52 protein-coding genes and 1 riboswitch (2 of these 53 cut by a window edge) are annotated in these 57,671 nt (G+C 49.5%); of the genes, 49 read left to right on the plus strand and 3 right to left on the minus strand.

The features are described 5' to 3' along the window. Together AC3WT9_RS27105 and AC3WT9_RS27110 are read right to left on the minus strand one after the other, a co-directional pair. Positions 1–456: the beginning of an efflux RND transporter permease subunit gene (locus AC3WT9_RS27105; RefSeq protein ID WP_492408256.1), read on the minus strand. It extends 2,766 nt beyond the left edge of the window; the window shows 456 of its 3,222 coding nt (coding positions 1–456); it begins with the start codon at positions 454–456; its stop codon lies beyond the left edge, outside the window. 113 nt (positions 457–569) lie between these two features. After that, a complete protein-coding gene (locus tag AC3WT9_RS27110) occupies positions 570–1,484 on the minus strand; it encodes a TetR/AcrR family transcriptional regulator (protein WP_341096853.1) in 915 nt (304 codons plus the stop codon). A 227-nt stretch (positions 1,485–1,711) separates the two neighbouring features. Between AC3WT9_RS27110 and cls the strand changes: the two genes are divergently transcribed. Beyond that, positions 1,712–3,220, plus strand: coding sequence for a cardiolipin synthase (gene cls / locus AC3WT9_RS27115; protein ID WP_341380025.1), 1,509 nt, complete (start codon positions 1,712–1,714; stop codon positions 3,218–3,220). A 74-nt stretch (positions 3,221–3,294) separates the two neighbouring features. Here the strand turns inward: cls and AC3WT9_RS27120 are convergent, their stop codons facing one another. Then, on the minus strand, positions 3,295–4,830 hold the full coding sequence (locus tag AC3WT9_RS27120) for a phospholipase D family protein (protein WP_492408259.1): 1,536 nt from the start codon (positions 4,828–4,830) through the stop codon (positions 3,295–3,297). Positions 4,831–5,086: 256 nt separating this feature from the next. On the opposite strand from AC3WT9_RS27120, the gene fni reads away from it, so the two are divergent. The 48 genes from fni to AC3WT9_RS27360 form a co-directional block, all read left to right on the plus strand. Then, positions 5,087–6,217, plus strand: coding sequence for a type 2 isopentenyl-diphosphate Delta-isomerase (fni, locus tag AC3WT9_RS27125; RefSeq protein ID WP_445745054.1), 1,131 nt, complete (start codon positions 5,087–5,089; stop codon positions 6,215–6,217). A 40-nt stretch (positions 6,218–6,257) separates the two neighbouring features. Beyond that, a complete protein-coding gene (locus AC3WT9_RS27130; protein WP_341096845.1) occupies positions 6,258–6,728 on the plus strand; it encodes a GNAT family N-acetyltransferase in 471 nt (156 codons plus the stop codon). 82 nt (positions 6,729–6,810) lie between these two features. Beyond that, positions 6,811–7,101, plus strand: a complete 291-nt coding sequence (locus AC3WT9_RS27135) for a hypothetical protein (protein WP_341096843.1) — start codon at positions 6,811–6,813, stop codon at positions 7,099–7,101. Positions 7,102–7,276: 175 nt separating this feature from the next. After that, complete coding sequence (ychF, locus tag AC3WT9_RS27140; RefSeq protein WP_341096841.1) at positions 7,277–8,377, plus strand: redox-regulated ATPase YchF; 1,101 nt, start codon at positions 7,277–7,279, stop codon at positions 8,375–8,377. A 236-nt stretch (positions 8,378–8,613) separates the two neighbouring features. After that, the gene (prfA, locus tag AC3WT9_RS27145; protein ID WP_076109669.1) at positions 8,614–9,681 is read left to right on the plus strand and encodes a peptide chain release factor 1; all 1,068 of its coding nucleotides are present in this window, start codon (positions 8,614–8,616) and stop codon (positions 9,679–9,681) included. 25 nt (positions 9,682–9,706) lie between these two features. After that, a complete protein-coding gene (locus tag AC3WT9_RS27150; RefSeq protein WP_342481996.1) occupies positions 9,707–10,723 on the plus strand; it encodes a N5-glutamine methyltransferase family protein in 1,017 nt (338 codons plus the stop codon). Positions 10,724–10,852: 129 nt separating this feature from the next. Further along, positions 10,853–12,037, plus strand: coding sequence for an FtsW/RodA/SpoVE family cell cycle protein (locus AC3WT9_RS27155; RefSeq protein WP_342480755.1), 1,185 nt, complete (start codon positions 10,853–10,855; stop codon positions 12,035–12,037). Between the two features lie 234 nt (positions 12,038–12,271). Further along, on the plus strand, positions 12,272–13,483 hold the full coding sequence (locus tag AC3WT9_RS27160) for an FtsW/RodA/SpoVE family cell cycle protein (RefSeq protein ID WP_341380018.1): 1,212 nt from the start codon (positions 12,272–12,274) through the stop codon (positions 13,481–13,483). A gap of 108 nt (positions 13,484–13,591) precedes the next feature. Then, a complete protein-coding gene (gene spoIIR, locus AC3WT9_RS27165) occupies positions 13,592–14,341 on the plus strand; it encodes a stage II sporulation protein R (protein ID WP_231578348.1) in 750 nt (249 codons plus the stop codon). A gap of 130 nt (positions 14,342–14,471) precedes the next feature. Continuing rightward, positions 14,472–15,755, plus strand: a complete 1,284-nt coding sequence (locus AC3WT9_RS27170) for an L-threonylcarbamoyladenylate synthase (protein ID WP_342480754.1) — start codon at positions 14,472–14,474, stop codon at positions 15,753–15,755. A 220-nt stretch (positions 15,756–15,975) separates the two neighbouring features. Then, positions 15,976–16,548 carry a manganese efflux pump MntP gene (locus AC3WT9_RS27175; RefSeq protein ID WP_341097805.1) on the plus strand — a complete coding sequence of 191 codons (573 nt, stop codon included), beginning with the start codon at positions 15,976–15,978 and terminating at the stop codon, positions 16,546–16,548. A gap of 48 nt (positions 16,549–16,596) precedes the next feature. After that, a complete protein-coding gene (locus tag AC3WT9_RS27180) occupies positions 16,597–17,184 on the plus strand; it encodes a low molecular weight protein arginine phosphatase (RefSeq protein WP_341096830.1) in 588 nt (195 codons plus the stop codon). Positions 17,185–17,234: 50 nt separating this feature from the next. Next, positions 17,235–17,317, plus strand: a riboswitch (ZMP/ZTP riboswitch). Positions 17,318–17,488: 171 nt separating this feature from the next. Then, positions 17,489–18,142 carry a TIGR01440 family protein gene (locus AC3WT9_RS27185; protein WP_341096827.1) on the plus strand — a complete coding sequence of 218 codons (654 nt, stop codon included), beginning with the start codon at positions 17,489–17,491 and terminating at the stop codon, positions 18,140–18,142. 86 nt (positions 18,143–18,228) lie between these two features. Beyond that, on the plus strand, positions 18,229–19,479 hold the full coding sequence (gene glyA, locus AC3WT9_RS27190; protein WP_038597437.1) for a serine hydroxymethyltransferase: 1,251 nt from the start codon (positions 18,229–18,231) through the stop codon (positions 19,477–19,479). Positions 19,480–19,936: 457 nt separating this feature from the next. Further along, entirely contained in the window at positions 19,937–20,566 is a 630-nt protein-coding gene (gene upp / locus AC3WT9_RS27195; protein WP_341096825.1) for a uracil phosphoribosyltransferase, read from the plus strand. A 66-nt stretch (positions 20,567–20,632) separates the two neighbouring features. Beyond that, the gene (gene wecB / locus AC3WT9_RS27200) at positions 20,633–21,793 is read left to right on the plus strand and encodes a non-hydrolyzing UDP-N-acetylglucosamine 2-epimerase (RefSeq protein WP_341096822.1); all 1,161 of its coding nucleotides are present in this window, start codon (positions 20,633–20,635) and stop codon (positions 21,791–21,793) included. Between the two features lie 179 nt (positions 21,794–21,972). Further along, a complete protein-coding gene (locus AC3WT9_RS27205) occupies positions 21,973–22,206 on the plus strand; it encodes an AtpZ/AtpI family protein (RefSeq protein WP_052092354.1) in 234 nt (77 codons plus the stop codon). Next, on the plus strand, positions 22,199–22,576 hold the full coding sequence (locus tag AC3WT9_RS27210) for an ATP synthase subunit I (protein ID WP_038597428.1): 378 nt from the start codon (positions 22,199–22,201) through the stop codon (positions 22,574–22,576). The genes AC3WT9_RS27205 and AC3WT9_RS27210 overlap by 8 nt, the downstream gene beginning before the upstream one ends. A 29-nt stretch (positions 22,577–22,605) precedes the next feature. Beyond that, positions 22,606–23,373, plus strand: coding sequence for a F0F1 ATP synthase subunit A (gene atpB, locus AC3WT9_RS27215; RefSeq protein WP_341096819.1), 768 nt, complete (start codon positions 22,606–22,608; stop codon positions 23,371–23,373). 107 nt (positions 23,374–23,480) lie between these two features. Next, complete coding sequence (gene atpE, locus AC3WT9_RS27220) at positions 23,481–23,693, plus strand: F0F1 ATP synthase subunit C (protein WP_036699216.1); 213 nt, start codon at positions 23,481–23,483, stop codon at positions 23,691–23,693. Between the two features lie 97 nt (positions 23,694–23,790). Beyond that, positions 23,791–24,279, plus strand: coding sequence for a F0F1 ATP synthase subunit B (gene atpF, locus AC3WT9_RS27225; RefSeq protein ID WP_038597421.1), 489 nt, complete (start codon positions 23,791–23,793; stop codon positions 24,277–24,279). Next, on the plus strand, positions 24,276–24,827 hold the full coding sequence (locus tag AC3WT9_RS27230) for a F0F1 ATP synthase subunit delta (RefSeq protein ID WP_341380016.1): 552 nt from the start codon (positions 24,276–24,278) through the stop codon (positions 24,825–24,827). The genes atpF and AC3WT9_RS27230 overlap by 4 nt, the downstream gene beginning before the upstream one ends. 11 nt (positions 24,828–24,838) lie before the next feature. Further along, a complete protein-coding gene (gene atpA / locus AC3WT9_RS27235) occupies positions 24,839–26,350 on the plus strand; it encodes a F0F1 ATP synthase subunit alpha (protein WP_341096814.1) in 1,512 nt (503 codons plus the stop codon). 152 nt (positions 26,351–26,502) lie between these two features. Further along, on the plus strand, positions 26,503–27,369 hold the full coding sequence (gene atpG / locus AC3WT9_RS27240) for an ATP synthase F1 subunit gamma (RefSeq protein ID WP_038597413.1): 867 nt from the start codon (positions 26,503–26,505) through the stop codon (positions 27,367–27,369). A gap of 119 nt (positions 27,370–27,488) precedes the next feature. Further along, positions 27,489–28,886 (plus strand): F0F1 ATP synthase subunit beta, encoded by a 1,398-nt coding sequence (gene atpD / locus AC3WT9_RS27245; RefSeq protein ID WP_341096812.1) that lies wholly within the window; start codon positions 27,489–27,491, stop codon positions 28,884–28,886. Between the two features lie 65 nt (positions 28,887–28,951). Then, a complete protein-coding gene (locus AC3WT9_RS27250; protein WP_038597409.1) occupies positions 28,952–29,368 on the plus strand; it encodes a F0F1 ATP synthase subunit epsilon in 417 nt (138 codons plus the stop codon). A 196-nt stretch (positions 29,369–29,564) separates the two neighbouring features. Next, positions 29,565–29,822 (plus strand): DUF1146 family protein, encoded by a 258-nt coding sequence (locus tag AC3WT9_RS27255; protein ID WP_038597407.1) that lies wholly within the window; start codon positions 29,565–29,567, stop codon positions 29,820–29,822. A 196-nt stretch (positions 29,823–30,018) separates the two neighbouring features. Next, complete coding sequence (murA, locus tag AC3WT9_RS27260; RefSeq protein WP_341096809.1) at positions 30,019–31,395, plus strand: UDP-N-acetylglucosamine 1-carboxyvinyltransferase; 1,377 nt, start codon at positions 30,019–30,021, stop codon at positions 31,393–31,395. Between the two features lie 182 nt (positions 31,396–31,577). After that, positions 31,578–32,729: a stage II sporulation protein D gene (gene spoIID, locus AC3WT9_RS27265; RefSeq protein WP_341096807.1), complete on the plus strand. Its 1,152-nt coding sequence runs from the start codon at positions 31,578–31,580 to the stop codon at positions 32,727–32,729. 61 nt (positions 32,730–32,790) lie between these two features. Next, positions 32,791–33,531 (plus strand): stage II sporulation protein SpoIIQ, encoded by a 741-nt coding sequence (gene spoIIQ / locus AC3WT9_RS27270; protein ID WP_038597399.1) that lies wholly within the window; start codon positions 32,791–32,793, stop codon positions 33,529–33,531. A 225-nt stretch (positions 33,532–33,756) separates the two neighbouring features. Further along, positions 33,757–34,044, plus strand: a complete 288-nt coding sequence (gene spoIIID, locus AC3WT9_RS27275; protein WP_038597396.1) for a sporulation transcriptional regulator SpoIIID — start codon at positions 33,757–33,759, stop codon at positions 34,042–34,044. A gap of 128 nt (positions 34,045–34,172) precedes the next feature. After that, on the plus strand, positions 34,173–35,171 hold the full coding sequence (locus AC3WT9_RS27280) for a rod shape-determining protein (RefSeq protein WP_341096806.1): 999 nt from the start codon (positions 34,173–34,175) through the stop codon (positions 35,169–35,171). Between the two features lie 50 nt (positions 35,172–35,221). Continuing rightward, positions 35,222–36,097 carry a flagellar hook-basal body protein gene (locus AC3WT9_RS27285; RefSeq protein ID WP_341096804.1) on the plus strand — a complete coding sequence of 292 codons (876 nt, stop codon included), beginning with the start codon at positions 35,222–35,224 and terminating at the stop codon, positions 36,095–36,097. Between the two features lie 14 nt (positions 36,098–36,111). After that, positions 36,112–36,933, plus strand: a complete 822-nt coding sequence (locus AC3WT9_RS27290; RefSeq protein WP_341096803.1) for a flagellar hook-basal body protein — start codon at positions 36,112–36,114, stop codon at positions 36,931–36,933. A gap of 8 nt (positions 36,934–36,941) precedes the next feature. Further along, positions 36,942–37,172, plus strand: a complete 231-nt coding sequence (locus AC3WT9_RS27295) for a DNA-directed RNA polymerase subunit beta (RefSeq protein WP_341096802.1) — start codon at positions 36,942–36,944, stop codon at positions 37,170–37,172. Between the two features lie 293 nt (positions 37,173–37,465). Next, the gene (gene fabZ / locus AC3WT9_RS27300; RefSeq protein ID WP_341380011.1) at positions 37,466–37,888 is read left to right on the plus strand and encodes a 3-hydroxyacyl-ACP dehydratase FabZ; all 423 of its coding nucleotides are present in this window, start codon (positions 37,466–37,468) and stop codon (positions 37,886–37,888) included. 48 nt (positions 37,889–37,936) lie between these two features. Continuing rightward, entirely contained in the window at positions 37,937–39,655 is a 1,719-nt protein-coding gene (locus AC3WT9_RS27305; RefSeq protein WP_341096800.1) for a phospho-sugar mutase, read from the plus strand. 161 nt (positions 39,656–39,816) lie between these two features. After that, a complete protein-coding gene (locus AC3WT9_RS27310) occupies positions 39,817–41,853 on the plus strand; it encodes a DUF5693 family protein (RefSeq protein WP_341096799.1) in 2,037 nt (678 codons plus the stop codon). Beyond that, positions 41,829–42,962 (plus strand): polysaccharide pyruvyl transferase CsaB, encoded by a 1,134-nt coding sequence (csaB, locus tag AC3WT9_RS27315; RefSeq protein ID WP_492408272.1) that lies wholly within the window; start codon positions 41,829–41,831, stop codon positions 42,960–42,962. The genes AC3WT9_RS27310 and csaB overlap by 25 nt, the downstream gene beginning before the upstream one ends. Continuing rightward, a complete protein-coding gene (locus tag AC3WT9_RS27320) occupies positions 42,963–43,727 on the plus strand; it encodes a WecB/TagA/CpsF family glycosyltransferase (RefSeq protein WP_445935366.1) in 765 nt (254 codons plus the stop codon). A 113-nt stretch (positions 43,728–43,840) separates the two neighbouring features. Beyond that, positions 43,841–44,968 (plus strand): glycosyltransferase family 4 protein, encoded by a 1,128-nt coding sequence (locus AC3WT9_RS27325; protein ID WP_341380008.1) that lies wholly within the window; start codon positions 43,841–43,843, stop codon positions 44,966–44,968. Positions 44,969–45,181: 213 nt separating this feature from the next. Next, the gene (locus tag AC3WT9_RS27330; RefSeq protein WP_341380007.1) at positions 45,182–49,087 is read left to right on the plus strand and encodes an S-layer homology domain-containing protein; all 3,906 of its coding nucleotides are present in this window, start codon (positions 45,182–45,184) and stop codon (positions 49,085–49,087) included. Positions 49,088–49,342: 255 nt separating this feature from the next. Next, entirely contained in the window at positions 49,343–49,684 is a 342-nt protein-coding gene (locus AC3WT9_RS27335) for a hypothetical protein (protein ID WP_038597365.1), read from the plus strand. Positions 49,685–50,186: 502 nt separating this feature from the next. After that, the gene (locus AC3WT9_RS27340) at positions 50,187–52,910 is read left to right on the plus strand and encodes a hypothetical protein (RefSeq protein ID WP_492408273.1); all 2,724 of its coding nucleotides are present in this window, start codon (positions 50,187–50,189) and stop codon (positions 52,908–52,910) included. 102 nt (positions 52,911–53,012) lie between these two features. Continuing rightward, positions 53,013–53,552: a hypothetical protein gene (locus tag AC3WT9_RS27345; RefSeq protein ID WP_341380004.1), complete on the plus strand. Its 540-nt coding sequence runs from the start codon at positions 53,013–53,015 to the stop codon at positions 53,550–53,552. A gap of 149 nt (positions 53,553–53,701) precedes the next feature. Then, positions 53,702–53,974: an alpha/beta-type small acid-soluble spore protein gene (locus AC3WT9_RS27350; protein ID WP_341096786.1), complete on the plus strand. Its 273-nt coding sequence runs from the start codon at positions 53,702–53,704 to the stop codon at positions 53,972–53,974. Between the two features lie 268 nt (positions 53,975–54,242). Next, the gene (gene metK, locus AC3WT9_RS27355; RefSeq protein ID WP_076109642.1) at positions 54,243–55,445 is read left to right on the plus strand and encodes a methionine adenosyltransferase; all 1,203 of its coding nucleotides are present in this window, start codon (positions 54,243–54,245) and stop codon (positions 55,443–55,445) included. A gap of 210 nt (positions 55,446–55,655) precedes the next feature. Then, positions 55,656–57,671 carry the 5' portion of an Ig-like domain-containing protein gene (locus tag AC3WT9_RS27360; protein WP_492408275.1) on the plus strand. The gene runs 2,013 nt beyond the window's last position, so the window shows 2,016 of its 4,029 coding nt (coding positions 1–2,016); the start codon lies at positions 55,656–55,658; its stop codon lies beyond the right edge, outside the window.

Consider the following 57,671-nt stretch of genomic DNA (forward strand, 5'->3'; position numbering starts at 1 on the left):
CTCTTCCAGATCCCCGGATTTGTCATCGGACAGACTCAGCGAGATAACTGGCAGTGAGCTCAGGCTGAAGCGGGAAATGGTCGGCTTCTGGGCATCCTCCGGCAGAGCGACATCGTTCAAGGCTTCACGAACGGCTGCTGTGGCATTATCCAGATTCGCGCCGTAATCAAACTCGATTTGGATGTTGGAAGCATTCTCGAGCGAGGTGGAAGTGATCATCTTGACGCCATCCACATTGCGGAGCTTCTGCTCCAGCGGCTTGCTGACATCATTCACAACACCCTCCGGTGCTGCACCTGGATAAATCGTTGTCACGCTGAGATAAGGAATACTGATATTAGGCAGAGTTTCCTGCTTCATGGTCAGGCCGCTGTACAAACCGGCGAATACAATAATAATGGTTAGCAGCCATATCGCGAATTTATTCTTAAGCGAGAAATTAATTAAGCTTTTCATAAGTAGTGTTTCTGCTCCTCTCGGACTTTCCTGTGGAAAGCCTCTATTTATATTTACTGGCACTGCCTATCCGGACGTCTTCTCTCTGTTTCCACTTCCTTTGGTCTTAAGGGTTAATATAAACCGCATGTGTTCTGCATGTAAGGAGAAATCAGCTTATTCAGATCCTGCAGTTCCTTGTCCAGCGCAGGGTAGCTCTGCAGGTTGGACAGCATTCCCCGGACAATTGCCTTACGTGGATGTGGCATGAGAATCTCACTTTCCAGAATTCCCAGAGATTCAAGCCCTTCTTCCAGACTTTGCGTGTCTACGGCGGAAGTAGCGCTGAGCAATACCTTCATTTCTTTGATCAGCTGCAGCGGACTTTTGCGCGGGTTGTCTCCGTGTTCCTCCAGCCACTGTATGAGGAAAGCGGAGGAAATCAGGGGATCAGGCTTGCCGGCGAGCAGACCCGCGACAACGATGTCCAGCAGATCCATAAGATGGTCGGCCATACGTGCGATAGATACAGGCGATCCTTGATTGAAAATAACCCGGATATAGGAGTGGATCATCCCGCTCCCAAGCAGGCTTAGGTCTCCTGTATAAGCCAGAATATCGGGCCCGTACAGGGTTTCGAGTTTATTCTGGAACCAGGTCAGCAGGGGAGCGTTGCTCTTGCGTAGCCATTCCGGCACTTCCATTACGCCTTTTCCGGCAAATTCCTGAATTTGACGCTGCAAAAACTCGCGAAGCTCGTATACATGATTAAGCAGGATCTCGACCTGGTTGCGCAGCTTCTCCCGCGGGCTTCTCCGGCTCTCCAATTCCTCGCGCTGCAGGGGATCACGAATCATGCGGAAGCAATATATGTAAATGCTGCGTTCCAGCTCTTCCTTGGACTTGAACACCAGGTACAGGCTGCCCTTGGAGATTCCGCATAGCTCAGCAATTTCCTGCATAGAGGTGGAGGATGAGCCTTTTACAGCGAATAGCTGCATGGCTGTTTTGATAATCTGTTCTTTTTTGTTTGCGTTTTTGTCAATCACAAAGAGGTATAACTCCTTTCCTGACTATTGGGTTCTGTAAATGACTCTAAGGTCAAGCTGATTATATTATATAATTTGCGGCAATACAAATTCCTGTATGGAGAGTTTAGCTTATTATTGAAATTTTTGTTTTGCAGACGATTCCAGTAGGAAGAAAGAGATTATTCATGTAATATATAAATGTGTCATTTTAGTGATGTACGGAAGAAAGAGAAGGTAGGTTGCATATGAGAAGAGGATTGCAGGCGATAATCATTATCGGGGCTTTACTGGCATTTTATTATTTTGGTTTTGGTTTACTTGGAAGTACCGCCGGTACAATCATCAGTATTTTCTCCACGTTGACCGTCATTTCGATCGGTCTGGGGATTTTTATGGAGAATCGCAACCCCTCCACAACGATGGCCTGGATTCTGCTGCTTGCCCTGATTCCGGTAGTGGGACTCGTCTTTTATTTCCTGTTCGGACAAAATGTGTTCAAACGGCGTAAATATGATAAGAAGGCCCAGCGGGACCTCATGGCTTATGAACGGATTGAAAATGATGCCCTGCGGATGCACCAGGACTGGTCGGTCTTTGATCCTGCCCGCCAGAAGCTGCTGGGATTATCCCAGAGGCTCGCGCGGACGCCGATTTCTTTTAATTCAGAAACGCGGATTCTTACCAATGGGGAAGAAACCTTCGGCACTCTGCTGCTGGAGCTACGGCAGGCCCAGCATCATATTCATATGGAATATTATATTTTTCGGGCAGATCATATCGGCACCCGCATTCAGCAAATTCTGATCGAGAAGGCCCGTGCGGGTGTTACGGTCAGATTTATGTATGACGCTGTAGGAAGTATTCAGCTTTCCAAAGCGTTTCTTAAGGAATTAAGCGATGCAGGAGTGCAGGTTGCCTCATACGGCAACTCCACCTCTTTTTTCTCCAGCAGGGTTAATTACCGGAATCACCGCAAAATTGTTGTCATAGACGGCGATGTCGGATTTATGGGCGGGCTTAATGTTGGTGATGAATACTTAAGCCGCAGCAAAACGTACGGCTTCTGGCGCGATACCCACATGCTGCTCAGAGGCGAGGCAGTGCGTACGATGCAGATTATCTTTCTGCAGGACTGGATGCATACAACGGGTGAGAAAATACTGGAGCAGGACTACCTCTCGCCACAGCTGCGGTTCACAGCCGGGGATGGAGCTGTGCAGATTATTGCCAGCGGACCGGATAACGAACGGCGTGCGCTGAAGAATATCTTTTTCTCCATGATTACCTCCGCAGAGAAATCGGTCTGGATTGCCAGCCCGTACTTTATTCCGGATGAGGATATCTTGACCGCCCTGCGTGTAGCGGCAATGTCCGGACTTGATGTGCGGCTGCTGTTCCCCGCCAAACCGGATAAATGGCTGCCGTTTCTGGCGTCGCATTCCTACTTCCCGGCCTTGCTGGAATCGGGTGTGAAGATCTACGAATACGAGAAGGGCTTCATTCACTCCAAGCTGCTGATTACCGATGGTGAGATAGCCACAATTGGTACTGCAAACATGGACATGCGCAGCTTTCACTTGAACTTTGAGGTCAATGCGCTGCTGCTGCAGACAGAGAGCGTCTCCCGGATCGTTGCTGATTTTGAACGGGATCTGCTGTCAACCCGCCAGATTGTACATGAGACCTTCATGAATAAACGTCTCCTGGAGCGGATGCTGGAATCTGCAGCCCGGCTGATGTCGCCGCTGCTCTGAGTACGGAAAGATAACGGACAAGTAAAAAACCGCCGGAAGAAGCTGATTGCAGCTTTCCGGCGGTTTTCTGTAGATCAGAATGTTGTCAGACCCAAGCGGGTCTGCATACGGTAAATTATATATTTGAGCCAGGTCACCTCGCTTTGGTAATCCTCCAAGGGCAGGCTGTATTCCGCCCCCTCATTGTTCCAAATTGTGTTGAAGTAGCTCTCCATCTCCGCATAGAGCGGCTGATCCTGCGGCACGGACACCCAGAGATTATTCTCCAGATTATAGTCGTCCAGGTTGCGGGCCGTGAAGTTGGTGGAGCCGCCGAGGACGATTGAGCTGCCGGTCGCTTTGGCAATGAACAAGAGTTTGGTATGATACTGCTCCTTGCCCGTGTTGTACCAGCGGATAGCAATCTTGCCATCCGAACGCCGGTTTAGTTCCCAGGCCACCGGACGGTTCGGGATGCCGATTTTATCACGGCCAAAGGCGTTTTGGTTCGGGTCCAGCAGGAGGCGCACCTCTGCGCCGCGTGCGGATGCTTCCTGCAGTGCATCAATAATGGTGTCGTCGGCAAGATAGAACATGCCCATCCAGAGGATGTCGCCCTTCTGGGCCGCACGGATTCCTTCAAGGGCGTATTTGTTTACCTTGCCCTCGGTTAAATATCGTACCTCCAGCGGACCGCCTGCGGCAGTTTCGCTCCCCGTGAGTACGGGATCTTTGCTAAGCAGCGGACCTGCTCCGGACAGGTCTGCTGCGGCCTGCTCAGTCTTCAGGATATCAGCGATAACGGGACCGCTTACCTCCAGCGCGATATTGGAATGATAAGCACTGGCGTCATGGACATTGCCGGAGGATACCAGAGCTGTATTCTCGCTGACTACAACTTTGCGGTGATTGGCCTTTACATTCAGCAGCTTCATATATGAGCGGGCTGTGATATAAGGCCCTCCGCTGGCCATAAGATTAGGAATCCAGCCTGTACCGGTCTGCCCAAACCACTGGATAAAGGTCCGCCATACGGCTGAGTAGGCAGGAGTAGAGTCGCGCAGCGCGTCTACATCAGTCAGAATGACTTTAATTCCCGCGGCTTTCATCTCTTCCAGCAGAGGATTGGGGGCAGAGCCGTAATTAGTGTTGACCTCATCGGTGATAAAGACAACATCCATAGCGGGGTACGCTATTTTCTGCGCGATAAGCTTATCGGAAAGCTCCCGGCTGACCGCAGGAAACTGCTGATCCTTATGGGTATACCCATTGAACAGAAATAAGTCAACGACCAGAAACTCCCGCGATTCTTCGATAATTTGCAGTATCCTCGGCAGGATCTGCTCTTCCCGGTGCTGCGACCCGTTGTCGCCCTGGTAGGTTAAATCATGCCAAAAGTGCACATTTTGAACCTTGTACACCGGGCTTTCAGAAGAAAGGCCCGGAGGCAGCAGTTTATGGGTCTGGTAAATCATCACACCAGCCAGCCATAATACGAGCACAGCAGCAGCAAGCAGCCATAAGCGGCGGCTTGGGGGGAAGCGTTTTTTTGCAGCAAAGGATAAGTCCAATTCCATATTATAAGTAGATTGAAGGGTTGCGGGCATAATGGGATGTTTGCGTCGATTCATGGGTTAATCCTCCTGAGTATCCGCAGTGTCAAGCCAGTTCTTGTAGCCTGCGTTGGCATTGTAACAACCTATTAACACCCGTGGGGGAGAAGTGAAGCAGCAGCTGCCAAATCGACCAATCTACAGCTTGGCTGAACCTCTGATACCTTATGCCATTGTCCTGACGTGATACAAGGGGGGCCCTTTCTGTAAATTGCTCTGCGGCGATGCTATAATGAAGCATGCTATGGAAATGGAGGGAGTCAGGATGAATCATATGCCGCAGGATGAAGGGCCCCGGCAAGTAAAGGAACGGTTCAGCCCGGAGCCTGGCGGAGATCCGCAGACTGCAGACAGTGCAGGGCATACATCTCTGCTGCCTTCATCCACAACGGGTGAGCGCAAAATTGAGCATGTGCGCCTCTGCCTGAACGAGGAGGTCGGCGGCACCGGGATAACGAGCGGGTTCGAGCATTACCGGTTCCGGCATAATGCGCTTCCGGAGCTGAACTTTGACGATATCGCGCTGCGTACGACCTTCTTGGGGAGGGAGCTGCGCACACCGCTGCTGATCAGCTCCATGACCGGCGGGAGCAAGGCTACCGGGGCAATCAATGCCCGGCTGGCGGAAGCAGCCGAGCGCCGGGGCTGGGCGCTTGGTGTAGGTTCGGTGCGAGCAGCTGTGGAACGCTCCGAGCTGGCCGAGACCTTTCATGTACGCGGCATGGCCCCGGGAATTCCGGTCATTGCCAATATTGGCGCTGTGCAGCTAAGCTATGGATTTGGCGTGGAAGAATGCCGCCGGGCGGTGGAGATTGCCGGCGCCGACTGGCTGGTGCTGCACCTGAACGGGCTGCAGGAGGTGTTTCAGCCGGAAGGCAACACGGGTTTTGCTTCCCTGCTTCAAGAGATCGAGAAGGTATGCCGGACGCTTGAGGTGCCGGTAGGCGTGAAAGAAGTCGGCTGGGGCATCGACGGCGAGACAGCGGTCAGGCTGTACAATGCCGGGGCGGCTTTTATAGATGTGGCCGGTGCAGGCGGCACCTCCTGGAGCCAGGTCGAGAAGTTCCGCAGCAGCGATCCGGTGCGGCGCGCGGCGGCGGAGGCCTTTGCCGACTGGGGAATTCCCACCGCCGAATGCATTGCCGGGGTGCGGGCGGCTTCACCGCAGGGCGCGCTTATCGGCAGCGGCGGGCTGAGGCATGGAGTAGATGCAGCGAAGGCGCTGGCGCTTGGCGCTGATCTGGCCGGCTTCGGCCGGAATCTGCTAGGCCCGGCAGTACAGTCTGAGGAAGCGCTGGACCATGCGCTGGCACAGGTGGAGCTGGAGCTAAGGACGGCGATGTTCGGCATTGGCGCGCCGGATCTTGCAGCTCTGCGCGGCAACCCGCGCCTGATCCGCAAGTAGGGGCGAGCGAAGATTATGGAGTAAGGAAGGATTACAAATCATGATTAAATTAGTCCAAATGGACGAAATTGCTTTTCAATTTTTCTGGAGTCAGTCGACCCGCGATTATGCGGAGGATAAGATCAAAGCGGGGGCATGGGATGCCGAGACTGCGCTTAGGCAGTCTCAGGAAGAGATGGTGCGTTTCCTGCCCAAAGGACTTCACACCGACGGGGCCTACCTGTATTCTGTTATGGAAATAGAAAGCAATACTCAGGCGGGTTATATCTGGTTTAATGTAACGGAAGCACGCACGGGACGGGAAGCTTTCATCTATGATATTTATATTTTTGAGCCGTATCAGGGCAAAGGTTATGGCAAACAGGCCCTGCTTGCGCTTGATGAGTCCGCCCGGGAGATGGGGGTTTCCAAAATCGGCCTGCATGTCTTCGGCCAGAACAACCGCGCTTTCGAGCTGTACAAAAAGATGGGCTACCTCGTTACGGACATCACCATGTCCAAAACGCTTTAAGAAGCCCGGCTCATCGCAGCACACAGAGACCTCGTAAAGGGGTCTTTTTGGCATTCTCCAGAACGTTTTGGATTAGGAAAATGTGACTTATCTGATTAATTCGGATGAAAAGGAAAATATGATTGTCTTTAGAGCATGTCTTCAAAATGAAGTGCTCTGGGGAAGCAGGGAATTAGTATTGAAAGTAGGGTCCCTATTTGTGCTCAACTTTCCGGTGGTGCTTGGTCTGACTGCAGATGGACCGGCAAATGATGAATTCAAGACCTTGCCTGATGCTGTTGTGAATGCCGGAAAAAAACAGAGACTGGCACAAAGACGAAGCGATCCGGAAGGCACTGGTGGCTGCCTCAGGGCAATAAGCGCGGCGATCTAATGCCAGCCGTTTAACCGCCATGCGCAGCGAAAGGCCTGCTGCCACCGCCCTTTATCTGACACATCCCCCGGACATCCGCTGTTGCTGGAGATTTTGTTCTAATATATAATGGTTTAGATCAAGTCAGTAATTATGCGGGCGATCAATACAACCGAAAATAGGAGTTGTCATATAAATGGCTTTGAAAGCTGGAATTGTTGGACTTCCAAATGTTGGTAAATCCACTTTATTTAATGCAATTACGCAAGCGGGAGCAGAATCCGCAAACTATCCTTTCTGTACGATTGACCCTAACGTCGGTGTTGTAGAAGTGCCGGATGAACGTCTGAATAAGCTGACCGAGCTGGTGCAGCCGAACAAGACAGTTCCGACTGCTTTTGAATTTGTGGATATTGCCGGACTTGTGCGCGGCGCGAGTAAAGGCGAAGGTCTGGGCAACAAGTTTCTGGCCCACATCCGTGAAGTGGATGCCATTGTTCATGTCGTACGCTGCTTTGTGGATGAGAATGTAACGCATGTGGACGGTAAAGTGAACCCGATCAGCGATATCCAGACGATTAACCTGGAGCTGATTCTGGCAGATCTGGAAAGCCTTGAGAAACGGATTGAGCGGTCCCGCAAAAATATCAAGGGCGGCGATAAGAAGTATGCCCAGGAAGTTGAACTGCTGGAACGGATCAAGGAAGCCCTGTACGAAGATAAACCGGCACGCAGTGTAGAATTGTCCGATGATGAGCTCCTGATCGTGCGCGATCTGCATCTGTTGACCTTGAAGCCGGTGCTCTACGCGGCGAATGTGGGCGAAGATGAAGTGTCCAGTGCCGACAATAACCCGTATGTCCAACAGGTCCGTGAGTTTGCCGCTGCCGAGAATGCAGAGGTTGTGCCTATCAGCGCCAAAGTGGAAGCGGAAATTGCCGAGCTTGAAGGTGAAGACAAGGCGATGTTTCTTGAAGAGCTGGGCCTGCAGGAATCCGGTCTGAACCGCCTGATCAAAGCAGCCTACAAGCTGCTGGGATTGTATACGTATTTCACAGCCGGCGTGCAAGAGGTTCGTGCCTGGACCATCCGCCGCGGAACTAAAGCGCCTGGCGCAGCCGGTGTCATTCACACCGACTTCGAGCGCGGCTTCATCCGGGCGGAAGTTGTAGCGTACGCTGATTTGGTAGCCGCAGGTTCGATGAACGGTGCCAAGGAACGCGGACAGCTGCGTCTGGAAGGTAAGGAATATCTGGTACAGGACGGCGATGTCATGCATTTCCGTTTCAACGTATAACACGTATAAACAGTCTTGCTTTGCGTTTAAACGACAAGAAGGGGAGCCATTTCGGGGTGAATGTTCACCTCGGGATGGCTCCCTTTTATAAAAATCCCTCGAATCTATACGGGGGCACTGTAGCCAATTGGCATAATCGGTGGTATAATATAAAGTCGTATATCTATTTTTATTGTATCTAATAATGTAAACATTATTTATTGAATATGAAATTGAATCAGGAGAGGTGAATTCCCTTGTTGGACCGATTGCAATCCCTGGCGGACCGCTATGAGAAACTCAGTGAACTGCTTTGTGACCCGGATGTTGCAAACGACAGTAAGAAACTGAGGGACTATTCCAAAGAACAATCTGATTTGCAGCCTGCTTTTGAGGCTTATACCGAATATAAGAATGTAATGGAAGAGCTGGAAGCGGCAAAGATGATGCAGGCTGAGAAGCTCGATGATGAAATGAAGGAAATGGTCAAGATGGAAATCGACGACCTGTCCTCGCGCCAGACCGTGCTGGAGGAGAAGATCCGCCTTCTGCTGCTGCCTAAAGATCCTAATGACGAGAAGAACGTAATTGTGGAAATCCGCGGCGCTGCCGGCGGAGACGAAGCGGCTCTGTTTGCTTCCGATCTCTACCGCATGTATACCCGTTATGCAGACGCACAAGGCTGGCGCGTAGAGCTGATGGATGTGAATACAAATGATCTTGGCGGCTTCAAGGAGGTCATCTTCCTTATTAACGGCCGTGGTGCCTACAGCAAAATGAAATTCGAAAGTGGAGCGCACCGTGTGCAGCGTATTCCTACGACGGAATCAGGGGGACGTATCCATACGTCTACTTCTACCGTTGCAGTTATGCCTGAAGCTGAAGAATTTGAGATTGAGATTCATGATAAAGACATCCGTGTCGACACCTTCTGTTCCAGTGGTGCGGGCGGACAGTCCGTTAATACTACCAAGTCTGCCGTACGCGTAACCCATGTTCCTACAGGCATCGTGGCTACCTGTCAGGATGGTAAATCGCAGAACTCCAATAAGGAAAAAGCGCTGCAAGTGTTGCGTGCCCGGATCTCAGACTTGAAACGCCAGGAAGAGGAAGCTAAATATTCCGGCGAGCGGAAGAGCAAGGTCGGCACAGGTGACCGCAGTGAGCGTATCCGTACGTACAACTTCCCGCAGAGCCGGGTTACCGATCACCGGATCGGACTTACGCTGCACCGTCTGGAACAAGTAATGAACGGAGATATTACTGAGATTATCTCAGCACTGTCTATTGCGGAACAAGCGGAATTGATGGAAAAAGGAGAATAATGCTTTGAAACACGACTCTTATGTCATGCCTTACGTGCAAAGCATCCGGGAAGCCTTTGCGGAGGCTTCTTCTTTTTTGGCCGGACATGGATGTGTTGAGCCGCAGCGCAGTGCGCAGCTTCTGCTGGAGCATGTGCTGGGCCTGAGCGGGGCGGCGTATTATATGGCGCTGGCTGATCCCTTTCCGGCAGCGGTGAAGGATGCCTGGGAAGCCGGAATTACCCGACGTGCGGCTGGGGAACCGGTGCAGTATATTATTGGCGAGCAGGAATTTTACGGACGTGCCTTTGAGGTAACGCCCGATGTGCTGATCCCCCGGCCGGAGACAGAGCTGCTCGTCGAAGCCATCCTGCGCTACGCGGCGGAGCTGTGGCCGGATAGGATGGTGAATGCAGGAGCAGAAACGCGGGTAGCTGCTGACAGCTCCGTGCATGCAGGCGGTGCAGCCGGAGCTGAAGCGGCTGCACCCGGCACAGAGGCAGGCGGCAAAGAAGCCAGCCCCGGCAGCGGCGCAGGGGACGCTCGCGCCGCCCGTCCGCTGACCGCCGTCGATATCGGTGCCGGCAGCGGAGCGATCTCCGTCACGCTGGCGGCGGAAGCGCCGGCGTGGGTGGTCTGCGCCGGCGATATTTCGCCGGGCGCACTGGCGGTGGCCGCGCGCAACGCGTTGCGGCACGGCACGGCAGTGGACCTGCGGCTCGGCGATCTGCTCGAGCCGTTTGCGGGGATGGAGACGGATATTCTCGTCTCCAACCCGCCGTATATTCCCGGCGGCGACATCGCCGGGCTGCAGCGCGAAGTGCGCGAACATGAGCCGCGCACCGCGCTGGATGGCGGCGATGACGGGCTTGACCCATACCGCCGCATGATGGAGCAGCTGCCGCTGCTCCCGGCCCCGCCGCGGCTGGTCGGCTTTGAGCTCGGTCAAGGCCAGGCCGGGCAGGTGGCCGAGCTGCTTAAGGCGGCGGGCCACTGGAACGAGATCGTGACCGTTGACGATCTTGCCGGAATTCCGCGCCATGTGCTGGGCATCGCACGATAGGAAGCAGGAAAGTTAAGTGTTAGAAGATGGGATTTTATTTTTGCTGCCCCTTCCTTTACAATAGATTTTGACGGAACTTCCCTGCAGGCATGAATCTGGAAGAACCAGTACAGAGTAAGGAGACGGAATATGCTTCAGAAGATTAAAAAGATTGACGGCGTCATCGTAATGATTCTAGTGCTGTTGATGGTCGTCAGCATTTTTTCCATATACAGCGTTACGCATGGAAGGGAAAAACTGGACGGGGCACATCTCCGGATGATCAAATTTTATGTGCTCGGCATCATTGCTTTTGTCGGACTGACGTTTGTGGATTACCGGATACTCGTTAAATACGCTTTGTATATCTATATTACAGGGATCGGAATTCTGGTTCTGGTCAGCTTTGTGGGCGCAGAGCAGAATGGTGCCCAGGGCTGGATTAAGTTTGGAGGATTCAGTCTGCAGCCGGCGGAGCTGTTCAAGCTGATCCTGATTCTTTTTCTAGCTGCCGTGCTTGTCCGCAAGAACAGAAACAAACTCCGCTTCTGGAGTGATGTCGTACCATTGGGCCTGCTTACATTACTGCCGTTTATGATCGTCATCAGCCAGAATGACCTGGGTAACGCGCTTTCTTATCTTGTGATTCTGGTGGGGCTGCTATGGATCGGCAACATCAAATTCTCACATGCGCTCATTGGACTGCTCGTAATAGCCAGCGCTGCTACCGCAGGGATTATGAGCTATATTCACTATCACGATGAGATTAAGGGGTTCCTTGACGATATTGGGCGTTCACACTGGATTGAACGGTTTGATCCTTGGCTTGTGCCCGATAAAGCAACGGCCAAAGCGAGTTATCATACCAAAAACGCCAAATTGGCAATTGCCTCGGGCGGTATGAGCGGCGAAGGGTTTATGCAGGGGACTTCCGTACAGACGGACCGTGTGCCGTACACCTATTCCGACTCCATCTTTGTTGCGATTGCCGAGGAATTTGGCTTTGTCGGCTCGGCGCTGCTGCTGCTGCTTTATTTTATTCTGATTCACCGGATGATCCTGATTGCGCTGGAGTGCAAAGACCGGGGCGGGCCTTTCCTGATTGTAGGGATTGTCGCAATGATGCTGTATCAAATCTTCGAGAATATCGGGGCTTTTATCGGTTTAATGCCGCTTACCGGAATCACACTGCCGTTTGTCAGCTACGGGGGAACCTCGCTTATGATTAATATGGCCAGTATTGGCCTAGTCATGAGCGTGCGGCTGCATGGACAGGATGTTGAGGAGGATTTGCCGATATCTACTTTATACCCTTCCCCTGCCAAGCAGGGATAGTTTCGCTGCTAAATAACAAACCGCTGGAGAACATCTGTGCAGATGAACTCCGGCGGTTTTTTTTCTATGATTAGGTTCGAAGTGGGGGTGTAAGTGATCAGGAAGATTATGGGCCTAAACTATAAAATTGTATCCGGGCTGTAAAATGTTTTACAATGGGAATAAGTGGCTGCTATACTGTGTGGTTATGTAATACATAAGTCCAAAATCTGGATAACTTAAGGAGTTCGCCCTATGCTGCAAAGGCTCAAAAAAATTGACGGCGTCATCATTGTTATTCTGCTCTTGCTGATGTGTATCAGTATCTTTTCTATATATAGTGTCACCCAGGGAAGAGAAGGCATGGGCGGAATGCATATTCGAATGATCAAATTTTATGCGCTGGGTTTTGTTTCCTTTGCCGTGCTGATGATATTTGATTACCGCCTGCTCGTTAAATATGCGCTGTTTATTTATATTATAGGCATTGGGATCCTGCTGATGGTCAGCTTCTTTGGAAAGGTGAAGAACGGGGGCCAGGGGTGGATCGGAGTCGGTGAATTAAGCTTTCAGCCGGCTGAGCTGTTCAAGCTGATTCTGATTATTTTTCTGGCTGCCGTGCTGGTACGCAAAAATAAAAATCAGCTGCTGTTCTGGCGGGATGTCGTGCCGCTCAGTCTGATCGCACTGGTGCCCTTTCTTCTCGTCATCAGCCAGAACGACCTTGGCAATGCGCTGAGCTATCTCATAATTCTGTTAGGCGTCCTATGGATTGGCCATATTAAATTTTCACATGCCCTGATTGGGCTGCTTATTATCGGCGGCTCGGCGGCCGGCTTTATTTTGACCTATATTAACTATCATGATCAAGCAGTAGTTTTTATTAAAGAAACCCTCGGGCGCGATCATTTTATCAGACGCTTCGATCCTTGGCTCGTTCCCGATGTGGCGAGCAAGGATGCGAGTTATCAGACCCGGAATGCCAAAATTGCCATTGCCTCTGGAGGGATGAGCGGAGAGGGATACCTGGAGGGAAGCTCCGTGCAGAACAATATGGTGCCTTATTTGTATTCGGAATCGATTTTTGTGCAGATCGCGGAGGAATTTGGATTTGTTGGATCGGCTGTACTGCTGCTGCTCTATTTTATCCTGATTCACCGGTTGATTCTGATAGCCCTTGTCAGCAGGGACCGCGCAGGGCCGTTTCTCATCGTAGGGATTGTAGCCATGCTGCTATATCAGATTCTGGAGAATATCGGGGCGTATATCGGTTTAATGCCGCTGACGGGAATTACCCTGCCCTTCATCAGCTTTGGAGGAACCTCGATTCTGATTAATATGGCCAGCATGGGCATTGCCATGAGTGTGCTTTTATACGGGCAGGATATGGAAGAGGATCTGCCGATGCTTGCCTCTCCCTCAGCCCCTGCCGGCAAATTAAACAGCATGATTCCATTCGTGAAATAGCGCATATCCATCTGCTAATTATAAATTAATAGATTGCTAGGTTTGCAGCCTCTCTTCCCTGGACATACTAGGGACATAAGAGTTTCATAGGGAGAGGGGCTGCGGGAGATGGATGTCAATAAACCGGGAATACAGGATTCCTTGCGCGTAACCGTTAAGTATACTGCCATTTTAGTTTGTTTTTTTATGATCCTGATGATGGCCTGGGAAGGGCAAAAAAGTGATGCGGCGATAGCGGAGGTTACTATTCCTCAGGATTCGATCCGTTTGCGCATTCTGGCGAACTCGGATATGACGGGCGATCAGCTGGTCAAACGCCAGATCCGGGACTCCATTGTTGAACAAATGAACCAGTGGGTAGCGGAACTGGAAGATCCCCAGAGCCTGGAGCAGGCGCGGACATTGATCCGGGGCCATCTGCCGGAACTCAATGCGCTTGTCGCGGACGAACTGGAAAAGCGGGGGATTGAGTACACCTATAAGGTGGAACTGGGTGTGGTTCCTTTCCCGACCAAAATGTACGGTGGTACGGTGTATCCGGCCGGGGAATATGAAGCGGTACGGGTTACGCTCGGTGCAGGCAAAGGGCAGAACTGGTGGTGCGTACTGTTTCCGCCGTTATGCTTCATTGATGCAGGCTCAGGAGATGCGGCTGCCTCCGCCAAAGGAGCAAAGACTGTTTCCGCTGCTGGAGCGGAGGATGGAGCCAAGGTGAAGGCTGCGGAAGCGGGCAAGGTGACAACCGTTTCAGCTGAGAATGGCAATGGAGATGAACAAGCTTCGGCCCCGAAAGTGCGGTTCTTTATCTGGGAGCTGCTGCACAATCTCTGGAGCTGGATCAGCGGATTATGGTCTTGAGCAGATATTAGTCTTTCTGGCTCGCGGTTGCGAGATATGTTACGATATAGGATGAACTTGAGCGGATTTGCTGCGGCCCCACCTGGTGGGGCCGTTTTTGAGATTTAAAGAGATGATAAGGTGATGAGAAATGACAGAGCAGAAAGTTTACCCGTTCGCGGCCCAGCGCCGGAGCGGAAACATAAAGAATACGGTTTACTGGGAACTGGATTCCGTAAAGGAAACTGGGGATCACCCGGCTGCGGCTCCGGTGCTGCGGAGTGAGGCGGATGAGCGGGCGATCACGGCGGCTGCAGACATGCTGCGCGAAGGCGGAACGGTCGCATTTCCGACTGAGACGGTGTACGGGCTTGGCGCGGATGCCCGGAATACCTCTGCAGTAGAGGCGGTTTTTGCGGCCAAGGGCCGCCCTTCCGACAATCCTCTAATCGTGCATATTGCGCAGCGGGCGGATCTGGATGACCTTGTGACGGAAGTGCATCCGGTGGGCGCGGCATTGATCGACGCATTTTGGCCCGGTCCGCTGACGCTCGTACTCCCGGTTCGGCCCGGCGTGTTGTCTCCGCTGGTGACGGCCGGGCTTGATACAGTCGGGGTGCGTATGCCAGACCACCCGCTTGCGCTCGCGCTGCTGAGCGCAGCCGGCTGCCCGGTTGCCGCGCCCAGCGCCAACCGTTCCGGGCGGCCAAGTCCGACACTGGCCGCCCATGTGATGGAAGACCTCGCCGGATACATCGGCGGGGTTCTGGACGGCGGCGCAGCCGGGGTCGGCCTGGAGTCGACCGTCGTGCAGGTGCAGCCGGACGGGACGGTCGCTGTGCTCCGTCCCGGCGGCATCACCGCCGAGCAGCTGGCGGCGGTTGCGGGTGCCGGGGCTGTGGACACCGCCCCGGCTGCTGCCGTGGACTTTGCCGGCGCTGCAGCCGGCCCGTCCGCGGCCCGGGCCGAAGCGGACGCCGGTACCGGCTCCGGCTCCGCCTTCGGCCAGCCTGCCGGCGCGGTGCAGGCCGCCGGTAACGGCAGCCCGGCGCCGCGCGCGCCGGGCATGAAGTACACGCACTACGCCCCGCACGGCTGGCTGGGCGTAGTGCGCGGCGTTTCCCCGCAGCGCGTGGCGGAAACCGCCGCAGATCTGCTGCAGGCGGCGCAGCGGAATGGCGAAGTGACGGGCCTGCTCCTCTTCGAGGAGCACCGGGCCCTGTATCCCGCCGTTCCGGCCGCCTGCGTCGTTTCCCTCGGCTCGCTGGACTCGCCGGAGGAAGGGGCGCGCTCCCTGTATGCCGCGTTGCGGCGCTTCGATGAAGCGGGAGCGACCTACATCCTGGCCGAGGCTTGCCCGGAGGCCGGTCTCGGCGCAGCCATCATGAACCGGCTGATGAAAGCAGCCGGTGGATCCGTGATCGACGCCGGATAAATTCCGGCTCCGCTCACACAGTGCCCTGCGTTGAAGTCCCGCATGGGCACCCCGGCCAGGGCAATGCCGGTCGAGTCCCTCCCGGCCGCCTATTTTTAACCAAAATCCTTTCACCCAGCGGTTTCCCGCCTCCAACCTCTCCTGCTCAGTCATGATTGCCGTCTTGTCCGCATATCGTTGTTGTACAAGACTATCGGACTTTGGGGGTATGGGCATGAGCATGGGCATAGCAGGGGAATATGCTGGCTGGGGCCAGCTTGTAACGATTGCCATAATGGCAATCGCACTCGGGATGGACGCATTTTCGCTCGGTGTAGGTATCGGGATGAAGGGCATCCGTCTTTTGCATGTGCTGCAGCTCAGCCTGCTTATTGCTTTTTTTCATGTGCTGATGCCGCTGCTTGGCTTGTTTACCGGCAGCTATGTGGGACATCTGCTTGGCCAGGTAACCACTTTTGCAGCCGGGGGGCTGTTAATTCTGCTCGGTGGACATATGGTGTTCAACTCTTTCCGGGCCGGTCATGCTGGAACGCGGTCTATGGATCACCAGACCTTCTGGGGCATGCTGCTTATTTCACTGAGTGTAAGCGTTGACTCCTTTTCTGTTGGGGTATCGCTTGGCATGTTTGTGAATAGCATAGTTTTAACTGTTCTTGCTTTTGGCGCCTGCGGGGGGTTCATGGCGATTACCGGTCTGCTGCTGGGCAGGCGGGTCAGCCGTGGACTGGGCGATTACGGGGAGGCGCTGGGAGGAGCGATCCTGCTGGCGTTTGGATTGCTGTTCATCTTCTGATACAATAACGGTAAAAATTAATTTATATTATATTTGGAGGTGGAAAGCATGCTGCATATTTTATTCGTCTGCACCGGGAATACATGCCGCAGTCCTATGGCTGAAGGGCTTCTGCGGAAACTTGCGAAGGAACGCGGAATCGAGCTGGAAGTGCGGTCTGCAGGCGTATCCGCCATTTCCGGCACTTCCATATCCAGGCACGCTGGAGCAATCTTGCGGGAAGAGGGTATTAATGATCAGATGATCTCCTCACAGCTGAACGCAGAGATGGTGTCCTGGGCGGATCTGGTACTGACCCTGACGGGCGGGCATAAACGGCATTTGCTGCAATATTTTCCTAATGCGGTTACGAAGACGTATACCTTGAAAGAATATGTCCATGATGAAGAGGCGGTTAATAGCGATATTCAGGAGCTGGACAGCTTGTATGCAGATGCGGAACTAAGCAAAGCATTGGGCGGAGAGCCGAAGGCGACCGATTTGCAGCGGATAATCGAGATCCGCCAGCGCATTCCAAGCTTTGATATTACCGACCCCTATGGCGGTTCCCGTGAGGATTATGAGCTGGCAGCGGCGGAAATCCGTACCGCTCTTTACAATCTGCTCGATAAATTGGAATCCTTACGCCGTTTGTAAAGAAGGTTGATTTTTCGCAGCCTTTCCTTTAAGATGAAATAAATATTATCCGGTTCCGGTGTAACTGGCGACAAATGTGGATCAAACCACGATGGAGCACTGGAATAAACGGCCGGTCGCCTGGGCAAAAGAGCACATCCGCAGCTTCCTGCGGACTGCTCTTTTTTGTTTAAAATATATGTAAGCTTAAGCTGCGTACTATCCTTCAGCATTCATTCCCTGCTGTGGCGCAGCAGTACCTCTGCAGTAAAAAAACGGTTTTGGCCTGAAATGAGTTGCAGTCAACGTTGAGGAGGCAGAAGTGATGGATGAAGTCATGAAGCAGGACTCTTGGGAAGAACGCGCTCCCGGCAGTCCGGCCGTGGAAGGGGTGGAACCGGCGGGGACTGGGCTTTCCTTGGCTGCTGCCACCGCAGTAGTCGTAGGCGAACTGGCGGAAGCCGGCAAGCTGGGGCCGGGAAAAATCCTGGTCGTCGGAGTCAGTACAAGCGAAGTAGCCGGCGTCCGGATTGGAACCGGCGGGGCGCTTGAAGTGGCAGAGCAACTGCTGCAGGGTGTTCGCCAGGTTGCTGATAAATGGGGGTTTCATCCCGTATACCAATGCTGTGAGCATTTGAACCGTTCGCTTGTCATGGAGCGTTCTTTGCTGGAGTCGCTCGGACTGAGGGAGGTTTCGGCGGTGCCGATACCGGGAGCCGGCGGTTCAATGGCTGCTGCAGCGTACCGCTCGATGTCGGACCCTGTTTTGGCTGAAACGGTGGAAGCCCATGCCGGGATTGACATCGGTGAGACGCTGATCGGCATGCATCTGCGCCGGGTAGCGGTTCCGTTTCGCCCGAGTTTGCGCTATATCGGTTCGGCCAGAGTCAATGCGGCCTGGAGCAGACCGCCTCTTATCGGCGGCGAACGTGCGGTATACCGTACACCGGAAACCAGTGGTGCACAGCTCTGCGATTAAGCAGGGCAGCAGCTTGTAGCAATACATTAACAATCAGGGATTAAATAAGTACAACATAAACTAATGCACTAGGGAGGAAATCAAAAATTATGGAACAATTGCGTAAGAGTGACCCTGCAGTACTGGAAGCCATGGGACTGGAACTAAGCCGTCAGCGTGCCAACATCGAGCTTATCGCTTCGGAAAATATCGTCAGTGAAGCAGTAATGGAAGCCATGGGCTCCGTACTCACGAATAAATACGCCGAAGGTTATCCTGGCAAACGTTACTATGGCGGTTGTGAAGATGTAGATATCGTGGAGAATCTGGCCCGCGACCGTGCCAAACAGCTGTTTGGCGCCGAACATGTCAATGTGCAGCCGCATTCCGGCGCTCAGGCCAATATGGCAGTTTATCTTGCCGCGCTGAATCCTGGCGATACTGTACTGGGGATGAACCTGGCGCATGGCGGCCATTTGACACACGGCAGTCCTGTGAATGCCTCCGGCTTGCTTTATAACTTTGTTGCTTATGGCGTGCAGGAAGACACATTCCTGATCGATTACGATGAAGTGCGCAAAGCCGCCTTCAAACACCGTCCTAAATTGATTGTAGCCGGTGCAAGTGCGTATCCGCGGACGATTGATTTTGCAGCACTCGGTTCCATTGCGAATGACGTAGGTGCATTGTTCATGGTCGATATGGCTCATATCGCCGGGCTGGTTGCTGCGGGTGTTCATCCGAGTCCTGTTCCGCATGCCCACTTCGTCACTACAACAACGCACAAAACCTTGCGTGGTCCGCGCGGAGGCATGATTCTCTGCAGACAGCCATGGGCCGCGGCCATTGATAAAGCTGTATTCCCTGGTTCCCAAGGCGGACCGCTGATGCATGTGATTGCCTCCAAAGCAGTTTCCTTCGGCGAAGCACTGCAGCCATCCTTCAAGACCTATGCCGAGAATGTGGTGAAGAACGCTAAAGTACTTGCGGAGACGCTGATCGGAGAAGGAGTGAACATCGTCTCCGGCGGTACGGACAACCATCTAATGCTGCTGGATACCCGCAATCTGAGCATTACCGGAAAAGATGCGGAGAAAGTACTGGATTCCATCGGTATTACCGTGAACAAAAATGCAATCCCGTTTGATCCTACCAGCCCATTTGTAACCAGCGGCATCCGGATCGGAACACCTGCGGTTACTTCGCGCGGTATGGACGAGCAGGCTATGGTAACAATCGGCCGCATTATCGCAAACGTGCTGAAGAATCCGAAGGATGAAGCTAAATTGACTGAAGCGGCCCGTGAGGTCGCCCAGCTTACAGATCAATACCCGATTTATCCGGGTCTCCAGTACTAAATATCCACTTTGCTATCAGACTAATCTGAGCATAAAGCTTTCGCCTCCGTTGCGCTGGTATCCCGGCTGCTTCGGAGGTTTTTTTGAAAGTTAATAAACAAGCAAAATCCTCATGTGACATAATGTTCACATCTTAGAATTGAAAACAGTCTGATGTTGTCATGAAATATTCATGAAAGTTCATGGAGTTTTCAACAAAATAAGTGAAAAAAATGTGAATAGTATTAAATGCAGCAAATAGAACAAACTAAAGCGCACTCTATTTCCAAAGCACCCCGTATTTTCCTGACTGTACTGGAAAGAATAGCTCGCCTTTGTTTATGCTTCCATGAAAAGGACTCAGTCATCGTAGGTGAAAAGAGCCTCCGGTGATGATATAATAGACAGGATTTAGCCACGGAAGAAGCAAAAGCGCTTTCTATGGCGAACAAGACTCACAATTACCGGAGGGACAGAAATGGGAAAATTGGTGATTTGCGATCATCCTTTGATTCAGCACAAACTAACATTTATTCGCGATGTGCGGACCAACACGAAAGAATTCAGAGAGCATGTCGATGAAGTTGCTACACTGATGGCTTACGAAATCACGCGGGATATTCCGCTGGAGACAATTACTGTGCAGACGCCGGTGGCCGAAACACAGGGCAAGGTTATCTCAGGAAGAATGCTGGGCTTGATACCGATTCTGCGGGCCGGCCTGGGAATGCTTGAGGGCGTTCTGAAGCTGCTTCCGGCAGCTAAAGTAGGACATGTCGGCTTGTTCCGTGATCCGGAAACCCTTCAGCCTGTCGAATATTACATTAAGCTTCCTACGGATGTTCAGGAACGGGAATTAATTGTTATCGACCCGATGCTGGCAACAGGCGGCTCTGCAATTGCAGCAATCACTTCTTTGAAGAACCGCGGCTGTACCCAAATTAAGATGATGAATCTGATTGCCGCCCCTGAAGGTGTCGCCGCTGTACAAGCAGCCCATCCTGATGTGGATATCTATGTGGCAGCACTGGATGACCATCTGAATGAACACGGATATATCATTCCGGGGCTTGGCGATGCCGGAGACCGGTTATATGGAACCAAATAATCTCTAGAGAAGTAATATAGAATAAATGTAAAACAAGCATCTATTTTAGAAGAGAGGGTGGGGGTTATGTCCAAAATTAAAGTAATGACGATTTTCGGAGTGCGCCCCGAGGCGATTAAGATGGCGCCTCTGGTCCTGGAACTGAACAGGCATCCCGAGCACATCGAGTCTGTTGTATGTGTGACCGCGCAGCACCGTGAGCTGCTGGATCAGGTGCTGGAGGTCTTTAAAATCACTCCTGACTACGATCTGGATGTGATGAAGGACCGCCAGACGTTGAATGAAATCACCATTCGGGTGCTGGAAGGGCTTGAACCTGTACTGCGTGAGGCCAAACCTGATCTCGTGCTGGTGCATGGAGATACATTGACGACTTTCCTGGCCAGTTATGCCTCTTTCCTGCAGCAGATTCAAGTAGGACATGTTGAGGCGGGACTTCGGACCTGGAATAAATTGTCCCCGTATCCTGAGGAAATGAACCGCCAGCTCACGGGAGTCCTCGCAGATCTGCACTTTGCTCCGACAGATTTGTCGGCAGGCAATTTGAGACACGAGAACAAAAAAGAGTCAAGCATTTATATCACAGGCAATACAGTAACCGATGTGTTTCAATATACCGTACAGCCGGACTACCGGCATCCTGTACTGGATTTTGCTTCAGGAAAAAGACTAATTTTAATGACGGCGCACCGCAGAGAATCTCAAGGCGAACCGCACCGTCATATTTTCCGTGCTGTCAAAAGAATCGCTGATGAATTTGAAGATGTAGCCATTGTTTATCCCGTGCATCCGAGTCCGGCAGTCAAGGAACCAGCGCATGAGATACTGGGCGGACACCCGAGAATTAAGCTGATTGATCCGCTGGATGTCGTTGATCTGCATAATTTTTATCCGCATACCCACCTGATTTTGACCGACTCCGGCGGCCTGCAGGAGGAAGCTCCCTCCTTTGGAGTTCCTGTGCTTGTGCTGCGTGATACAACCGAGCGCCCGGAAGGGATCGAAGCCGGAACATTGGAGCTTGTGGGAACGGACGAGGAGAAGGTGTATCAACGGACACATGCTCTTTTGACCGATCAGAATCTGTATCAGTCGATGAGCCGGGCCGCCAACCCGTATGGAGACGGCAAAGCCTCCGAGAGAATTGTCAATGCGATTTTGCACCATTTTGGAGCCGTTGAAGAGCGTCCTGAGGAATTTCACAGAATGTTCACAACTAAAAATTAAAGGCACAACGACTAATATACTAAAGTGAATAAAAACAGCATACAGTGAAACTGTACGGTTTATATGGTTTTGGTAGGCTTTGCTGTGATTATTTTCATGTTTTCAAGCACTTTTGAGCAATTTTCAATGAATTGACAAAGAGTCTGGATATTCAGTAAAATTAGTTGGGATTGTAGCCTATGAAGGAACAAAAGGACGAAGCCGGACTGGGACGGACCGCTTTAGTCATCGGAAGTGCAGGCACTTTGCTTGCCGCTTACATTATTATAGGTTTTTTTGCGGCAAGATGGCTGCAGAACCAGATGGACGGCCCCAAATCCTGGCTGGCCATCGGTACAATCACCGGGATGCTTCTCGGGATCGTTAACGTCGTCCTGCTAATCAAAAAATTTCTGGGGGAGCAAAATGGATAATATGACTCCCATGATCAATTCCGTTACCAGGATTACTCTCGTTGTGATGTCCGGATTGTTAATGGGATGGGCACTGCATCATGAGACCCGTACCGTGACACTGGGAATGGCGCTTGGTTTGTTAGCGGGATTGGTCAACTTTCGTTATCTTGCCGCCAAAGTAAGGCGGGTAACAAAGTCGGCTGCAAACCACGAGGGGAAGGCATTCAGCCTTGGTTTTCTTACACGGATCTGTTTTGCGATTCTGGTCACCATGTTCTCGGTCAAGATCGAGCATTTCTCGCTGGAGGCAACCATTGCCGGCCTGTTCATTCCCCAGCTTCTCTCTATTCCTGTGGGGATATATTTAGGTATTAGGAATAAGCTGTAGCCAGATTAAAGAGAAAGGGGGATGATACTATGCATGAAATGCCATTAATCTATTTCGGCGGAATACCGATTGATTTATCCGCTGTTCTGATGCTTTTAATCAGTTCGCTGGTAGTGTTCATATTGGTAATGATGTCTGTCCGCAACCTGTCCGTTGAGAATCCGTCCAAACTTCAGAACTTTATGGAGTGGGTGGTGGAATTTGTACAGGGAGTCATCAGCAGTGCCATGGACCTGAAGAAAGGTAAACCTTACATTTCACTGGGATTGACGCTGATATTGTTTATCTTTGTCTCCAATCTCCTGGGTCTGCCGTTTTCCTTCATCACTGAAGCCCATGAGCCGGTTAAGATTTTCGGACATGTTATCGAAGCGACCAAAAACTTGGCGCATGGCGAGCATGTGGAGATCTTGTGGTATAAATCGCCGACTGCCGATATCAATGTTACCGCAGGGCTGGCGATCATCGTGTTTGTATTGATGAACTACCTGGGCGTTAAGCTGAATGGTAAACATTATTTCAAACACTACATTGAGCCGTTTCCAATTTTCTTGCCGCTGAACATTATTGAGAACCTGGCGAAGCCGGTGGCGCTTGCCATCCGTCTATTTGCCAACATTTTTGCCGGTGAGGTTTTGATTACGGTTATTCTGAAGCTGGGATTCCTCAGTATTCCATTCTTGGCAATCTGGCAAGGCTTCAGTATCTTTGTAGGAGCGCTTCAGGCGTTTATCTTTACGATTCTGACGATGGTGTACATCGCGCAGATGACGATCCACGAGGAAGAAGCACATTAATGAACTGCCGTGAGGAAAGCGGCAGACGCCGGAGTACTCTTCGCGGGAGATTTTTATATCATTAAACAAATACTAAATGATTCAAAATTAAAGGAGGATATTTACAAATGGAATTTTTGGCAGCAGCAATCGCGGTTGGTTTGGGCGCACTCGGTGCAGGTCTTGGTAACGGTATGATCGTCAGCAAAACGGTAGAATCCATCGCTCGTCAACCGGAAGCACGTAACGCACTGCAGACAACAATGTTTATCGGTGTAGGTATCGTCGAAGTAATTCCGCTCGCCGCAACAGTTATTGCATTCCTGATCATGTTTACTTAATAAACCGTTCTTACGGTTTGGCGGGGAGGGCAAGTGCCATCCGCGCCTTACTTTTGTATATGTCCGCACACCGCGGTAACGGAAAGGAGTGACCACAGTGACTATAGTTTGGACGAATATAGTTTTTTCAATTGCCGCATTTGTAATTCTCTACTTCCTGCTCAGTAAATTTGCATTCAGCAAATTATTCGCAGTTATGGAGAAACGCCGTGAACTGGTGATGCAGCAGATGGATGAAGCAGCTAAGACCAGAGAGCAGGCGGTCGCTTATGTAGAAGAACAGAAGCAGGCTCTGCAGCAGGCACGTCAAGAGGCACAACAGATCATTCAACAATCCCAGGCCACAAGCAGCAATCAGGCAGACCGGCTTATGGATCAAGCTAAAGCTGAGGCTGCACGTCTTAAGGACGAGGCTGTCCGCGATATTTCCAACGAAAAGAACAAGGCTGTGGAAGCCCTGCGCAGCGAGCTTGGAACGGCTTCGGTCCGCATTGCTTCCAAGCTGCTTGAAAAAGAAGTCAAGGCTGACGGCGAGCAGGAACAGCTTGTCGATCAATACCTCAAAGAGGTAGGAGGCCGCTCATGAGCCGCGATACGGTAGTTGCTGGGCGCTACGCCAGAGCATTGTACGGTGCAGCGGTGGAGAAAGGCATTACGCTTGAAGTGGAAGAACAGCTGAAGACAGTAGTCGAGGTACTGCATCTCGATCAAGAGGTGAAACGGTTCATTCATGCACCGCGCATCTCAAAGTCCGACAAGCTGAAGGTGCTTCGCACAGCATTTCAGGATAAGCTCTCTCCAACGGTGATGAACATGGTGGAATTGCTGGTTGAGCGGGGCAGAACCGATATTTTTGCTGAGCTGCTGGAAACATACATCAAAATTGAAGGAGACGCCCTCGGTATCGGCGATGCTACTGTGTACTCTGCTTATGCGCTTAATCAAGATGAGCAGGATACTGTGGCCGCAGAATTCAGCGAGCTTACTAAACGCAAGATTCGTGTTACGAATCTCGTGGACAAGAGCCTGCTGGGCGGACTTAAGGTCGTAATCGGCGATACGCTGTATGACGGCAGCTTGTCCGGCAAACTGGAGCGTCTCGAGAAATCTTTTAACGATAAGCATAGAAGATAGGGGTGAGGATATTGGGCATCAGACCTGAAGAGATCAGCACTTTGATCAAAAGTCAAATTGAGCAATATAAAGCCGATATCGAAGTGGCCGAAATTGGCACCGTCATTCAAGTCGGAGACGGTATCGCCCGTGTCTACGGTCTGGAAAACGCAATGGCAGGCGAGTTGCTGGAGTTCTCCAACGGAGTAGTGGGCATGGCGCTCAATCTGGAAGAAAGCAACGTCGGTGTTGTTATTCTGGGTGAGTATACGGAGATTCGTGAAGGCGATCAAGTTAAACGTACGGGACAAATTATGCAGGTACCGGTGGGCGAAGCCCTTCTGGGACGTGTAGTGAATGCCCTCGGCCAGCCGCTGGACGGCAAAGGTCCGATTGATACGACAGAATTCCGTCCGGTAGAGAACAATGCGCCGGGTGTTATCGACCGTAAATCTGTTCATGAACCGATGCAGACCGGTCTTAAAGCGATTGACGCGATGGTGCCGATTGGCCGCGGACAACGCGAGCTCATCATTGGTGACCGTCAAACCGGTAAAACAGCTATCGCAATTGATGCAATCATCAACCAAAAGGGCAACGGTATGAAATGTATCTATGTTGCCATTGGTCAAAAACAATCCACAGTGGCGCAGGTTGTAGAAACACTCCGCCGCCATGGTGCTTTGGAGTATACAATTATTGTAACTGCGTCGGCCTCCGAGCCGTCCCCACTGCTGTATATCGCTCCATACTCAGGTTGTGCAATGGGCGAGTACTTCATGTACAAAGGTGAGCATGTCCTTGTCATTTATGATGACCTTTCGAAGCAAGCCTCCGCTTACCGCGAATTGTCCCTGCTGCTCCGTCGTCCACCAGGCCGCGAAGCATTCCCAGGTGACGTTTTCTATCTGCACTCCCGTCTTTTGGAACGTGCGGCTAAGCTCAGCGATGAGCTGGGTGGTGGTTCATTAACCGCACTGCCTTTCATTGAAACTCAAGCCTCTGACGTTTCGGCCTACATTCCTACGAATGTAATTTCGATTACAGACGGCCAAATCTTCCTTGAATCTGACCTGTTCAACTCCGGTCAGCGTCCGGCGATCAACGTCGGTATCTCTGTATCCCGTGTAGGGGGATCAGCGCAGATCAAAGCTATGAAGAAGGTTGCCGGCTCACTCCGTCTGGATCTGGCCCAATACCGCGAACTTCAGGCATTCTCCCAGTTTGGTTCCGATCTCGATAAGTCTACGCAAGCCCGTCTGAACCGTGGTGCCCGTATGATGGAGATTCTGAAACAGGGCGTAAACCAGCCGTTGTCTGTTGAGCATCAGGTGCTCAGCTTGTATACCGCTGTTAAAGGCCACCTGGATGATATTCCTGTTAAAGACGTAAAACGCTTCGAGAAGGAATTCCTGGCGTTCGTCGAGAGCAGCGCTGCCGGCATTATCAAATCCATCACTGATACGAAGGATTTGACGGCAGACAACGAGACAGCACTGAAAGAAGCGATCGAGAAGTTCAAAAGAGGCTTCGCGACCAGCTAATCGCAAATAACTGTCTACCCATGCTTTGAAACGGGCTTTGGCTCTGCCGAAGCTCTGATATATGCTTACGAAGTTAGCTTTGACTTCTTCAAAGCTCAGTTATGCTTACGAGGTCAGCTTTGACTTCGTCAAAGCTTTAAGGTGGTGAAATCATGGCAAGAAGTATGCGTGATATTAAACGTCAAATCAAGAGCGTTCAAAACACCAGACAGATCACTAAAGCAATGGAGATGGTAGCCGCCTCCAAGCTGCGCAAAGCGCAGGAGAAAGCGGAAGCTGCCCGTCCGTACTCACAGAAGCTGAAAGAGGTCGTATCGAGTATTGCTGCCGGTACACAGGACTTGCAGCATCCGATGCTGGTCAGCCGTCCCGTGAAGAAGACCGCCTATATTATTGTTACTTCCGATAGAGGTCTCGCGGGTGGATACAATGCCAATATCCTGCGTAAAGTGACGATGCTTCTGGCAGAGCGGCATAGTTCCAAGGACGAATATGCGCTTTTCGTCATCGGCCGTAAGGGCCGTGATTTCTTGCGGCGCCGTGAATACCCGATTGTAGAGGAAGTTACCGAGCTGTCCGATACACCGAAATTCTCTGATATTAAGTCGATCGCCTACTCGGCGGTTCAGCAGTTTGAGACAGGTGTATATGATGAGCTTTATATCTGCTATAACCGGTTTGTGAATGCCATCAGCCAAGTGCCAACCGTTGACCGTCTGCTCCCAATGGATGCAGTGGGTGAGGAGCACACAGGCGCAAGTGCAGCCTATGAATACGAACCATCCCCGGAAGGCGTACTGCAAGTGCTGCTTCCGAAATATGCCGAAACTTTGATTTATAGCGCAATTCTGGACGGTAAAGCCAGTGAGCTGGGTGCGAAGATGACAGCGATGGGCAGTGCCACTAAGAACGCGTCGAAAATGATCGGAGACCTTAGACTTACGTACAACCGTGCCCGTCAGGCCGCGATTACGCAGGAAATTACTGAGATCGTTGCCGGAGCAAATGCGCAGTCTTGATCTATAAGAAACGGGTGCCGTAGAGCGATACAACGTACCGCTCGCTTCAGGGGCATAGTCTCCTGAAAACAGCACGCCGTTTCTTCTCAATGTAACAGCTTTCGAGGAGGGAAATGAAGATGAACAAAGGACGCGTTGTAAGCATTATGGGTCCGGTTGTTGATATTGAATTCGAACGCGGCCAGTTGCCCAAGATTTTCAACGCTATCAAGATTGAAACCAGCTTGGAGAACGGCCGCATTATTGATCTGACGCTTGAAGTTTCCAATCACCTGGGTGACAATCTGGTCCGTTGTATCGCCATGTCGTCCACGGACGGTCTGGTTCGCGGATTGGACGCGATTGACCAGGGTGAACCGATTTCGGTTCCCGTTGGCGCAGCTACACTCGGCCGGGTATTTAATGTACTTGGCAACCCTATTGATAACGGTGCTGAGGTTGTCGCAGAGAAGAATCCGATTCACCGTCTTGCCCCGACTTATGATGAACTGTCGACCCAAGCGGAAATTCTGGAAACCGGGATCAAGGTTATCGACCTGCTGGCCCCATACGCCAAAGGCGGTAAAATCGGCCTCTTCGGCGGTGCCGGTGTAGGTAAAACGGTAACTATCCAGGAACTGATCAACAACATCGCTCAAGAGCACGGCGGTATTTCTGTATTTGCCGGTGTTGGTGAACGGACCCGTGAAGGTAATGACCTTTATCATGAAATGACCGACTCTGGCGTTATCAAGAAGACGGCCATGGTGTTTGGACAAATGAATGAGCCGCCGGGCGCACGTCTTCGTGTAGCCTTGACCGGTCTGACCATGGCGGAGTATTTCCGTGATGTGGAAGGCCGCGATACGTTGCTCTTTATCGATAATATATTCCGCTTTACCCAAGCAGGTTCCGAAGTATCGGCACTGCTCGGCCGTATGCCTTCAGCGGTAGGTTACCAGCCAACGCTGGCAACAGAAATGGGCCAATTGCAGGAGCGCATCACTTCCACCAAAAAAGGCTCCGTTACCTCCATTCAAGCGATCTACGTACCGGCGGACGATTACACTGACCCGGCTCCGGCAACGGCATTTGCCCACTTGGATGCAACGACCAACCTGGAGCGTAAAATCTCCGAGAAGGGGATTTTCCCTGCGGTGGATCCACTGGCTTCCAGTTCGCGTATGCTGGCTCCCGAAATTGTCGGCGAAGAGCATTACAACGTCGCACAAGGCGTTAAGCAATTGCTGCAGCGCTACACCGAGCTTCAGGACATCATTGCCATCCTGGGGATGGATGAGCTGAGTGAGGAAGACAAGGTTATTGTAGCCCGTGCCCGTAAAGTTGAACGCTTCCTGTCCCAGCCTTTCCACGTGGCAGAGCAGTTTACCGGCTTTAAAGGCAAATATGTGCCAATCAAAGAAACTGTTCGCAGTTTCAAAGAGATTCTGGAAGGCAAGCACGATGATCTTCCGGAGGCAGCTTTCCTGTTTGTAGGTACGATTGAAGAAGCGGTCGAAAAAGCGAAATCCATGTAATTCTGAGCTTTAGATCATGCTTTCGATGCGAGCTTTACTGGGTAAAGCTTTGAGGAGGAATGGAAGTGAATACCTTTTTGTTGGAAATTGTCACGCCGGAGCGTCTTGTCTACTCCAAACAGGTTAACAGCCTGACAGTACGGGGAGTCAATGGCGAGCTGGGCATTTTGCCGGGACACATTCCGCTTGTGACTCCACTTCAGGTTGCTCCGCTCACTGTAAAATCGGACGGTGTTTCCGTCACTATCGCCGTTCATGGCGGGTTCGTAGAAGTGCATAAAGACAAGGTGACAGTTCTGGCTGAAAGTGCCGAGCTGCCTAAGGATATCGATGTTGAACGCGCCGAAGCGGCTAAAGAACGGGCCCAACGCCGTCTTCAGACCCGCAGCAAACAGGATGAGATTGATCACCGCCGTGCGGAGCTGGCGCTGCAACGCGCCGTTACACGGATTAAAGTGTCCACCGGAAAAGGACAACAGTAGCACCAAATGCAGTCAAGCCTATAGCTTGGCTGCATTTTTTTTGGAATAAAAAACCTGTAAGAAATGAACATATTGTCATGAACCTGGGGCTTAATGGGCGAAATGTTTAAAAATTCGTAAAAGTACTGGATTCTTTTCATCTGCGCAAGTATGATATAAGAGTCGATTTCCAAGTAACATTCACACGGGAGGTAACATGGAACAAATGATCTACGATGATTTATCCAGCGCGATCGGTACCAGCGGTTTGGTTTCAATGATCGTTTCTTTGCTCTGTGTCGTATTATCTTGGTGGGCACTTCAGAACCTTAAGCTCGATTTGGTCATAAGATATCCCAAGAGCCCTCAAGGAAGACTGCTCCATCTGTTGCTGGCTATCGTCCTCGGTCATTTCGTGGCTGGGTTTCTGCTGGATTACCTGGGCTGGAGCGGGCTGCTTCGCAATGTGTTTTAATGCAAGTGGGTTTGGTTATATCTGTATAGGTCTATGGATGCGAAAAAGGTGTCGAATAATAAGGTTTTATTATGTCAACACTGAAGTTTAAGGAACGTGCCCGCACATCGGGCGCACAGACGGAATATCCGGTATTTAACAAATGAATCTTAAATTCAAAATTATTTCAGAAATATGGACGCGGAGGGAAACCGAAATGAGCAAATTTATCGTCCGCGGTGGCAACAGATTGACCGGGAGCGTGAAAGTAAGCGGCGCAAAAAATTCCGTACTACCGATCATAGCCGCCTCTCTATTGGCAGAAGAAGGAGTTAGCGTCATTGTGGACGCACCTCCGCTAGACGATGTAATGACTATCAGCAAAGTGCTGGAATCTCTGGGTGCAGGTGTTACATACCAGAACGATATCATCGAGGTTGATGCTAGAAGCATCACTTCCTGTGAAGCGCCTTATGAATGGGTGCGGAAAATGCGGGCTTCTTTTTTGGTAATGGGCCCTTTATTGTCCCGTATGGGTCATACACGCATTTCTCTGCCCGGCGGCTGTGCCATCGGTACAAGGCCGATTGACCAGCATCTGAAGGGATTTGAAGCGCTTGGTGCCGAGATTAGCTTGGGCCAAGGCTACATTGAAGCGAAATCAAACGGTCGACTGCGTGGAGCCAAGGTGTATCTGGATGTGGCCAGCGTGGGTGCGACTGAAAATATAATGATGGCCGCAGCACTCGCCGAAGGCGTGACTGTGATTGAGAATGCCGCGAAAGAGCCGGAAATTGTTGATTTGGCCAACTACCTGAACGGAATGGGCGGCATTGTACGTGGAGCTGGGACCGGCGTCATTCGTATTGAGGGCGTAGAACGGCTTCACGGCGTAAAACATCATGTGATTCCTGACCGGATTGAAGCAGGTACCTACATGGCAGCTGCAGCGATCACGGGCGGGGATGTATACGTTGAAGGTGCGATTGCCGATCATCTCGGACCTGTTATTGCCAAGATGGAGGAAATGGGCGTTACGATCATTCCTGATGAGAATGGCGTGCGCGTCATCAGCGATAAACCACTGAAGGCTGTTGATCTGAAGACATTGCCGTATCCGGGTTTCCCTACCGATATGCAGTCGCAAATGATGGCGCTGCTGCTTCGCTCCGTAGGTACCAGTGTCGTAACAGAGACTGTTTTCGAGAACCGGTTTATGCATGTAGATGAATTCCACAACATGAACGCCGAGATCAAGATTGAGGGCCGTTCGGCGATTGTGACCGGCAACGCTCAGCTTGTCGGCGCTAAAGTGTGCGCTACGGACCTGCGTGCAGGCGCTGCGCTTATTTTGGCGGGACTTGTTGCCGAAGGGACTACGGAAGTGAGCGGTACGCATCACATTGACCGCGGGTATGTGAATCTGGCTGAGAAGCTGTCGGGACTTGGTGCAGACATTTGGCGGATTTCCATGGAAGAGCCGGCTGTAGCGGCATCCAAAGAAGAAATTGCCAAACCGGAAGCTGCCAAAAGCGAATCGTACAAAAGCGATGAACTGAAGCCGCGCTTTCAGATTCAGCCAACCTGGGTATAATCGTAAATAATATAAATGAAATAGGCTGCTCCGCATTTGCGGTGCGGTCTTTTTTTTGCCGATTGGGAATTTTGCTAACTTCACGGCAATTTGATTCTCTCACTCTCAGAATAGCGTTCTAGCAGTTGTGGAAAACTCATATCTATAAGAATCACCGGTGACTTACGGAAGGAGCCATAGAGATGAAAGATTTCCACTACCTGCGGCGCAAATTCAAACGCCGTTACGCACGCACCCGGCGCGGAGCGCCCCGTATCCGGCGGCTGGCCCCGGCCGCCTGGCTCGCAGCGCCGCTGCTGGCGGCGCTGCTGCTGCCGCTGGCGATTGTCCCGCTGCGCGGAGGCGGGCAGCCAGCGCCTAAGGCCGTGCCACAGGCCACGGAACGGCCTGTGCCGCCTGAGACGGCTGCTAGGGAGGCCCCGCAGCCGGAAGTGCATGTCTATTTGTCGCAGAGCGGACAAATAGAGACCCTGCCGCTGGAGGAGTACGTCAGCGGCGTGCTGGCGGCCGAGATGCCGGCGGACTTTGAGCTCGAAGCGCTCAAAGCACAGGCCGTGGCCGCCCGCACGTTCATTATGCGCCGCCTGGTGGCCGGCGACAGCAGTGGCGTGCCCGTTCCGGGCGCGGATGTGACCGATACAGTAAGCCATCAGGCTTACGTCTCGCAGGCGGCGCTGGAACGGGATTGGGTGCGCGGCGGCAAAAGCGCCGGGCTGGCCAAACTCCGTCGCGCGGTCCGCGAAACGCGCGGCGTCATTATGACCTATAAGGGGCAGCCGATCACCGCCTCCTTTTTCGCCTCCAGCGGAGGCTATACGGAAAATTCGGAAGACTACTGGAATGCCGCCGTGCCTTATTTGCGCAGTGTAGCCAGCCCCTGGGAGCAGGAGATTACACCGAATCTCGCGGTAACCTATACCTTTAGTATTTCAGAGCTGATAGGCAAGCTGGGGTTAAGCGCCAAGGTTTTACCTGCTTCCAAGGATCTTGCAGCTTTCGGAGGGGCGAAGCCGGTCTCCTCTTCCTCTGCACAGATGCCTGTGAAAGTACTGTCTCTGACTGCGGGACACCGGGTCAAGGAAATCTCGATTGGAGGAACCGTATTTACCGGACGGGAGGTGCGCGAGAAGCTGGGGCTGCGCTCCAGCCAGTTTACCTGGAAGCGAAAGGGCAGCGAGATTCTAATCACAACTTACGGGAATGGACACGGAGTCGGCATGAGCCAGTGGGGAGCTAACGGCATGGCCAAGGAAGGCAGCACAGCGACACAAATTCTCAAACACTATTACAGCGGTGTCTCTTTTGTTCAAGTCTCAACTCTTCTGAAAAAATAACTTGAAAGATACGTATAAAAGCGAAGCGCCCGGTAACACTGGTTACTGAGGTGATAAACATATGAATGAACAAGAAAAAAACAAATCAACCCATGATGAATCTCTCAAAAACAAGCAGGGAGATTCAGGCGCTAAGCCTTCTTCATGGAACAGGCTGTTCTCCAAACGGTGGGTATTCCCGGCAGTCTACACGGCGGCAGCGGCTATTATACTAACCTTGGTGTGGGTCTATCAGGATGCCGGCCAGAAGCCGCTGAACTCCGACACCAACGCAGTCGTTTCACAGGATGCCGCTAAACCCAGCAAAGAAGCCGGTGCAGCAAACGACCCTGAGGCTCTGGAAGTTGTCGCTTCGGCAGAAACTCTGACCTGGCCTGTAGCCAGTCCCGGAGAAGTGGAAGTGGTAAAACCGTTCTATGACGAGAATGGGACAGAAGAGAACCATGTAGCGGCTATGGTGCAGTACAATGACACCTTCGTGCCGAATGTCGGAATCGACATCGCACGTGAGGACAACAAGACGTTTGATGTCAAGGCAGCGCTTAGCGGTGAAGTAACACGGGTTGAAGATGTTGCAGTGTTCGGCAAGGTTGTAGAGATTACCCATCCGAACAATCTGAAGACAGTATATCAGAGCCTCGGCGACACCAAAGTGAAGCAAGGCGATGAAGTGAAGCAAGGCGACACGCTGGCAACAGCCGGACGCAGTGAAATTGAGAAAAATCTTGGCAACCATGTGCACTTTGAAGTGTACGAGGATGGCAAGGTAGTCAATCCTTCGGATCTGCTGCCGCAGCGTTAAGCATAACTTTTAGACAGGAGGCGAATGCCTCCTGTTTTTTTGTTGCAACGTCCAGCGAAACTTAGCAGGACAGAAGTAAGCTGTTTTCCGCCGAAATAGGCCCTTCTTACGGTTGTCCAGGAAATAAAATGAGCCTTCCAGGGCTTGTCATCCCCTGAAAGCGCGAATATATAGGCCCGCCCCTCATATAATGTACCAAACTATCCACAGTTGGGAGGCGGGAGCGTGCACGATTACATCAAAGAACGTACGATCAAAATCGGACGCTGCATCGTGGAAACCAGGCATACAGTCCGGACCATTGCCAAGGAATTTGGCGTTTCAAAAAGCACGGTGCATAAAGACTTAACCGAGCGTTTGCCGGAGATCAACCCTGATTTGGCCGATCAGGTGAAGCACATTCTCGAATATCACAAATCAATCCGTCATTTGCGGGGGGGAGAAGCCACAAAAATTAAATATAAGAAAACGACCGGTAAAAAACGTGAGGTTGCCGTAGCCGCAAAGCCATGATATTTTCGGAATTTTAAGCAATAATTCGCTTTTACTACATTGTGTATATCCCCTAAAGTATGGTATTTTTAAATTTGGTACTCACTAATAAATCTCATTTAAAATAACACTTTGGGGGCTCTTTCATTATGCTTAGCAAGGATATCGGAATCGATCTCGGCACGGCCAATGTGCTCATTCATGTTAAAGGGAGGGGAGTCGTTCTAGATGAACCCTCCGTGGTCACACTTGAAAGTGATACGAAGAAAGTCCTTGCGGTAGGTGAACAGGCTCGTCGCATGGTAGGACGGACACCTGGCAACATTACAACCATTCGTCCCCTTAGGGACGGCGTTATTGCTGATTTTGCCGTTACAGAAATGATGTTGAAATATTTCATCGACCGCGTTGGCGGCCGTACTTGGTACGCTAAGCCCCGCATTTTGATCTGTGCCCCCACGAATATTACATCAGTTGAGCAGAAATCGATCCGTGAAGCGGCGGAACGCAGCGGGGCCAAGGATGTATATATGGAAGAAGAACCCAAGGCCGCGGCAATTGGAGCGGGTATGGATATTTATCAACCAAGCGGAAATATGGTCGTCGATATCGGCGGCGGAACGACGGATGTAGCTGTCCTGTCTATGGGCGACGTCGTGACCGCCTCCTCCATCAAAATCGCAGGGGACAAGTTCGACGATGCCATTTTAAAATATATCAAACAGAAATATAAACTGCTCATTGGTGAGCGCACGGCTGAGGATATTAAGGTCACCATCGGAACAGTCCGGCCAGGCGGGATGCAGGCCGAAATGGATATTCGCGGCCGGGATATGGTGAGCGGACTTCCACAAACACTGACCATTAACTCCGGTGAGGTTAAAGAAGCATTATGGGATCCGGTTTCCTCTATTGTCGCTGCGGCAAAATCAGTGCTCGAGCGTACACCGCCGGAGCTGTCGGCCGATATTATTGACCGTGGGGTTGTACTGACCGGCGGCGGCGCACTGCTTAACGGGCTGGACGAGCTGCTCTCGGAGCAGCTGCATGTTCCTGTCTGGATTGCGGAAGATCCGATGCACTGTGTGGTCAAGGGAACGGGGATTATGCTGGATCATTTAGACAAGGTTGTTAAGAAAAAGTTCTAAGCTGCCGATAATAAAGGGTAATAGCAGATTCAGGAAGGGGAATTGCCCTCATGATTAGAGGATTATATACGGCCGCTGCCGGGATGGTCACGCAGCAGCGCAGACATGATACGGCGGTACAAAACATTGCCAATTTGAATACAACGGGGTACAAGCAGGTCGATAGTGTCAGCCATGCCTTTCCTGATGTATTGATTTCAGCCATGAGTGGTGGCACCACGAAGCCGGTAGGCCGCCTCAACACAGGGGTTTTTGCAGAACAATCTGTTTCCCAATATTTGCAGGGCGATCTGATTGAAAGCGGAAAGTCGATTGACTTTGCCTTGTCTACTGACTTACAGGTCACGGACCCTGCTACCGGAGACAACATAGCTTTTGACGGGTCGGGCAAATATGTAACTCCTGAAGGCGAGGTTATCTACCGGCCGCAGGCATTTTTCACTGTTCAAGATAACGAAGGCAATAATTTATATACACGTAACGGAAGCTTCAGCGTTAGCGCGACCGGACAGGTGCTCAGCGCCGGAGGTTTTAATGTTCTAGATGCTAACGGCAACCCGCTGGTCTTGACAGGCCCGCAGGATAATCTTAAAGTGGACGGGCAGGGCAATCTGATCAATACGGCTACAGGGCTTCCTTCCGGAACCAAAATTGGTGTAAGTGTAATCACGAGACCGCAGGAACTAGTGCGCGACGGTAACGGTGTCTTCCATGCGGATGATATTGAGGCTGCGGAAATCCGCTATGCTAACGCAGGAGATAACCTGCAGGTGCGCCAGAGATATTTGGAGAATTCCAATGTGGACCCTACCCAGGTAACGGTTGATATGAATGCTGCATACCGGGCGTATGAGGCGAACCAGAAAGTCATTCAATTCTACGACACCAGTCTGCAGAAGACCGTCAATGAAGTCGGTAGAGTATAGAGGGGGATTAATCCATGAACAATTCGTCAATCAGCGCTTCTGTCTCGATGTCCAGCCTTCAGCAGCGTCTGGATATTATCGCGGATAACTTTGCTAATATGAGTACCAATGGCTATAAGAGCAAAGAAGGTTCGTTTGAGGACGTTCTGACCCGTGTTCAGCAGCAGTCCAAAGACTACGATCAGCCCGGCCGCAGCATGCCGCTTGGCTTCAATATCGGCTTTGGGGTCCGTGTGCCTGAGGTTAAGACCAACTGGGAAGAGGGTCCGCTTCAAGAAACTGGGAATCCGACGGATCTGGCGCTGCAAGGTAACGGGTTATTTGGGGTTCAGGTGAATGGAGCTACCGCTTATACACGTCAAGGGGATTTTCATTTTACACCGGATGCCTCCAACCCTGATAATATGATGTTGGTAGATAATACAGGCAATCCTGTATTGAATACTGATGGCAACCCTTTAACAGTACCTGCGAATGTAAGTGCCGCTATTGATGAGCGCGGCCGGGTGCTCACGAAGACCAGCGAGAATGCGCCGGCCCGGGTAGCGGGTACAATCATGATTGTAGAGCCGCTAAGCAAGAGTGCGATGCAGGCAGTCGACGGAAATTTTTACGTGCTTGCTGACGGAGTCACAGCGCAGCAGGCCTTTCTCCAAAGAGCACCGGGTGAAGCCTCGGCAGTAGGAGTGCGTTCCGGATATCTGGAACAGTCCAACGTTGACCTCAGCAAGGAAATAACGGAAATGATGCAGATTCAGCGCACCTATCAGCTTGTCTCACGGGCACTTTCCTCCAGTGACCAAATGCTTGGCCTGGCTAATTCTATGCGCGGGTAGGTGAAGGAATGAGTCGTCAGGACAATAAGAAACCGGAAGAAGAACAACGGCAGCCGGTGAAGAAGCGGGGAGTATCCACATGGGCCATTATCCAGTGGATTATGATTCCCTTGCTGCTTGTAGCTGCACTTGCGAGTGGTCTTGTGGTCGGTTACGTCGTTCTAGGCAAAAAGGAATTCAGTGATGTGCTTCTGTGGAGTACCTGGAAGCATGTATATGATTTGGTGTTCGCACCTTAAATATGAGGTATTTTAAAGCTCCCTGGTTGTCTAAGGGAGTTTTCTTTTTTATACTGGAAAATGTATAATGATTGGGGACCAAGGAACGCCAAAAAGGGCCCTCTCCGCCATGCTGCCGCGTGCGGTGGAGAAAGCCCCTTATCTTAACCTCCACTGCTGCAGGTGGTGAAGGATAATTATAGTTTTTACCGAAGCCGCCAATATTTATGCAGACTTTGTAAAATAATAAAACCAAAGTACTGTTCAGCGGATGGTTTAAACACGCGGTTACATCCGAAAGGAGCTTTGCGACAATGCTGGATATCAATCAAATTCAAGAAATAATACCCCACCGGCCTCCATTTCTGCTGGTGGACAAAATTACAGAAATAGAAATGGGCAAACGGGCTGTCGGCATCAAAAATGTGACGGTAAATGAACCGTTCTTCACCGGTCACTTTCCGGGTTATCCGGTAATGCCCGGCGTTCTGATTACGGAAGCTCTGGCACAGGTAGGCGCCGTAGCTATTCTGGGACTTGAAACCAACCGGGGCAAGATCGGTTTTCTGGCCGGACTGGACGGTTTCCGTTTCCGTGGCCAGGTAGTACCGGGAGATACGCTAACGCTTGAGGTGGAGATTACCCGGCTTAAAGGCAGCATCGGAAAAGGCCAAGCCACCGCGAAGGTGGAGGGGAAGATTGTCGCCTCTGGCGAAATTATGTTCGCGCTCAGCTAGCACCTGTTATACAATCATATATCATAATATGGATAAGGAGAGATTCATATGACTGAATTAAGCCCGAAAGCGCTAGAAACATTGACACGTTGGCTGCAGGACCCATCTGTGGATGAGAATACGAAGGCAGAACTGAACCTTCTTGCGAATGAAAAACAGGAACTGGAAGAACGCTTTTATAGAGATTTGGAGTTTGGTACAGGCGGATTGCGCGGGGTTATCGGCGCAGGCAGCAACCGGATCAACCGATATACAGTAGGCCGGGCGACTCAAGGGTTCGCTAATTATATATTGGAGCAGCATACTGGAGAAGGCAGACCTTCTGTAGTGATCGCGCATGACTCCCGCCGCTTCTCACCCGAATTTACGCTGGAGGCGGCACTTGTGCTGGCTGGCAACGGTATTGAGGCGCATCTGTTTCCATCCCTGCGTTCGACGCCGCAGCTTTCCTTTACTGTCCGTCATTTGAAGGCGTCAGGTGGCGTTGTTATCACAGCAAGCCATAACCCGCCGGAATACAACGGCTATAAAGTTTATAATGCTGAAGGTGGACAGCTGGTACCGGACGAGGCGGAGAAGGTCATTTCCTACATATTGGAGGTTGATTCCTTCAATGGCGTAAAGCGGATTTCCCGTGAAGATGCAGAAAGTCAAGGCTTGCTGCATTGGCTGGGAGAGAAAGAAGACGAAGCTTTTACAGATACAGTAGCTGCTGTGAGTGTTGCCCGTGAAGAGATCGCTTCTACTCTTGGCAAAGATTTCAAGATTGTGTACACTCCGCTGCATGGAACGGGCAATTTGCCGGTCCGCAGTGTACTGAAGAAGATCGGCTTTACGCAGGTCCATGTGGTGCCGGAGCAGGAGCAGCCGGATTCTGAGTTCTCGACGGTGAAATCACCGAACCCCGAGGAGCGGGAAGCCTTTACCCTGGCTATAAAACTTGGCGAAGAATTAAACGCCGACCTGCTGATCGGTACCGACCCTGATGCAGACCGGATGGGGGCCGTCGTACGGGACAATGAAGGGAACTTCGTTGTTTTATCTGGTAACCAGTCCGGGGCTCTGATGATCCATTACTACCTGAGCCGTTTGCAGGAACAAGGAAAGCTGCCGAAGAACGGTGCTGTTGTCAAGACCATCGTGACGAGTGAAATGGGCGCAGCGGTTGCCGAGCATTATGGTGCTACTGTATTCAATACGCTGACTGGCTTCAAATATATCGGGGAGAAAATGACCCAGTTCGAACAGTCCGGGGAATATACGTACCTCTTCGGTTACGAAGAGAGCTATGGTTACCTTGCCGGCAATTATGCCCGGGACAAGGATGCCGTTCTGGCTTCCATGCTGATTGCAGAAGCTGGGGCGTATTACAAAGCACAAGGCAAGACGCTTTATGATGTGCTTCAGGAGCTGTACAGCAAGTTTGGCTTCTTCCTGGAAAGCCTGGAATCACGCACGCTGAAGGGTAAAGACGGTGTGGCCCAGATTCAGGCAATTATGAATGACTGGCGCAGCAATCCCCCGCAGGAAATCGCAGGTGCTTCTGTAAGCGAGGTTCTGGATTACTCTCTGGGGCTGAATGGCCTGCCTAAGGAAAATGTGCTGAAGTATCTGTTATCCGACGGTTCATGGTTCTGCCTGCGGCCCTCCGGTACAGAGCCGAAGATCAAGGTGTACTTTGCGGTTCGCGGTGAATCGCTCCAGAATGCCAAGGATAAGGTTGCTGCACTTACGCAGCAGGTTATGGCCCGCGTTGACGGGAAATAATACGAGATAGCTAATTTCCCGCAGAAACGGATACTGCTCCTAACCGGATGCACATCCGTTTCTGCTTGAGTTTAGAGCGATTTTAATTAATATGCAGCTTGGCAGTGAAGACTGTTTTATAAACGGTACTAGGCTTCAAAGTGAAAGAGGAGGTACTTTTGGTGCAGCAGAAATGGCAACGATGGAATATAGCTTCGCGAAAGTGGTTGTGGATTATCGTAATAATTGGTGTCTTGGCTGCGCTACCGGTTGTTTATGACCGGCTGCAGACGGAGAAATCATCCAAAACGGTTGAATTTGTATTTGATTACCGCGATCTGGTTGAAGTGGCCAGCTACCGCTCTAATCCAAAGGATTATATTTCCGACCAGCTTGACCGTTTAAAGGATGCCGGCGTTCAGAGCATGGCAATTTATGAAAGCACGCTTGAGGATTACCGTAAGGCCCGCCGTTTGATGTTATGGGGAGCGGCTGATATCGCTAATCTTACCGACACTGTGATTCCGGAGAATGAGAACTATACATATGTCCTCTTTACGAGCGCAGATAATAGTGATGCACTCTCGTCGATGATACGTGAAGCGTTCAGCAGTCTTGACATTGGAACGGAGGACTGGAGTTTCCGCGGACAGCAGGGGCTGATCATCAAGACTCCTATTGAAGATGCTACAATGAAACCTCTACAGCCGGATCCGATGACGCTGGACATGCTGCATGGCAAAGGGTTCAACATTGTCCCCCGTCTAGTGGACTCCTTAAAGTATAACCAGGAGGCAGTACAGAAACTGCTGGACCGCTATGAGGAACTCGGGGTCAAGCGGATTCTTTTCGAAGGCGAGTCGGTCAAGGGATATAATGATGACGCTGACTTAAAGAGTTTAGACGCCTTTGGAAAACTTATGAAGGAACGCGGAATGGGGATTGCTGCAATTGAGAATATTAAGGCCCAGCAAAAAGGTTTTAATAAACTCGCCTATGAGCTCGACTATAACGTCGCACGGTTGTATTCTCTCAGTGAAAGAGATTCCAGCTTGGCACCGGAAGTCATTGCTGACCGTTTCGCGCTTGCAACCAAAGACCGTAATATCCGGATGATCTATCTCAACACGATTCCGTCAAGAAACACTGCTAAAGCTCAGGTGACCGACACGCTCGATAACCTCATAACGAGTCTAAGCGATCCCGGGGGTGCTGTAGATAAAATTGAGGATAACGGTTTTACCCTGGGACAAGCCACGGCGTTTGAAGTCGTTGACTCCTCCTATCAGCGTTATTTCAAGCTTGGGGCTGTGATTGGTGCGGTATCCATGGTAGCTTTGCTTGTCTCATTTTTCATTCCATGGCTCACACTTCCTGCCTGGGTACTGGGATTGCTGGGAAGTGCCGGATTACTTGTAATAAAGCCTCAGCTTTTTGAACAGGCATTGGCACTTGCGGTAGCTATCAGCGCCCCGACTGTGGCGACAGTAATGGCGATCCGCAAGATTAATGAACAGGGTCCGCCGCTTCGAATCAATAAACTAACCTATACGGTCATGAGTCCCAAGCGGCGTTTGGCGCACAGTCTTGTACTTTATGTGAAGACAGCACTGATCTCGCTTAGTGCCGTACCGTTTGTAATTGCACTTCTGAACAACATTACGTACAGCCTTGTGCTCAATCAGTTCCGCGGTGTCAGCCTGCTGCATTTGGCGCCGATTGCCTTGACTGCGCTGTATGTACTTCTATACCGTGGTGAATTCACCTTTAACAAGACAGGCAAGCTGCTGCGTACTCCCATTACACTCATAATGGTTATTGCTGCCGGTGTTCTGTTGATCATTGGCTGGTATTACTTAAAACGGACTGGAAACAGCGGTAGTGTAAGTCCATTGGAGATGACTTTCCGTACCTTCCTGGAGAATACAGTTCAAGTCCGGCCGCGCAATAAAGAATTCCTGCTGGCTCATCCGCTGTTCATTCTGGGTGCTTTCATGGCCTATAAATACCGGAATGCCGCGTTTATTATGATTATTGCGGTCATCGGCCAGCTTTCGATGGTGGATACCTTCGCCCATATCCATTCTCCTATGCTGATTTCACTTGTTCGCGGATTGCTTGGACTGGGGCTTGGTCTGATTATTGGACTCATCGCTGTTGGCGTATGGCAGATTGCAGAAGGGTGTTGGAAACGATGGTCGCCGCTGCTCAAAAAATAATTCTCTCCGGCTATTATGGTTTCCGCAACAGCGGGGATGAGGCAGTGCTGCAGTCCATTCTAGATGCGCTGCAGAAGCATTCACAAGCTGCCGGCATACCGGTTGAACCTGTTGTGTTATCCATTGATCCGGAGTGGACAACGGCTACTTATGGTGTAAAAGCTGTTCACCGGATGAAGCTGGGTGAGGTACGCCAGGCCATTTACGAGAGTGCAGGTCTCATCAGCGGCGGCGGAAGCCTGCTGCAGGACGTGACGGGCAGCAAGAGTATTCCCTACTACCTGGGGATTATAAAGCTGGCTCAATGGATGAGAAAGCCGACATTTATTTATGCCCAGGGCATCGGTCCGGTAAACCGGAAGCTGTTCCATCCGCTGATCAAATCCGTTTTACGCAAATGCAGCTATGTGTCTGTGCGGGATGAGCAATCTCGCCAGCTGCTGCAGACTATGGGGCTTGACCGGGAACTAGTTGTGGTTGTTCCTGATCCTGTGATGGGACTCTCTCTTCCAGAGGCTTCCCAACCCTTTGAGGAGATTACCCGCGACACTGCATTGAAGACCGTCGGGATATCGGTGCGTTACTGGGAGCAGTCCCGTAAGGAATTGGATGCCATTGCGCAAGGCCTGCTAATTGCCTGTGGGCAAGTTCCGCTGCATCTGCGCTTCCTGCCTTTCCATCATTCCTCAGATAATGAGGCTTCGCGTTATGTGATGCAGAAACTGGAGGAGGGTATTGCGCGCCAGGGCGGCAGGATCAGCATTTGTGAAGATGCGCTCCATCCCCGGCAGATGTTGCGCGAGGTAGGAGAATGCGATATGCTGATCGGGATGCGGCTGCACAGTCTCATCTATGCTGCCGGAAGGCGTGTGCCGCTGATGGGGATCTCCTATGATCCTAAGATCGATCACTTTCTTGAGCGGATCGACTGTCGGCCCGTCGGTTCTACGACTTCGCTTGACGGCGGAGAAGTTGCCGCTGAAGTCCTTCATCTTCTGGAAGCAGGAGACGATTGGAAACTTAAGCGTGAGCCGCTAATTGCTGCCTTAGTTGAAGAAGCCGAGGCTCCTGCCCGGCAAATTGTTGAATATTTCCACCGCAAAGGATGATTGATAGTGAAAGCAGAAAGTCCGGTACCTACAGTTCCAATTTTTGGCATCAGGGTATCTAAAATCGATATGAAAGCCACAGTCGCTTATTTGACAGAAGCAGTCCGCAACCGTGAACCGCACCAGGTAATTACTGCTAATCCGATCATGGTTATGACCGCGCTGGAGAATCCAGCATACATGGAAATCATGAAATCGGCGGAGCTGGTGGTGCCTGATGGGACAGGCGTCGTGTGGGCTGCGGAATATTGTCGTGAACCCGTGGCGGAGCGTGTGGCCGGATTTGATCTTTTACATGAATTGCTGCGTCAAGGCGAAAGATATACCTGGAAGGTCTATCTGCTGGGCTCTACCCCGGAAGTGATTCATGAGACGTCCTCCCGGTTACAAACTCAGTATCCCGGGATCGTAATCTCGGGATATCATGATGGTTATTTTGGACCCGACGACGACGAGAAGATTATTTCTGGAATTCTGGAGGCCCAGCCGGATCTGCTCTTTGTTGCCAGAGGCGCTGACAGCCAGGAGCCTTGGATCGCCAAGTACAAATCCAGACTGAATATTCCGGTGATGATGGGGGTCGGAGGGAGTTTTGATGTGATCTCGGGCAAGACCAAACGCGCTCCCATAGCCTTCCAGAAACTTAGAGCGGAATGGTTATATCGTCTTCTTAAAGAACCAACACGCTATAAAAGAATGCTTGCGCTGCCGAAATTCGCAGTAAAAGTGATGCGTGAGAAAGATAAAGTGACAAAAGCTCAGTAAAATGCGGATATTCACCGTGAAAATAAGAATAGCAGCCCAAAAACGGAATTGGAATTTGTATTTAGTTCAGCGTATAATTCAATGCGGTAGAGAAATGGGGGTCGACTGATCAAATGTTAATCATATACATCGCCGGATTTGTTGTGTGCATGGGACTCGCCTTACTCTTGACGCCGCTGGTGAAGAAATTCGCTATTAAGATTGGCGCTACAGATGTGCCGAATGCCCGTAAAGTGCATACGAAGATTATGCCCCGCCTTGGCGGACTTGGTATTTTTCTGGCGTTTGTGTTGGGCCTGCTTGCCGTATTGCCAATTATTCCTTATGACTTCACTCCGCGGGAGGTAAGCTTCATCAAAGCGCTGCTGTGTGGCGGCGGAATGATTGTTCTGATCGGCGGTTTGGATGACCGGTTCGAACTTTCGGCAAAGGTGAAGCTGCTGGGCCAGATTGCGGCTGCCTGCATAGTAGTCTTCGGTTTTGGTATTACTGTTGATTTCGTAAATATTCCTTTTCATAATACGTATTCTTCGCTGGAAAGCTGGATTGCTATTCCACTGACTATTTTCTGGATTGTGGGGGTCACGAATGCCGTTAACTTGATTGACGGGTTGGACGGGCTTGCTGCCGGGGTATCCGGTATAGCTATTGCCACCATTGCAGTGATGGCCTTCTTGATGGGAAATACCATGGTTGCACTTCTGTGCCTGCTGCTGCTGGGCAGCATCATAGGATTTCTGTTCTTTAATTTTCACCCCGCCAAAATTTTTATGGGTGATACAGGTTCACTATTCTTAGGTTTTTGCTTGGCTCTGCTTGCACTTCTTGGGTTTAAGCAAATTGCCGTCGTTTCTTTTATTACACCGCTCCTCATTATCGGGGTGCCTTTGTCTGATACCTTTTTTGCCATCGTACGCCGCAAGCTGCAGAAGAAACCGATATTTGCACCGGATAAAGGCCACCTGCATCATTGCCTGCGCGAACTGGGGTTCAGCCACCGTCAAACGGTACTGATCATTTATGGAATTGCAACATTTTTCGGTGTATTGGCTGTTATCCAGACCTCTGCCTCACTTTACGAAGCAAACTGGGTTACTTTTGTAGTCATTTGTGTAATGCTGTTCTTCCTGCAAATTGGCGCGGAGATTACCGGTGTTATTAGTAAGACTAAACGGCCTGTAATTGACTTCTTCCTGAGAATGCGAATGAAAGTTAGTCAGGAACGAGGCTCGAAGCTGTAGGGTTTGTTTATAGATTTGTATTGCTATTATATATTTTTTTTGAAAAGCTCATCCTGATGAAGGGTGGGCTTTTTGCATTTTAGAGGGTGTTTATTGAAGGAATCTGTTGAAGCACGAATGATAAGTGTATAGAAAATTCAAGGAATTCCTTCAAATTATCTTCTCTAGGACCGATAAAATAATTAATATCATCAAAAGGGAGAGATTAATGACATGCAGCGCATGAGAAAGCCATTTGTATGGACGCTTCTGTTCGCCTTAATTGTATCTTTAATTCCAACTGGACTTATGAATACTGCAGTGGCTGCAGACACGCTTAAGCCTACCAGTTATTTTACGCCAGATAATACGAAATTGAGAAACACTGTTGATCTGACATTACTGCCTCCAGCAACAAATCAAATCTCAAGAACTAATGTATTACAGGTAACGGATGCTAGTTTACCAGTTACAGGAACATTTACAAAAGTTACGAGTTCTACTCTGGGGGCCAATGTACAACGTTTGAACTGGGAAGATGGGAAATGGGTAGAAGATGCTACTCATGTAACGCCAGGTGTTGTGCAGTTGGATATTGACAGTCCTGACAACCGCTTTACCGCAAATCTGACATTGTTTCCAGGCATGAACAAGATTACTCTTACGGGGTCACAGGGAAGCAATGATCGCTCTGAGGCTTTTTATGTCCTATTTGATCAGGTTCCTTATGTCGAGAGGCTTCAAGTTCTGGGTGGCTCAGAGAAGCTTAATTTGAACGAAGGGGCACAATTGGTCGTAGCCAACAAAGAAATTACACTTGAAGGTAAAGCGTTAAATGCAACAAAGGTTACTGCTGCCATTAATAATGAAAGTGCATCAAACACCTCCTTACTGCAGGATGGAACGTTCTTCTCACAGCGTATGGCGCTTAATCCGGGTGTCAATAATCTGAAATTAGTCGTGCAGAATGGCTCAGATACGTTGAGCTTTGAATATACGCTTTTTTATTATGATGAGAAGAATCCTATAGTTAAAATGTATTTGGTTGATTCGCACAGTCAGGGTCAGGACCTGCTGTATAGTGATCAGCCGGTGATGACTGAAGATTCAGATACTGCAAAATTAATGGTTCAAATGATGGTTCAGGATAATGCGGGAGTTCCTTTCGCAGGTTCGGCAGTAGTGAAAATGGATGGAGCAGTGTCAACGCCTACCTACGGGAGCAATATAACATTGGACACTGCTGGTCTTATTGCTTTGAACGCGGGAGATGAGGTTCTGGTACCTTCTCCTATCAAGAATACACCTTCATATCGGCTGGTTTCTTTTGAGATGCCGTTGACCCTTAATAAAGATACGGCAACACCAGCCAATAGATTAGAGACACAAACCCATAATCTTTCAGTAGCTTACGGAACCAAAACCATTAACCGTTCCTTTGATTTTCAGTACATGAAGGATAGAATTGTAATCACGGATATGAAATATCTTCCGGGATATGATGGCACAGGTGATATTCCGCCTGGAGTAGCTTTGAATGGGGCTAAGGTAAACTCCGGTGAATTCTACATCTTAGTTAAAACAAATACTGCAGCGGCAGCTCCTGTGGAACTGCTTGCGAGTTATTTGCCTATTTCCACTAAGGGTTTGACACCAGAGTGGATTAAATCAGTTTCAAGTACGCAATATATCTTTAAAATATCGGATTTCCAAAACGGTAACCAAACCGTTCGATTCAACATTAAGGGATCCACGGCGTATAAAGATGTTAATATTTCCTTTGCCTCAAAAAACTATATTTATGTATCCAACCTCACAGATGGGCAGAGTATTGTTATTGATTCTAAAGCCAGTAAGACCCTTAATATTAAAGGCCAATATATTGATTTCAATTTAAGCAGTCAATACTTCCTGGCTGAGATGTATGTGAATGGAACGAAAATAAGACCAACGGGAGCAACTACTACTTGGCTTAATAGCAACGGTGGATTTGATGTTGATCTACTTATCGATGCCACTATGGGTCCATTAGTGTTTGGAGAGAATAAAATTGTCTTTACAGGCACAGGTACGGATGAAAAGGGGCAAACCCGGGAAGTCCGCAAGGAACTGCGCATTTACATTCTCGATGAGAACGTATCAACCATAAGTAAGTTTCAACCCGCTGTCGGTACTGCAAGAAGTGCGTTCCCTGATCCAACCTATGGACCAACGGATGAATTGCTGACCAAACTATTTAACTTAACTCCTGATTTTATATATAAAGACAATCAGTATACAACCAGCTTGAAAACTTATGATCTGGTTCTTAGAGGTAGCGGAGCGGTAAAACTTAATTTAAATGTAGGAACAAAAAATATCCTGTCACTCGATATTCCTGCTAATGCGAGTACATCGATTACTCCAAGCCCAACTTTTGCAGATAAAACCTACACCACCAGTTTTGCCGGAAGTCAAAAAGACTTTGTAATGCGGATTCAGGATCTTGTGAATGATACGCCAGGAACATATGTTTACACGCTTGAGCTGATAAATAGTACAGGAGCCAAAACCAGTCAGAAGCTGGAGATTGTTAGAGAAGTAAGTGCCTATCGTATTCTCTCTCCTCAGCCTTCTGTAGGTACTCAATATGTTGTTAATAAAAACTTTGTTCATTTTGATATTGAAGCTGAAGGGGCTACAGATGTCATCATAGACAAAGAAAAAGCAGTCAAGCGTACGGATTTGGGGCCAGGGAGATTTGCACTGGACTATGTAGGGTTGAAGGCAGATAAAGCTAACAGCATCAAAATTCAAATTGTTCGCGGTGCTACGACAAGTACAGACACTATTTCAATATTCTATACCGGTACAGTAGCGGTCGATGCACAATACATGTCACCTAAAACAGCAGACAAATACAGTGTGTTTAACAAAGCAGTGGAATTAACCTTCCCAAAAGGAACGGTAATGCAAAGTACGGATACGCGTAATTTGACGAAGTACTATCCTAATAACAAGCTGCGGTTTGGGATTGCAGACCCATCCACAGGTGTTGTAGAACGGCGTAACGATTATGGGAACGTCATCGGCTTCCCTGAAACCTTTAAAGAGAGCGGCATACCAACTTGGACGATTCCAGATGAATTTACGCTCCGGTTCAATTCTCCTTATGAGAGCAGCAATTTTGGACGCATATCGGAAGTGTATTGGATCAGCGGAGGATTGGGTGAGCTTGGAACCACATCAACGCCAGGGCATATTCCAGCTACGAATGGTTTGGCTCCTTATTCTGTAGATGGATTGTTTGGGGATCCACAGACTCCTGCGGAACGTATCATTACACCATCTAAGCGGGGGAAATTGACATTAGCCTTTGACCCGAATGTTGTACAAGACGCGGGAACTATTGTTACGGTCTTCAAATACAACAATAAAAGGGAATGGGAGAATATTGGCGGTACTGTAGATACCAATAAGCACACGATCTCCGTTCCTTTTGATGAATTTGGGTATTATAAGGTAATGAAAATGAGCCGGGGCTATAATGACGTCACGAATCATCAATGGGCCAGAAATATTTTGAACGCTCTTTACTCAAAGGGTATTATGAAAAATCTTCGGTTTGAGCAATTTGGAACAGATGATCAAGCGACACGAGGTGAGTTCGCGACACTTCTGGTTAAAGGTTTGAATCTTCCACTTAACTATGATGACAACAAGACGTATTCCGATCTGGTACCTGGAGCAAGTTCAATCACATGGGACTATGCCCATATTGAAACTGCGTCGAGAGCAGGCATAGTGACTGGACTTACCGATGGAGTATTTGCTCCGGATCAGCCAATTACTCGTGAGCAGGCAGCTGTAATGATTGCCAGAGCCCTGAAATTGAAATTGGCAGCTAACGATCAGAAATTAAAGGATTCAGTCGCCAAATCATTTTTGGATTCCGGTAAAATAGAGTCTTACGCCTTGTCGGCAGTCCAAGCGGTTTCGAAGGCGAAAATTATGAATGGCGCTGAAGTAAGCATAGCTGGTCAAAAGAAGGCGTCTTACAACTTTAATCCTAAGTCTAATATGACCAGAGCTGAGGCAGGAAAGATCGCTGTGGAACTGTTAAAGAAGAGCACCACCATCTTCCCTAAAACCCTGAGCTAGATAGATTTTAATTTATTATGATAGTACGGAGGGCTGGTTACTTGCCCTCCGTTTTGTATGCAAATGGAGTTGTTAAGGGTATGCCTTTATAAATCAATTTTCTTTGGGTATAATAAGAAACGGACTATATATAGTTCTTCGGAGAAGCTGTGACTTCACGCAGGTTGCATTTCCATTTAGATAACTTTGTAATCTGCTCCCATTTACGTTACAATAATATTGTAAATATTATTTTCTGAAAGGTGAAAGCCATCCATGAAACCGATTTTAGCAAAAGCACAATTGGATTATATGAAAGCAAAGAATATGTTTGAGAATAGAGCGAAAATCCTGGAAAAGGAAATTACAGCAAAAAGAGCATTACAGGAAATTTCACAGGATCTAATGGAGGAACTTGTACAAGCTACAGGATTCCATGATGCATATAATGATCTTGTTATTGCAGAGAATGCATTAATTGAGTGGTCTCATACTACAATTAAGCATGAGAAGAGCTATCGGGAGAACCGAGTAGCGATTGATACAATGTACGAGAATGTCAATTCAAGCCCTGAGAAGCGGCAGGAACTGATTCAGCTGTCGATGAAGATCCGTTAGTTATATGCTATAAAGTGAAAGCGCCGGTTACGGCGCTTTTTTGTTTTGGATGATAAAGAAATTTTTGGGTTTGAAAAAAGGTGATTATGTTTATTAACTTAACAAATATTGTTTAATGACGTTTCGAAAGTTCATGTGCTATACTGTTTCCCGTAGTCACCCATGATTAGAAATAGTTAGTAGAACTACATATGCTCTTCTATTGGAGCGGCATCGGGATGCCAAAAAAACTTTTTTTGAGTAATGCGCAACTTTTCCAGAACTTCTGCGTTTAAAGTGTAGAGTCATTTGCACCAGACATTTGGGATGGCCCAAATTAATGAAGGCGCAGTGATTGGAAAAATTAGCTTTACGTGACTTGAGGCACATTGTATAATACTTAGGTAGAATTAGGAATCTAGTATTGTCATGCCTTAAATCGGTTTACAAGTTTCTGTGATACCCGTCACAGACATTATTTATACTTAATATGCTCAACTCGGGAAAGGGGGTGCATCGGCTAATGAGTGACATGAGCTACCCAACTAAAGAAAAATCTCAGTTCATGAACGTCCAAGGAGGAGAAAAAAAGGTTATGAAGAAAATTTTATCCGTAGCATTATCTACAGCAATGGCATTCTCGATGTTTGCCTCTGTAGCATTTGGTGAAACTGCAACAACTCCGCAAGCGAAATTTGATGCTTTGGCAGCGAAAGGTATTCTTGATGGATTCCCAGACGGTCAAGCTCATCTTGAAAAAGATCTGGATCGCGCTCAATTCGCGAAGATCATCACTAAATTGTTTGATCTTCCACAAGTGACTCCTACAACATTGTCTTACAAAGACAAAGGTTACACTAAAACTATGTGGGCAACTCCTTACATTGAAGCTGTAACTGCAGCTGGTTACATGAAAGGAACTGACCCTGTAAAAGGTATCTTTAACTACAGTGGTAAAGTTACAGTTCAAGAAATCGCAGCTGTGCTGCACCGTGCTTTGAAACTTGAAACTCCTACTACAACTGACAACAACGCCGCTGTTTGGGCTAAAGGTTACGCACAAGCAGTTGTTAACGCTGGTCTGGTTGCAAAAGGTATCGATTTCAAATCCAGTGCTACCCGCTCTTTGGTAGTAGAAGCAGCCTATGCTGCTGCTAACTACTCGAAAGCTCCAACAGTAGTTTCGGGTGATGCTTTGAACCCAACTAGCGTATTGGTGACTTTCTCTGATAAATCTACAACAACTGTAACTCTGACTACCGCTTTGGTGGAAGGCGTTGAAACTACAGTTCCTTTCAAACACAACAACGTTGATTACACCGTGAAGGTTACTCTTGCAGCTCCTAAGGTTGTTTCTGTAAATGCTCCAAATGCTAAGCAATTGCAAGTAACATTCAACCGTGCAATTGATACTTCAACTGTAGTTTCTAGCGATAAGCTTAAAACTGGTGTTATCAGAGTAATTCCTTTGAATAACCAACCTGCTATTACAGTAGATGGTTCTGAAGTGAGCGTGAACGCTGCTGGAACTGAAGCGGTTGTTACATTCCCAGGTCTTGAATTCCTTAAAGGCCAATACACTGTTGTTGTAACAGATGCAGTTAAGACAACTGCTGGAACAGCTCTTGCTCAGTACAGCCAGATGTTGACTGTTGCTGATACAGTGGCTCCAACAGTTGCAAGCGTAACTGCTGTAGCTAAGGATACTACTAATAAAGTGCTTGTGAAGTTCAGTGAGCCAGTTAAACCGGCCGGAATCATTGCTAGTGTAAACGGCGTATCCGCTTCTGTAACCCGTGAAACTTACGACACCTTCAGCTTGACTGCAGGTACATTGAAGACTGGTACAACTTATGATGTATCCCTGTTGAATGTTAGTGACTTTGCTGGCAACCTGATAAGTCCTAACCCGATCAAAACAAGCGTAGCTGTAACTTCTGATACTGCTGCTCCTGCAATTACTTCTGTTACTGCGACAGGTGATAGCATTATCACTGTCAAGTTCAACAAGAAAGTTAACTATCAGTCCTTGATTGGTAACGTTAAATTCTTGAATACTTATGGAGAGTCCCAAGGAACACTTAGTGTCGAAGCAACTGCTGACAGCGACACTATTAAGTTTAAAGTTCCTGCTGGATTCAAACTGCCAGATTCTGGTTCTTACACTGGATCACTTGTTTTCGGAGCAACTGTTAAAGACACATTGGGCAACACGCTTGGTACACCAGTGACTCAACCGATCACACTTGTGAAGGATACTACGGCCCCTGTAGCTTCTAATGCAGCATTCAGCACAGATAAAGGTCTGGTTGTACCATTCTCTGAAGATGTTACGCTGGTAGGTGGAACACCAACATTGATTAGCGACTCTACTGGTCTAGTAGTAACTGGTGTTGATTTCAGTGGTGCTAAGATTGTTGACGGTACTAAGCTCACATATCCAAATGTGAAGGGTCTTAGCGGAACTTATACTCTGCGTCTTCCTGCTGGTCTAGTAACAGATTTGGCACTTGCTAAGAACAAATCAGTTGGCACTACTGTTAATGTTAGTGCAGCAGCTGCGACTACAACTGACACTGAAAGACCTGTAGTTACAAGCATCACTTACTCTGAGGGAGCTGATACTGAAGTTGTCTTCACTGTAACAGTTAAAGACAACGTTGGTCTGAATGTGGTATCCCTGCGTGATGTTAACAGTTATACTTTGGGCAGCAAAGCACTTCCTACAAATTCTTACGCTCAGCTATTGAGATCTTCTGGAACTTCAACAGCTCCTACAGAAGCAGTAGTTGAAGTACGTGTTCCTAAATCAGCAATCAGCAAAACTGAAGCAATTGAATTTATTGCATCCGGTATTACTGATACTGCAGGAAATGGTACTTACGGCGCTACCATTAAACCAGAATTGAAAGACGGTGTTAAACCAACTTTGGATTCAGCTGCTGTTTCTACTGGAGATACTTCACTTCTGCAATTGACATTCTCCGAGCCGATCGATCCTGCTACTCTTAAGGCTAGCGACTTCGTAGTTATTGTGAACAACAGCTCGACTGCAACACCAATTACTGGTGGTTTCACTGCCGGTGTTGGTAACGATGCAGGTAAATACTATGTTAGACTTGCAGGATATTCTGACCTCAATGCTAACAACGTAAACAGTATTACTGTTAAAATTATCGATGGTGCAACTGCTAAAGATAAAGCAGGTAACACTATCGTTGGTGATAAGACAGTAACCGCTAAGTAATCTCCGATTACCGAAGCACAGAATAGCCTCTTCGGAGGCTATTCTTTTTTTTTAGATTTTTTATGTTATAGCACTTACAATCCCAGTACATTGGAGGTTAGTATGAAACCAACTTACAAAATAATCACAGCAGCTGTGCTTATTACAGGCAGTCTGTGGGGTGGATCCATCTTTTTTGGTCAAGCTGACGGTGCCAGTGTGGGCAACCAGCCAGGAACGTCGGAAGATCCAGTAGTTACCAAAAGCTATGTGGATCAACAGATCCAAAAAGCGATTCAGGGCGGGACTATCGCTACACAGGCTCCAGCAGCGACACCAACGCCTGCAGCAACCCCTACGCCTACAGCACCACCTAGCCAAAATAAAGGCGAGGAAGTTGAGATTGTTGATGTGAAAGCAGGTCAGACTCTGATTGCCGGAGCGGGTGCCGAGTTTATCGTCCGCGCCGGAAAGGCTGCTATTTATTCTCAGGACAGCAATGGTGTTGCTGATTTAACGGATGGAGCAGATCTGGTTAACGGTACTGCAGTACCATCCAATCATCTGTTATCGTTCCCTCGTGCCGGACGGGGCATAGTGGTGCAAGAGGGTCAGGCCGGTGGTCTGGTTGTCATGGTACGCGGAGCCTACACATTGAAATAGGCTCGAATATAAATATAATGTCCTAATATAGGTTTCATCATACTTCGGCACAGTTTACCACTGTTGACAAACATTGAGGCGATTGAGGCCCTGGTAAAGAGCACACAATACTTCCTGTGATCTTAAAAAAATTCAGGAGGTGCTGTAACATGGCACGTACTAATCGCACAGTTGTACCGGAGAGCCGGGCAATGCTTAAACAGATGCAATACGAGATCGCTGCTGAATTCGGACTATACGGAGCTTCTTACGGTGGCGGGGCTGATACAGAGTTTGCTTCTGAACTGGGGGCTTTGGGTGGAACAGGTGGAATCGGGCGTAGTCAGTACCTCGGACATCTTACATCCAGAGACAACGGATCTGTAGGTGGAGAGATTACAAAGAGACTGGTTAAACAAGCTGAGCAATCTTTGTTTACTTAATACCCGAACCACTCTAGGGTTTGCTTGCGGGGTATAAGCTAGTGCCTTACGCTATGACGGGTAACAATGGCTATAATTGACACCATCCTGCAAATAAGATAATATGACTTTTGAGGAAAGCCATAAACCTTTTCCATGCGGAAAAGGTTCATTTTTTTAAGATATGCGGTATTCCGATATTTATACTATACTTATTTTATGTGGCCTGTTATTTGTTAAGGAGCCCCCTTATACAGTGTCAGACTATCCATATGGGAGGTTATTGTACATGTCGATTAAAGGACGTCATTTATTTACTTCCGAGTCCGTAACGGAGGGACATCCGGACAAGATCTGCGATCAGATCTCTGATGCGGTACTGGATGCTTTTCTGGCTAATGATCCAAATGCACGTGTCGCCTGTGAGGTAGCGGTTGCAACGGGTCTTGTACTTGTCATTGGCGAAATTAGTACAAAGTCGGAGTATGTAGATATACCGGCCATTGTACGTAATACGATTAAGGAAATTGGCTATACACGCGCGAAATATGGCTTTGATTATAATACTTGTGCCGTTCTCAGCTCGCTGAATGAGCAGTCTGCAGATATTGCCCAAGGTGTAAATGCTGCGCTGGAGAACCGCGATCCTGCACAGGTTGCTGAAGAAACCGCCAACATTGGCGCCGGTGATCAGGGGTTGATGTTCGGGTTTGCGACGAATGAAACACCTGAGTTGATGCCACTGCCAATTGCTTTGTCCCACCGTATTGCCCGGCGCCTGTCTGAGGTCCGTAAGAATGGCACTTTGGAATATTTGCGTCCTGATGGTAAGACACAGGTGACCATTGAGTATGATGGCGAAAAACCGGTACGTGTAGATACTGTAGTGGTATCCACACAGCATGCCGAAGAAATTTCGCTTGAGCAAATTCAGGCTGATATTAAGGAGCATGTTATTTTGCCGGTTGTTCCTGCCGAATTGCTTGATGAGAATACTAAATATTTCATTAATCCGACAGGCCGTTTCGTTATTGGCGGTCCGCAAGGTGATGCAGGCTTGACTGGCCGCAAGATTATTGTCGACACTTATGGCGGATATGCCCGTCATGGTGGAGGGGCATTCTCAGGGAAGGATCCGACTAAGGTCGACCGTTCCGCAGCTTACGCCGCCCGTTATGTCGCCAAGAATTTGGTGGCCGCTGGTCTTGCCGACAAATGCGAGATTCAACTGGCCTATGCCATTGGCGTTGCTAATCCTGTCTCGATTAATGTAGATACATACGGAACAGGTAAAATCAGTGAGGAAAAAATGGCTCAGTTAATCAGCAGCAACTTCGATCTGCGACCGGCTGGAATTATTTCCATGCTCGATCTGCGCAAGCCGATTTATAGACAAACTGCAGCTTACGGTCATTTTGGACGTACGGATATTGATCTTCCTTGGGAGCGTGTGGACAAGGCAGAAATGCTTAAAGACCAGGCTGGGATATAATTTATAGCTTTAGAATCAGGCCCGTAAAGGCAATTCTTCGATTCAAGGAAGAACTGCTTTTGCGGGCTTTTTTGTATGCACATGCTGAAACTATATATATAAGTCAACTTATCTTATAGAGGAACTCTTCTAAACTTTGGAAGCCATTTAGCCGAAATATAAGAATATATGTAAAGACGAAAGTATGGCTTGAGAGGAGTCTATCACCGCATGAAAAGGAAAATTTCAATATTAGCAGCACTCATTTTGGCAGGGGATCTGTTGCTCAGTGCAGGGTATTCGTCAATCGGTCCCGGGAATTCAGCAGTTTATGCTGCAAGCGAATTCAGCATGGCAACTTCGCCAACAGCAGGTGAGGTCAATGTAAATGTATCGTCCTCCATTAAACTGAAATTCGATCGTCAGGTGTATCCGCAGAGTGGAGATATCACCCTTACTACGCGAGACACAGGCACGCCATATGTGACAGTGCCTATCGGCAGTTCTGGGCTAATCAGCAATTCTACGGAATACGAAGTTAAATTAGGCAAGCAGCTGGAGAAGAACAAAACCTATACCGTCACTGTTCCCAGAGGACTGTTTAAGGACGGGGCGGGTGCTGACTCAGCGGCTGCTTCATGGACATTTACCTCATCACCTGAAATGAACCTGAATATTGTGGCAAGCGAATTCACTCCGGCGAACTATTCACGGGTAGATTCCACAACACTGACTCAGCTTAGCTTTAAGCTGAACAAGAAGCTGCAAAAGAGCGGTGGATCCATTAAACTCATTTCCTCGGCAGACAATTCTGTTGTTCAGGAATTCAAGGTTAATGATGGAGATTATTCAGTCAATTTGCAAAGCGACGACTCTTCCACGATAGTGAGATTGAATCTGGCGAGTAGACTTACGGCTGGAAAAAGTTATTATGTTCTAATCGATCCTTATGCTTTTAAGGATGATGAGAACAAAACCTTCGCTGGAATAACCAGTGGGAACATTTGGAGTTTTTCCACAAAGGGAACAGGCGTTGCGGTAAATGTATCTCCAGCCAGTGGTGCTACTGCCGTATCCCCAGCCGGCAACATTCAGCTGAACTTTGACCAGCCGATGACGCCGGTTAATGGAGTGATCAAATTATCTTCCACTAATGCAGCGGATACAAGATACTTTGATGTGAACTCCTCGGCTGTTACCGGTGGCGGGACCAGAACCATAACGGTAGCATCGACATCGGCGACGAGTCCGCTGATGAATAATACTATTTACACAGTCACTATTCCTGCAGGCGCGTTTAATGACCAGGATGGCAATGCTTTTCCTGCCTCAGGAACACCGTATGTATGGAGTTTTACAACTACCTCACAAACTGGTTACGCTGTAGACTCGCTCAGCCCGGCAGACCGCAGTGAATCTGCGGCGCTTGATCAGCCCATTAAGATTACCTTTAACCGTCCAAGTAAGTATATTGAGACGAATCCTGTGAGCCTCTATAAGAGCAATGGAACTAAGATGGGATCAAAAGTAATAGCCGGAAATAACGACAGTGAATTCGTAATCGTACCTTCAAATGTTCTCGAAAACGATACGGTTTATTACGTTGATATTCCTCCAGGTGCTTTTGTTGAAAAAAATAATCCGAATTCATATGAGGGACTCAGCGGAAAAAACTCTTGGAGTTTCCGAACGGTGGCATTAGATAAAAGGGCACCGGTTCTGGTGTCTACACAGCTTGAAAGTAACCGCACAATCCGGCTGAAGTATGATGAAGCAATTCGTTCGGCAGTTGCCTTGCTGTCCTCCAGCTTTAATGTAACGGTCAACGATGAGAGAAGGGCAGTAGAGAGTGTATATATCCAAGGGGACAGCGTGTATGTGACCCTTAGTACGGGTGTGGCAGTAGGCCAATTTGTCAAGATAGCCTATACGGGTGGTCTTAGAACGATTCAGGATGCCGCCGGCAACGCAGCAGCTACGTTCTCACTACGACAGGTGACGAACACAGTCCAAACGGCGCTTCCTGCGCCTAAGGACGGAATTTTGTCAGGCAAGACACTAACGCTGAATTTCAATGATACACTTAAAGCAATTTCCAATAACGCCTTCAGCCAATTTTCTGTTTATGCAGATGGTGTTTCACTTGGAGTGGTCTCCTCCACTTCCAGTGGCTCCACGGTCATTCTGGGGCTAAGTAATGATGCAGCGAATGGACAGACGATTCGCGTAACCTACTATGCCGGATCT

It is taken from the genome of Paenibacillus sp. EB106-06-01-XG199 (assembly GCF_058791575.1).

Coding starts and splice junctions, on each gene's coding strand:
- AC3WT9_RS27210 (WP_038597428.1), top strand. CDS start 22,199: ATGGATAATATGACTCCCATGATCAATTCCGTTACCAGGATTACTCTC.
- fni (WP_445745054.1), top strand. CDS start 5,087: ATGCCGCAGGATGAAGGGCCCCGGCAAGTAAAGGAACGGTTCAGCCCG.
- AC3WT9_RS27175 (WP_341097805.1), top strand. CDS start 15,976: ATGGGCATAGCAGGGGAATATGCTGGCTGGGGCCAGCTTGTAACGATT.
- AC3WT9_RS27280 (WP_341096806.1), top strand. CDS start 34,173: ATGCTTAGCAAGGATATCGGAATCGATCTCGGCACGGCCAATGTGCTC.
- AC3WT9_RS27120 (WP_492408259.1), bottom strand. CDS start 4,830: ATGAATCGACGCAAACATCCCATTATGCCCGCAACCCTTCAATCTACT.
- AC3WT9_RS27130 (WP_341096845.1), top strand. CDS start 6,258: ATGATTAAATTAGTCCAAATGGACGAAATTGCTTTTCAATTTTTCTGG.
- csaB (WP_492408272.1), top strand. CDS start 41,829: ATGGTCGCCGCTGCTCAAAAAATAATTCTCTCCGGCTATTATGGTTTC.
- fabZ (WP_341380011.1), top strand. CDS start 37,466: ATGCTGGATATCAATCAAATTCAAGAAATAATACCCCACCGGCCTCCA.
- metK (WP_076109642.1), top strand. CDS start 54,243: ATGTCGATTAAAGGACGTCATTTATTTACTTCCGAGTCCGTAACGGAG.
- spoIIQ (WP_038597399.1), top strand. CDS start 32,791: ATGAATGAACAAGAAAAAAACAAATCAACCCATGATGAATCTCTCAAA.
- AC3WT9_RS27285 (WP_341096804.1), top strand. CDS start 35,222: ATGATTAGAGGATTATATACGGCCGCTGCCGGGATGGTCACGCAGCAG.
- spoIIR (WP_231578348.1), top strand. CDS start 13,592: ATGGATGTCAATAAACCGGGAATACAGGATTCCTTGCGCGTAACCGTT.
- spoIID (WP_341096807.1), top strand. CDS start 31,578: ATGAAAGATTTCCACTACCTGCGGCGCAAATTCAAACGCCGTTACGCA.
- AC3WT9_RS27170 (WP_342480754.1), top strand. CDS start 14,472: ATGACAGAGCAGAAAGTTTACCCGTTCGCGGCCCAGCGCCGGAGCGGA.
- AC3WT9_RS27290 (WP_341096803.1), top strand. CDS start 36,112: ATGAACAATTCGTCAATCAGCGCTTCTGTCTCGATGTCCAGCCTTCAG.
- AC3WT9_RS27155 (WP_342480755.1), top strand. CDS start 10,853: ATGCTTCAGAAGATTAAAAAGATTGACGGCGTCATCGTAATGATTCTA.
- AC3WT9_RS27335 (WP_038597365.1), top strand. CDS start 49,343: ATGAAACCGATTTTAGCAAAAGCACAATTGGATTATATGAAAGCAAAG.
- AC3WT9_RS27340 (WP_492408273.1), top strand. CDS start 50,187: ATGAGTGACATGAGCTACCCAACTAAAGAAAAATCTCAGTTCATGAAC.
- AC3WT9_RS27205 (WP_052092354.1), top strand. CDS start 21,973: ATGAAGGAACAAAAGGACGAAGCCGGACTGGGACGGACCGCTTTAGTC.
- AC3WT9_RS27345 (WP_341380004.1), top strand. CDS start 53,013: ATGAAACCAACTTACAAAATAATCACAGCAGCTGTGCTTATTACAGGC.
- cls (WP_341380025.1), top strand. CDS start 1,712: ATGAGAAGAGGATTGCAGGCGATAATCATTATCGGGGCTTTACTGGCA.
- AC3WT9_RS27350 (WP_341096786.1), top strand. CDS start 53,702: ATGGCACGTACTAATCGCACAGTTGTACCGGAGAGCCGGGCAATGCTT.
- AC3WT9_RS27185 (WP_341096827.1), top strand. CDS start 17,489: ATGGATGAAGTCATGAAGCAGGACTCTTGGGAAGAACGCGCTCCCGGC.
- atpE (WP_036699216.1), top strand. CDS start 23,481: ATGGAATTTTTGGCAGCAGCAATCGCGGTTGGTTTGGGCGCACTCGGT.
- AC3WT9_RS27330 (WP_341380007.1), top strand. CDS start 45,182: ATGCAGCGCATGAGAAAGCCATTTGTATGGACGCTTCTGTTCGCCTTA.
- ychF (WP_341096841.1), top strand. CDS start 7,277: ATGGCTTTGAAAGCTGGAATTGTTGGACTTCCAAATGTTGGTAAATCC.
- upp (WP_341096825.1), top strand. CDS start 19,937: ATGGGAAAATTGGTGATTTGCGATCATCCTTTGATTCAGCACAAACTA.
- AC3WT9_RS27230 (WP_341380016.1), top strand. CDS start 24,276: ATGAGCCGCGATACGGTAGTTGCTGGGCGCTACGCCAGAGCATTGTAC.
- AC3WT9_RS27150 (WP_342481996.1), top strand. CDS start 9,707: ATGCCTTACGTGCAAAGCATCCGGGAAGCCTTTGCGGAGGCTTCTTCT.
- atpG (WP_038597413.1), top strand. CDS start 26,503: ATGGCAAGAAGTATGCGTGATATTAAACGTCAAATCAAGAGCGTTCAA.
- murA (WP_341096809.1), top strand. CDS start 30,019: ATGAGCAAATTTATCGTCCGCGGTGGCAACAGATTGACCGGGAGCGTG.
- wecB (WP_341096822.1), top strand. CDS start 20,633: ATGTCCAAAATTAAAGTAATGACGATTTTCGGAGTGCGCCCCGAGGCG.
- AC3WT9_RS27295 (WP_341096802.1), top strand. CDS start 36,942: ATGAGTCGTCAGGACAATAAGAAACCGGAAGAAGAACAACGGCAGCCG.
- AC3WT9_RS27325 (WP_341380008.1), top strand. CDS start 43,841: ATGTTAATCATATACATCGCCGGATTTGTTGTGTGCATGGGACTCGCC.
- AC3WT9_RS27180 (WP_341096830.1), top strand. CDS start 16,597: ATGCTGCATATTTTATTCGTCTGCACCGGGAATACATGCCGCAGTCCT.
- AC3WT9_RS27160 (WP_341380018.1), top strand. CDS start 12,272: ATGCTGCAAAGGCTCAAAAAAATTGACGGCGTCATCATTGTTATTCTG.
- atpB (WP_341096819.1), top strand. CDS start 22,606: ATGCATGAAATGCCATTAATCTATTTCGGCGGAATACCGATTGATTTA.
- atpD (WP_341096812.1), top strand. CDS start 27,489: ATGAACAAAGGACGCGTTGTAAGCATTATGGGTCCGGTTGTTGATATT.
- AC3WT9_RS27305 (WP_341096800.1), top strand. CDS start 37,937: ATGACTGAATTAAGCCCGAAAGCGCTAGAAACATTGACACGTTGGCTG.
- AC3WT9_RS27255 (WP_038597407.1), top strand. CDS start 29,565: ATGGAACAAATGATCTACGATGATTTATCCAGCGCGATCGGTACCAGC.